This is a genomic window from Megasphaera sp. NM10, from assembly GCF_000417505.1.
Lineage (GTDB): Bacteria > Bacillota > Negativicutes > Veillonellales > Megasphaeraceae > Megasphaera > Megasphaera intestinihominis.
Genome location: NZ_APHY01000007.1, coordinates 1 through 55,540, shown reverse-complemented (window position 1 = coordinate 55,540; position 55,540 = coordinate 1). Strand labels below are relative to the sequence as shown.

The 55,540-nt window shown below is 58.1% G+C and carries 60 protein-coding genes, 4 tRNA genes and 1 riboswitch; of the genes, 61 read left to right on the top strand and 3 right to left on the bottom strand.

Translation table 11 applies throughout. The features are described from left to right. Positions 1–682: IS256 family transposase (locus NM10_RS01710; protein ID WP_020309898.1), on the bottom strand; the 682-nt coding region annotated here is incomplete at its 3' end. Between the two features lie 33 nt (positions 683–715). Between NM10_RS01710 and NM10_RS15210 the strand changes: the two genes are divergently transcribed. Together NM10_RS15210 and NM10_RS01705 are read left to right on the top strand one after the other, a co-directional pair. Next, positions 716–961, top strand: a complete 246-nt coding sequence (locus NM10_RS15210) for a gp53-like domain-containing protein (protein ID WP_442852351.1) — start codon at positions 716–718, stop codon at positions 959–961. A 429-nt stretch (positions 962–1,390) separates the two neighbouring features. Next, the gene (locus NM10_RS01705) at positions 1,391–1,597 is read left to right on the top strand and encodes a hypothetical protein (protein ID WP_020309897.1); all 207 of its coding nucleotides are present in this window, start codon (positions 1,391–1,393) and stop codon (positions 1,595–1,597) included. A 189-nt stretch (positions 1,598–1,786) separates the two neighbouring features. Here NM10_RS01705 and NM10_RS01700 read toward each other — a convergent pair whose 3' ends face one another. After that, a complete protein-coding gene (locus NM10_RS01700; RefSeq protein WP_020309896.1) occupies positions 1,787–2,812 on the bottom strand; it encodes a tyrosine-type recombinase/integrase in 1,026 nt (341 codons plus the stop codon). Positions 2,813–2,849: 37 nt separating this feature from the next. Here NM10_RS01700 and NM10_RS01695 point away from each other — a divergent pair, with 37 nt between their 5' ends. From NM10_RS01695 to gatB, 55 genes are all read left to right on the top strand, one after another. Next, entirely contained in the window at positions 2,850–3,287 is a 438-nt protein-coding gene (locus NM10_RS01695) for a hypothetical protein (protein WP_020309895.1), read from the top strand. Between the two features lie 12 nt (positions 3,288–3,299). Beyond that, the gene (locus NM10_RS13950) at positions 3,300–3,461 is read left to right on the top strand and encodes a hypothetical protein (protein WP_192813533.1); all 162 of its coding nucleotides are present in this window, start codon (positions 3,300–3,302) and stop codon (positions 3,459–3,461) included. Next, positions 3,462–3,911 (top strand): phage holin family protein, encoded by a 450-nt coding sequence (locus tag NM10_RS01690; protein WP_020309894.1) that lies wholly within the window; start codon positions 3,462–3,464, stop codon positions 3,909–3,911. It abuts the gene before it with no gap. Next, a complete protein-coding gene (locus NM10_RS01685) occupies positions 3,908–4,492 on the top strand; it encodes an N-acetylmuramoyl-L-alanine amidase family protein (protein WP_020309893.1) in 585 nt (194 codons plus the stop codon). Before NM10_RS01690 ends, NM10_RS01685 begins: the two co-directional genes overlap by 4 nt. 35 nt (positions 4,493–4,527) lie before the next feature. Continuing rightward, a complete protein-coding gene (locus tag NM10_RS01680) occupies positions 4,528–4,818 on the top strand; it encodes a hypothetical protein (RefSeq protein ID WP_020309892.1) in 291 nt (96 codons plus the stop codon). 110 nt (positions 4,819–4,928) lie between these two features. Beyond that, entirely contained in the window at positions 4,929–5,042 is a 114-nt protein-coding gene (locus tag NM10_RS14335) for a helix-turn-helix domain-containing protein (protein WP_335340735.1), read from the top strand. Next, complete coding sequence (locus tag NM10_RS14330; protein ID WP_335340736.1) at positions 4,999–5,133, top strand: helix-turn-helix domain-containing protein; 135 nt, start codon at positions 4,999–5,001, stop codon at positions 5,131–5,133. Before NM10_RS14335 ends, NM10_RS14330 begins: the two co-directional genes overlap by 44 nt. Before the next feature lie 680 nt (positions 5,134–5,813). After that, complete coding sequence (locus NM10_RS01675) at positions 5,814–6,443, top strand: ECF transporter S component (protein WP_020309891.1); 630 nt, start codon at positions 5,814–5,816, stop codon at positions 6,441–6,443. Positions 6,444–6,713: 270 nt separating this feature from the next. Next, positions 6,714–7,754 (top strand): rod shape-determining protein, encoded by a 1,041-nt coding sequence (locus tag NM10_RS01670; RefSeq protein WP_020723780.1) that lies wholly within the window; start codon positions 6,714–6,716, stop codon positions 7,752–7,754. Positions 7,755–7,756: 2 nt separating this feature from the next. Further along, positions 7,757–8,677 carry a rod shape-determining protein MreC gene (gene mreC, locus NM10_RS01665; RefSeq protein WP_020309889.1) on the top strand — a complete coding sequence of 307 codons (921 nt, stop codon included), beginning with the start codon at positions 7,757–7,759 and terminating at the stop codon, positions 8,675–8,677. Next, complete coding sequence (mreD, locus tag NM10_RS01660) at positions 8,674–9,183, top strand: rod shape-determining protein MreD (protein ID WP_020309888.1); 510 nt, start codon at positions 8,674–8,676, stop codon at positions 9,181–9,183. The genes mreC and mreD overlap by 4 nt, the downstream gene beginning before the upstream one ends. A 19-nt stretch (positions 9,184–9,202) precedes the next feature. After that, entirely contained in the window at positions 9,203–11,110 is a 1,908-nt protein-coding gene (gene mrdA / locus NM10_RS01655; protein ID WP_020309887.1) for a penicillin-binding protein 2, read from the top strand. 43 nt (positions 11,111–11,153) lie between these two features. Then, a complete protein-coding gene (locus tag NM10_RS01650; protein WP_020309886.1) occupies positions 11,154–11,984 on the top strand; it encodes an AAA family ATPase in 831 nt (276 codons plus the stop codon). Between the two features lie 9 nt (positions 11,985–11,993). Further along, positions 11,994–13,097, top strand: coding sequence for a rod shape-determining protein RodA (gene rodA, locus NM10_RS01645; protein WP_020309885.1), 1,104 nt, complete (start codon positions 11,994–11,996; stop codon positions 13,095–13,097). 24 nt (positions 13,098–13,121) lie between these two features. Beyond that, complete coding sequence (locus NM10_RS01640) at positions 13,122–15,011, top strand: TIGR03960 family B12-binding radical SAM protein (protein ID WP_239639554.1); 1,890 nt, start codon at positions 13,122–13,124, stop codon at positions 15,009–15,011. Then, entirely contained in the window at positions 14,986–15,696 is a 711-nt protein-coding gene (locus NM10_RS01635; protein ID WP_020309883.1) for a TIGR03936 family radical SAM-associated protein, read from the top strand. The genes NM10_RS01640 and NM10_RS01635 overlap by 26 nt, the downstream gene beginning before the upstream one ends. Positions 15,697–15,698: 2 nt before the next feature. After that, a complete protein-coding gene (gene cobI / locus NM10_RS01630) occupies positions 15,699–16,394 on the top strand; it encodes a precorrin-2 C(20)-methyltransferase (RefSeq protein ID WP_239639553.1) in 696 nt (231 codons plus the stop codon). 44 nt (positions 16,395–16,438) lie between these two features. Continuing rightward, positions 16,439–17,878 (top strand): Rne/Rng family ribonuclease, encoded by a 1,440-nt coding sequence (locus NM10_RS01625; RefSeq protein ID WP_020309881.1) that lies wholly within the window; start codon positions 16,439–16,441, stop codon positions 17,876–17,878. 67 nt (positions 17,879–17,945) lie between these two features. Then, the gene (locus NM10_RS01620) at positions 17,946–18,353 is read left to right on the top strand and encodes a hypothetical protein (protein WP_147675849.1); all 408 of its coding nucleotides are present in this window, start codon (positions 17,946–17,948) and stop codon (positions 18,351–18,353) included. Between the two features lie 5 nt (positions 18,354–18,358). Then, entirely contained in the window at positions 18,359–19,147 is a 789-nt protein-coding gene (locus NM10_RS01615) for a lipase family protein (RefSeq protein WP_020309879.1), read from the top strand. Positions 19,148–19,255: 108 nt separating this feature from the next. Then, entirely contained in the window at positions 19,256–21,730 is a 2,475-nt protein-coding gene (locus tag NM10_RS01610; protein ID WP_020309878.1) for a GGDEF domain-containing phosphodiesterase, read from the top strand. Beyond that, entirely contained in the window at positions 21,727–23,376 is a 1,650-nt protein-coding gene (locus NM10_RS01605) for a sensor domain-containing diguanylate cyclase (protein WP_020309877.1), read from the top strand. Before NM10_RS01610 ends, NM10_RS01605 begins: the two co-directional genes overlap by 4 nt. Before the next feature lie 311 nt (positions 23,377–23,687). After that, complete coding sequence (gene trkA, locus NM10_RS01600) at positions 23,688–25,034, top strand: Trk system potassium transporter TrkA (protein ID WP_020309876.1); 1,347 nt, start codon at positions 23,688–23,690, stop codon at positions 25,032–25,034. A gap of 3 nt (positions 25,035–25,037) precedes the next feature. Then, positions 25,038–26,492: a TrkH family potassium uptake protein gene (locus tag NM10_RS01595; protein ID WP_020309875.1), complete on the top strand. Its 1,455-nt coding sequence runs from the start codon at positions 25,038–25,040 to the stop codon at positions 26,490–26,492. Between the two features lie 10 nt (positions 26,493–26,502). Then, on the top strand, positions 26,503–27,957 hold the full coding sequence (locus tag NM10_RS01590; protein ID WP_020309874.1) for a TrkH family potassium uptake protein: 1,455 nt from the start codon (positions 26,503–26,505) through the stop codon (positions 27,955–27,957). Positions 27,958–28,049: 92 nt separating this feature from the next. Then, complete coding sequence (locus NM10_RS13945; protein WP_020309873.1) at positions 28,050–28,199, top strand: hypothetical protein; 150 nt, start codon at positions 28,050–28,052, stop codon at positions 28,197–28,199. 110 nt (positions 28,200–28,309) lie between these two features. After that, a complete protein-coding gene (locus tag NM10_RS01585; RefSeq protein WP_020309872.1) occupies positions 28,310–29,353 on the top strand; it encodes a GspE/PulE family protein in 1,044 nt (347 codons plus the stop codon). Further along, complete coding sequence (locus NM10_RS01580; protein ID WP_239639552.1) at positions 29,347–30,312, top strand: type IV pilus twitching motility protein PilT; 966 nt, start codon at positions 29,347–29,349, stop codon at positions 30,310–30,312. The genes NM10_RS01585 and NM10_RS01580 overlap by 7 nt, the downstream gene beginning before the upstream one ends. Then, positions 30,309–31,358 carry a type II secretion system F family protein gene (locus tag NM10_RS01575; RefSeq protein WP_020309870.1) on the top strand — a complete coding sequence of 350 codons (1,050 nt, stop codon included), beginning with the start codon at positions 30,309–30,311 and terminating at the stop codon, positions 31,356–31,358. The genes NM10_RS01580 and NM10_RS01575 overlap by 4 nt, the downstream gene beginning before the upstream one ends. An 18-nt stretch (positions 31,359–31,376) precedes the next feature. Next, positions 31,377–31,742 carry a competence type IV pilus major pilin ComGC gene (locus tag NM10_RS01570; protein WP_020309869.1) on the top strand — a complete coding sequence of 122 codons (366 nt, stop codon included), beginning with the start codon at positions 31,377–31,379 and terminating at the stop codon, positions 31,740–31,742. 4 nt (positions 31,743–31,746) lie between these two features. After that, positions 31,747–32,199 carry a prepilin peptidase gene (locus tag NM10_RS01565; RefSeq protein ID WP_020309868.1) on the top strand — a complete coding sequence of 151 codons (453 nt, stop codon included), beginning with the start codon at positions 31,747–31,749 and terminating at the stop codon, positions 32,197–32,199. After that, positions 32,193–32,618: a hypothetical protein gene (locus NM10_RS01560; RefSeq protein WP_239639551.1), complete on the top strand. Its 426-nt coding sequence runs from the start codon at positions 32,193–32,195 to the stop codon at positions 32,616–32,618. Before NM10_RS01565 ends, NM10_RS01560 begins: the two co-directional genes overlap by 7 nt. Further along, on the top strand, positions 32,557–33,072 hold the full coding sequence (locus tag NM10_RS14325; protein WP_239639550.1) for a hypothetical protein: 516 nt from the start codon (positions 32,557–32,559) through the stop codon (positions 33,070–33,072). The genes NM10_RS01560 and NM10_RS14325 overlap by 62 nt, the downstream gene beginning before the upstream one ends. Continuing rightward, positions 32,972–33,439: a hypothetical protein gene (locus tag NM10_RS01555; protein ID WP_239639549.1), complete on the top strand. Its 468-nt coding sequence runs from the start codon at positions 32,972–32,974 to the stop codon at positions 33,437–33,439. The genes NM10_RS14325 and NM10_RS01555 overlap by 101 nt, the downstream gene beginning before the upstream one ends. Then, a complete protein-coding gene (locus tag NM10_RS01550) occupies positions 33,436–33,870 on the top strand; it encodes a hypothetical protein (RefSeq protein ID WP_020309865.1) in 435 nt (144 codons plus the stop codon). Before NM10_RS01555 ends, NM10_RS01550 begins: the two co-directional genes overlap by 4 nt. Before the next feature lie 15 nt (positions 33,871–33,885). Beyond that, positions 33,886–34,641, top strand: a complete 756-nt coding sequence (locus tag NM10_RS01545) for a hypothetical protein (RefSeq protein WP_020309864.1) — start codon at positions 33,886–33,888, stop codon at positions 34,639–34,641. A 12-nt stretch (positions 34,642–34,653) separates the two neighbouring features. After that, positions 34,654–35,172 carry a PilN domain-containing protein gene (locus NM10_RS01540; protein ID WP_020309863.1) on the top strand — a complete coding sequence of 173 codons (519 nt, stop codon included), beginning with the start codon at positions 34,654–34,656 and terminating at the stop codon, positions 35,170–35,172. Next, complete coding sequence (locus tag NM10_RS01535) at positions 35,147–35,596, top strand: hypothetical protein (RefSeq protein ID WP_020309862.1); 450 nt, start codon at positions 35,147–35,149, stop codon at positions 35,594–35,596. The genes NM10_RS01540 and NM10_RS01535 overlap by 26 nt, the downstream gene beginning before the upstream one ends. Positions 35,597–35,630: 34 nt before the next feature. Next, positions 35,631–35,807: riboswitch (cobalamin riboswitch) on the top strand. A gap of 124 nt (positions 35,808–35,931) precedes the next feature. Beyond that, positions 35,932–36,546, top strand: coding sequence for a MotA/TolQ/ExbB proton channel family protein (locus NM10_RS01530; protein WP_020309861.1), 615 nt, complete (start codon positions 35,932–35,934; stop codon positions 36,544–36,546). 2 nt (positions 36,547–36,548) lie between these two features. Further along, on the top strand, positions 36,549–36,962 hold the full coding sequence (locus NM10_RS01525; protein ID WP_020309860.1) for an ExbD/TolR family protein: 414 nt from the start codon (positions 36,549–36,551) through the stop codon (positions 36,960–36,962). After that, positions 36,959–39,316: a TonB-dependent receptor plug domain-containing protein gene (locus NM10_RS01520; protein WP_020309859.1), complete on the top strand. Its 2,358-nt coding sequence runs from the start codon at positions 36,959–36,961 to the stop codon at positions 39,314–39,316. The genes NM10_RS01525 and NM10_RS01520 overlap by 4 nt, the downstream gene beginning before the upstream one ends. 14 nt (positions 39,317–39,330) lie before the next feature. Beyond that, positions 39,331–40,287 (top strand): ABC transporter substrate-binding protein, encoded by a 957-nt coding sequence (locus tag NM10_RS01515; RefSeq protein WP_020309858.1) that lies wholly within the window; start codon positions 39,331–39,333, stop codon positions 40,285–40,287. After that, on the top strand, positions 40,280–41,275 hold the full coding sequence (locus NM10_RS01510) for a FecCD family ABC transporter permease (protein WP_020309857.1): 996 nt from the start codon (positions 40,280–40,282) through the stop codon (positions 41,273–41,275). Before NM10_RS01515 ends, NM10_RS01510 begins: the two co-directional genes overlap by 8 nt. 3 nt (positions 41,276–41,278) lie before the next feature. Continuing rightward, positions 41,279–42,055: an ABC transporter ATP-binding protein gene (locus NM10_RS01505; RefSeq protein ID WP_020309856.1), complete on the top strand. Its 777-nt coding sequence runs from the start codon at positions 41,279–41,281 to the stop codon at positions 42,053–42,055. Between the two features lie 119 nt (positions 42,056–42,174). Then, on the top strand, positions 42,175–43,311 hold the full coding sequence (cbiD, locus tag NM10_RS01500) for a cobalt-precorrin-5B (C(1))-methyltransferase CbiD (RefSeq protein WP_020309855.1): 1,137 nt from the start codon (positions 42,175–42,177) through the stop codon (positions 43,309–43,311). After that, complete coding sequence (cobM, locus tag NM10_RS01495; RefSeq protein ID WP_020309854.1) at positions 43,308–44,108, top strand: precorrin-4 C(11)-methyltransferase; 801 nt, start codon at positions 43,308–43,310, stop codon at positions 44,106–44,108. Before cbiD ends, cobM begins: the two co-directional genes overlap by 4 nt. Next, on the top strand, positions 44,105–45,151 hold the full coding sequence (locus NM10_RS01490; RefSeq protein WP_020309853.1) for a cobalt-precorrin 5A hydrolase: 1,047 nt from the start codon (positions 44,105–44,107) through the stop codon (positions 45,149–45,151). The genes cobM and NM10_RS01490 overlap by 4 nt, the downstream gene beginning before the upstream one ends. A 13-nt stretch (positions 45,152–45,164) precedes the next feature. Further along, the gene (gene cobJ / locus NM10_RS01485; protein ID WP_020309852.1) at positions 45,165–46,016 is read left to right on the top strand and encodes a precorrin-3B C(17)-methyltransferase; all 852 of its coding nucleotides are present in this window, start codon (positions 45,165–45,167) and stop codon (positions 46,014–46,016) included. After that, complete coding sequence (gene cobK, locus NM10_RS01480; protein ID WP_239639555.1) at positions 45,907–46,596, top strand: precorrin-6A reductase; 690 nt, start codon at positions 45,907–45,909, stop codon at positions 46,594–46,596. Before cobJ ends, cobK begins: the two co-directional genes overlap by 110 nt. A gap of 365 nt (positions 46,597–46,961) precedes the next feature. Beyond that, positions 46,962–48,182 (top strand): bifunctional cobalt-precorrin-7 (C(5))-methyltransferase/cobalt-precorrin-6B (C(15))-methyltransferase, encoded by a 1,221-nt coding sequence (locus tag NM10_RS01475; protein WP_020309850.1) that lies wholly within the window; start codon positions 46,962–46,964, stop codon positions 48,180–48,182. A 309-nt stretch (positions 48,183–48,491) separates the two neighbouring features. Further along, positions 48,492–49,898 (top strand): cobyrinate a,c-diamide synthase, encoded by a 1,407-nt coding sequence (locus NM10_RS01470; RefSeq protein ID WP_071601819.1) that lies wholly within the window; start codon positions 48,492–48,494, stop codon positions 49,896–49,898. Next, on the top strand, positions 49,888–50,517 hold the full coding sequence (locus tag NM10_RS01465; RefSeq protein ID WP_020309848.1) for a precorrin-8X methylmutase: 630 nt from the start codon (positions 49,888–49,890) through the stop codon (positions 50,515–50,517). The genes NM10_RS01470 and NM10_RS01465 overlap by 11 nt, the downstream gene beginning before the upstream one ends. A 406-nt stretch (positions 50,518–50,923) precedes the next feature. Continuing rightward, a complete protein-coding gene (gene gatC, locus NM10_RS01460; RefSeq protein ID WP_014016522.1) occupies positions 50,924–51,214 on the top strand; it encodes an Asp-tRNA(Asn)/Glu-tRNA(Gln) amidotransferase subunit GatC in 291 nt (96 codons plus the stop codon). Between the two features lie 15 nt (positions 51,215–51,229). Further along, positions 51,230–52,687 (top strand): Asp-tRNA(Asn)/Glu-tRNA(Gln) amidotransferase subunit GatA, encoded by a 1,458-nt coding sequence (gatA, locus tag NM10_RS01455; protein WP_020309847.1) that lies wholly within the window; start codon positions 51,230–51,232, stop codon positions 52,685–52,687. Then, positions 52,687–54,126, top strand: a complete 1,440-nt coding sequence (gatB, locus tag NM10_RS01450; protein WP_020309846.1) for an Asp-tRNA(Asn)/Glu-tRNA(Gln) amidotransferase subunit GatB — start codon at positions 52,687–52,689, stop codon at positions 54,124–54,126. The genes gatA and gatB overlap by 1 nt, the downstream gene beginning before the upstream one ends. A gap of 199 nt (positions 54,127–54,325) precedes the next feature. Here the strand turns inward: gatB and NM10_RS01445 are convergent, their stop codons facing one another. Continuing rightward, positions 54,326–55,063, bottom strand: coding sequence for a type I 3-dehydroquinate dehydratase (locus tag NM10_RS01445; protein WP_239639548.1), 738 nt, complete (start codon positions 55,061–55,063; stop codon positions 54,326–54,328). A 117-nt stretch (positions 55,064–55,180) separates the two neighbouring features. Here NM10_RS01445 and NM10_RS01440 point away from each other — a divergent pair. The 4 genes from NM10_RS01440 to NM10_RS01425 all read left to right on the top strand — a co-directional run bounded on the left by NM10_RS01440 (position 55,181) and on the right by NM10_RS01425 (position 55,515). Further along, positions 55,181–55,257, top strand: a tRNA-Pro gene (locus NM10_RS01440). A gap of 12 nt (positions 55,258–55,269) precedes the next feature. Further along, a tRNA-Gly gene (locus NM10_RS01435) sits at positions 55,270–55,343 on the top strand. An 8-nt stretch (positions 55,344–55,351) separates the two neighbouring features. Further along, positions 55,352–55,428 (top strand) — tRNA-Arg (locus NM10_RS01430). A gap of 7 nt (positions 55,429–55,435) precedes the next feature. Then, positions 55,436–55,515: transfer RNA gene (locus tag NM10_RS01425), tRNA-Arg, on the top strand. Positions 55,516–55,540 lie beyond the last annotated feature (25 nt).

Genomic DNA, 55,540 nt, shown 5'->3' with positions numbered 1-55,540 from the left:
TCAGCTCGTCGAAGATCTGCATCCAGGCATGCTTGCTCTCCGTCTCGTTGATCCAGAGGCCAAGGACATCCTTGCAGCCGTTGACGTCATAGGCAAGCATGACATAGACGGCCACCTGCTGGACGCCATACTCCGTGCGCAGCGATACGTAGATGCAGTCGACGAAAGCAAATGGATAGAACGACTGGAGCGGACGATTCCGCCATGCCTCGACCTCTTCCATGACGCAGCCTGTGATGGTGGAGATCTGTTCATGTGACATCTGGAAGCCGTAGATGTCTTCGATGGTTGCAGCGATGTCGCGTTGGCTCATGCCACGGGCATACATCGCCAGTACCTTGCCCTCGATGGACGAAACGTCGCGCTGGTGCTTCTTGATGATCTGCGGTTCAAACGTACTCTGGCGATCCCTAGGGACGCGGATAGGAACCTCGCCCAGAGAGGTCTTGAGCGTCTTGGATGAATAGCCGTTCCGGACATTGTCACCGTCTTCGGAGCGCTCATGCTTCTTATGGCCGAGATGATTTTCCATCTCACCTTTGAGCATGGACTCAAAAATGGGGCCAAAAATCTGCTTCAGGACGTCCTGTACGTCTTCCGCGCTCTTGATGTCGTAGTTGTTGAGGATTTGCTGAGCAATCTGCTCGCCTGGGGTAGTTGGTGGAGTTTTACACTTTGCCATTCTGTTACCGTCCTTATCTTTGTTTACCCCAGTATGGGGCATAAAGTAGATTCATGCAATACCGATTTACACAAACTATTTTACACTCCCGCTTCTTTCCCTATCGCATTTCCTAATGGTGTGTTTATTTGTGTTGCGAATATATGCGGCTATATAGCAGATACTACGGACAGCTGTATTATCTGGAATGACAAACAAACAACCACGAGCACGGTACAGTTTCGGCTTAACGGCTCCAATACCGGGAGCTCTCCGAAGTGCATTGCGATAGGGCATTAGACAGTGGGGATTGTTAGCTGAAGAACAATGGGTGTATCCTCCGCTCACACCGCCAACAGAATTGCTATGCGCAGTTGCAATACATGAAACAACAACAAATACTACAACTAAATTAGCAAATGAGCTCGGGACTGTTAGATTTAAAATACACAACGATTTTTCTAGTGGAAATGATGGGACAAATAAAGCACGATGCATTATTGTTTGCCGATAGCAATCCACCCATATCCGTACGGAACTGTATTTGCACCAAATGTTAATGATGTAGCAGTTGAATTAATGTGGCATAAGTAGCATGCGCTACTTGCTTTATTCGATATATCATACGGAATGGCGCATATAACAGTCATTGTGATATTTAGCTTAACATCAAAACTAGTTTTAGTTTCTTCTGTCGCACTTCCCCACTGTTGAAAGGAGATAAATGAAATGACCGAACGCGACAAATCCGTATACCTCATGCTTGGAACTGACGACGAGAAAAAACGTCCAAGTGTCGTAGCGGGTGCCGTAAATGATACAATTTACACGATGAAAGTGGTGTCCGAAAGCTACGGCGTAGTTTTCAGCGATGCCCTCATCGGCCAGTTATATAAAGAGCTGGACGAGCATCTAAACCGGATGCAAAAGCCATGATTATCAATACTTTTTAGATAAATGAGAAATACAGCATTAACCGCATCGTCGGTAGTCCGCATGAAATGAAATCGTCTATAGATGCAGATATGCTGATTTTTAGAGTATCAATAGTAACAGTGATAGAGCCGCACAGCGGACGGGTTTATGCGTCTATATGCGGCTCGTATAGTATCGCATTAGTAACAATTATTTGAGTAATTCGATGCATTTACGGAGCTGTCGCAGGTTTTTGTGCGTGTAGACGCGCTCTGTGATGTCGCCTCCAGCATGGCCGAGGATGCGGCGTTTTGCCGTCTCGTTTGCTCCGGCATTATCAAGCAGCGTTGCGACCGTGTGCCGGCAATCGTGCGTAGTATGGCCATTGGCCCGGATGAGATGCATAACCGACCGCCAGATGGTGCAGTACCGTCCATAGTTGTATGGTCGGCCGTCCCCATCACAGATGAGGGCGTCACCTGGGCTTTTCATGCGGGACTCGATGAGCGGCGCAATGCGATGATGTATTGGGATGATGCGGATGCCGGCGGCCGTCTTGCTCTTCGTGATGCGGACATAACGTTGGCGCAGATGGACGTCAGCTTTTTGCAGCTGTAGCATCTCACCGCAGCGCATCCCGGTATATAGCAAAATTAGCACGGTATCGACACCGGGGCGATCCACGGCCGCCCATAGCCGGTTGATTTTCTGCCGGCTGAAAGTATGGTGTGGCCGGACCGGCTTATTGCGGCCGATAGAGAGCAGCGGCGCGTAGTTGGTCGTAGACAGATCGATTTTGTTTGCATATTTGAGCAATAGCGATATAAGCGACCGGACCTTTTTGACGCTGCTGTAAGACAGCCCATGACTACGCATGTCGTCAATGACTCGCTGATAATCAGCATAGCGCAGCTCCTCGACGGGCATCCCGTGGAGCGTAGATAGATGCTGATACGCATTGCGATAGCTGTCCAGCGTTGATTGTGATGGCTGAGTATCCTCCGTATGCCGTGGTAGCCAGCGGTGATAGAGCTCGGCGAATGTTATTTTGTGACCTGGAAGGGAGCGATGATGATGAGCACGATGATAGTCCGCCTGGAAAACTTGAGCGTCAACCAGATTTGTAAAATATTCGACCGGCTTTTGTCGCCCCGCCTCCGTCACTACAAAGACAAACGGCCGCCGCCGCTTCCCAGGCAATTTTTTGATACATCCGTATCCGTTAGGATTACGCATTTTACCACCTCATTTTATATGATAAGGAGATAGTACCATGACAGGAACCAATGTAGATTACTACTGCGCGGCCTTTGATGCCGATGGCAAGCGCATTTACTCTGCTATCTGCGATTTTGACCCGACGAAAGACAAGAACGCGGATAAAGTGCAGGCCCTCAAAGCCAAAGCCCAGGAAGCTGTATCCGATGCCGTCACCGTTGAAATTATCACGGCCGACGATTTTGCTGAATATCTCGGCGGAAAAGTGCGTGGATCTGACGGGAAGCCCGTCGAATATATCCCGCCGGAACCCACAGAAGCTGAAAAGAAAACAGCGAAGATCAACGAAATCAAGACGAAATATAACGCTCAGCTCGACGCCATGATCACAGCCCGCGTCAAAGCGGCTATGCTGGGTGCTGATACCTCGAAAATTGACAGCCAGTATAAAAACACACTTGCCAATATGGCTGCGGAAATCAAGAACGCATAGGAGGGATGAAACATGGAATTTTGTGAATTTTGCGGAAATATCTTAAACGACGATGGCCGTTGCCCCTGGGATGACTGCCCACACAATGCCATCATGGACGTCATGGCTGCCGCTGAAGCCGCTGACAAGCAGACCACCACAACAGAGACAACCAAGCAGAACGGGGGCACGTAATTGGAATCAATCATAACTTTTTTTCGCGAGATGGTCCCTGGCGGGGCCGCTATGGGGTGGGGAGCCATAGTGTCATGTGTTGGTACGGCGTTTTCGTATCTCATCGGCTGGAATGATGTAATTGAAGCGCTGCTGGTAGCCATGGCTATCGACTACGTGACGGGAATCTTAGCAGCCTATATTAACCCTAATTTGGCATTGAATAGTCAAAAAGGCTTTAAGGGAATCTGCAAAAAAATCGTCATTCTGCTATTAGTGGCACTGGCTCACGAGCTGGACCGTGCCACGGGCCGGCCGGCTGTACAATCATTGGTGGTATGGTTCTTCTTAGGTAATGAAGGGCTGTCAATCGTGGAAAATGCAGCGAAAGCGGGATTACCCATCCCGGGGAAATTAAGAGCAACCTTAGAGCAATTAACAGATAAAAATGAAAGGACGGTACAGAAATGAAGGTATTTATCAATCCGGGCCATGATATTAAGTATGATAGTGGTGCGGTGCATTATGACACGAATGGAAATGTAGATTTGCGCGAATGCGATGTAGCAGCAAAAATCGGTACTGCTGTACAAAAATATCTTGAAGCGGCTGGCTGTGAAAGTTATTTAATGCAAAGCGACAATTTAGCACCGACGCCGGCAGGGCGTAGCGACTATGATGATCGCCAAGGTATGACTGTTACTGAAACCGCTAACGAATGGGGCGCTGATATTTTTGTCAGCATCCACTGTAACGCCGCTTCGGGCACTGCTCGCGGCACCGAGGTTGAGTGCTATAACCGGATGAGTAACGGAGGCAATTTAGCTCAGTGCATCCAATCGCAACTCATCAACAGCATTGATACTGTCGATAGAGGCGTAAAAGAAATGACAGACTTGCTGGTACTACGGTATACAGATATGCCTGCCGTCTTAGTCGAAACGGCTTTTATCGACAATGATGATGACATGTTGGTGTTAGTAGAGCATTGGGACGACATTGCCCGGGCTATTGCTAGGGGCGTAACAGATTACGAACAATCTAACAATTAAAACTATTATATTGTATTTTTATGGAGGTAAAAACTATGAGTAAATGGACAGAAGTACGTGACGGTATGCTGGCAGCACTGGATGCGAGCGATGTAGTAGAATCTGCGAAACAGCAAATTGTTGAAAGCTTGAGCGCTGAAGGGATGGCAGCACTTGAATCCGTAGCTGATAAGTTCGTGATCCAGGTACAGGCACAGGCCGCGTCTGAAACTGGCTGGAATGCGATTCGCGATAAATTTGTATTGCCTTTACTTATCAATGGGACTATTTGGGGTATTAAATTTGTGCTGAGCAAGAGCACGAGTAACGAACAGAAAACAGCATAGAGTCTAAATGAAAAAGCCAGCAACACTAGGAAAATACTAGAGTTGCTGGCATATTTTTTTTATTACAATCAATCGAAAAACGATTGACAAAACAGCGAAAAAGAGGTGATATGATGAGCACGTTAGATGATATTATGACCGCGAAAGAAGCGGCCGAACGTTGGGGACTGGCCCAGATTACTGTTAGGCAAGCCTGCACGGGATATAAAAAAGGCCCCGCCTAGATTTACAAATGCAGAAGCCAGAAAATCGGCCGGAACATGGTTTGTGACTAAAGCCGGTATGGAAAGACTTTTTGGACCGGAGCATAAATAAACTCAAAAATGACAGCTCGAAATGAGCTGCCTTTTATTTATAATATAAGAAAGCGACGCCCATTCCATTGTGAGTGGACGCCGATTTGCTGTATCACATTAGTATTACAGTCAAAAAGATATGACCCCATTTTTGACCCCGCGAGTATCACTTTAATACGATTTAATGCGACTTATTCACATTATGATGTTGTCCAGAGATTAGCCAAACCGCATAACTAAGCCATTTTTAGCAAAGGTAGTTGAGACTTAGGATCTGGCGCCTCACGGCGTGAGGGTTCAAGTCCCTCCACTCGCACCAAAAGGGACTGTCGCATGAAGCTTTGTGCTATCGCGTACAGTCCCTTTCTTTTTCAGGGTTGAAGTTTGATTCATGATAGAGGGCGAGCCTGCTGGAGAAAAATCCACAGCCCGTTCTTGCTGGACCGTGTTTCTTTGCCAACTGCGGCCGAAGGCCTTTATCCTCCATTATGCTTGTGTAAAGATTCACAATATTCCCAATTACTATTGGCAAGACCCCTTCAAGTATGATATACTACGCGTGACACATAAGGCAGGTTCTTTTAAAGCGCCGGGTTGGTACCGGAAACGGGCGGATACTGGCGCGGACCGGCCGTGTTTTTGCGTCTTTAATCGTATTGCGACTTGTATCTTGCGAAAGAGCGAGAACGGAGGAAAAACATGGAAAAACAGAATGTTGCTGGCGTCATGCCGGCACGACGCACTTTTTTGTCGATTCGTCAGTTAACGGTTGCCGGTTTCTTATCGGCGATTACGATTTTTTTAGGCCTCACGGGCTATGGTTTCATCCCGCTGGTCATCATGAACGCGACGATCCTTCACATCCCGACTATCATCGGCAGCCTGACGGCAGGCCGCAAGGTCGGCATGATCGTCGGCTTCATGTTCGGTATCTTTTCCTTTATCCGGTCCTTGCAGGCACCGAGCGCGTTGCTGTTGTTTGCTGTACAGTATAACGTCGTTGCCGACGCCTTCATCTGTATCGTACCGCGTATCCTGATCGGCGTCATCGCCTTTGAATTGTACCGTCATCTGAAAATCCGCGAAGTATGGCGCATCGCCGTCACGGCGGTCTTGACGACGGTCTGTCACACGATTCTCTTCCTCGGTTCCTTTACGGCCATCGTCGGCGTCCCTTATGCCGAAGCACAGGGCATCCCCTTCATGAACGTCATCAACATCATGCTGGGCATCACGGCCGTCAATGGCATCCCGGAAGCCATCGTATCGGGCCTGATCATCACGCCGATCGTCATGGCCTTGCACCGCGCCGGATTGAAAGTCGCGTAAGAAGCGTGTGGTCGTTTCGGTTGTCATGCACATGTGGGTGTATCCCTGCTTGAAGTTTGATGTTTGAAGCGAGGGTTTTTAAATTAAAGACCATCCGCTAGCCACTAGCCACTAGCTGCTAACTACTTAAAAGGGTCTGTCGCACGTGCGACAGGCCTTTTTTTCATTCCATGAAATTAGTTAATGCGAAAAGGGGCGCAATGTGATAGAATATGGAATGATGACTGTTTTGTATAACAGAATATGCGAAAGAAATAGAAAGGATTTGTTATGGCTTCGATTTTTTCTCCATTAACTAAAAATATAGGGATTGATTTAGGGACGTCTACGACCCAGGTCTATGTGGAGGGCCGGGGCATCGTCCTGTCTGAACCGTCGGTCATGGCGACAGATGAACGGAACAGCAAGATGATTGCTGTCGGCCGGGCGGCAGAGGACTTATTGTCCCGGGCGCCGGAAACGGTGAAGCTCCATCGGCCTCTGGTCCACGGCGTCATCGCCGATTACAGTGTAACCCGGACGATGCTGGGCTATATCCTCAGCAAGTGCGTCCGCAGCGTCCAGCGCCTGCGCATCATGATCGGCGTGCCTTCGGCGGCGTCGAATGTCGAAAAACGGGCCGTCATGGAAGCCGTCTATCAGGCCGGCGCCAAGGAAGCCTTCCTCATCGAAACGGCGGCTGCTGCGGCTCTCGGCGTGAATCTGCCCGTCTATGATCCGGTCGGCAATATGGTCGTCGACATCGGCGGCGGTACGACCAATGTAGCCATGCTGTCCCTGGGCGGCATCGTCGTATCCAAGTCGCTCCATCTGGGCAGCCTCGATTTCAATGCGGCCATCAAAGATTACCTGCGCTATCAGTACGATATCGTCACTGACGACACGACGGTGGAAGAGATGAAAGTGACCAACGGCTCAGCTGTCCTGCCCCTGGAAGACCGGGGCTATTACTTCATGGGCCGCGGCCTCGATGACGGCCTCCAGCGGGAAATGGCCATCAAATCGAGTGAGCTCTACCACGTCATCGGCAAGCCTCTCATCAAGATCCTCGACCTGGTCAAGGATGTCCTGCGGGAAACGCCGCCGGAACTGGCCGCAGACATTATGGAACATGGCATCGTCCTCACTGGCGGCGGGGCCAAGCTAAAGGGCATGGACCAGCTCTTCACCCAGGAACTGGGCGTGCCGGTCATGCTGGCTTCCGAGCCGGAACTGGCTGTCGCCAAGGGCACGGGCATTGCCGTCGCTGATCGTGATAAATTATCGGCCCTCATCGAAGGGGCACAGCGTATATATAGGAGGAGATTTTAAAATTGTTTTCGTTCGGTAAAAGAAGCGTCGTCTTCGTACTCATCTTATTCATCGTCATTGCGCTTGTCGGCTGGGCCTGGCGCCAGCGCGATTCCCTGCCGTTCATTACCAAGCCGCTGATGACGATCATGTCGCCTTTTGAATACGGTGCCAGCCGCGTCATGGATTCGCTGACCTCGAGCATCCACATCGTCGACGTCAGCTTGAAGAACCGCATTGAATGGGAATCGCTGGAAAAAGAAAATGCCGACCTCAAGAGCCGGACTGTCGACTACGATGAAGTCGTAGCCGAAAACGACCGCCTGCGGGCGCTCCTCAATTTCAAATCGACCCATAATCAGTACCAGCTTCTGGCTGGTTCGGTCATTTCCCGTGACTACGGCACGTGGACCAACACCATGATCATCGATGTCGGCAGCGGCGAAGGCGTCGAAAAAGACATGCCGGTCATCACGCCGAGTGGTGTCGTCGGCTTCATCAGCGACGTCTATCCGCATTCGTCCCGCGTCCAGCTCCTGACGGACCCGCGGACCAGCATCGGTGCCATCGTACAGCGTCCGGAATCGCGCGTTTCCTCTGTCGTCCGCGGCAACGGCAACGTGCCGACGGAACCGCAGTTCGTCAACATCGCCAAGGATGCGGATATCCTGGAAGGGGATACACTGGTCACATCGGGCTTCGGCTCCATCTATCCGAAGGGCCTGCCTATCGGCACCATCGTATCGATCCATCAGAATGAAAATGATTTCGTAAAATATGCCGTCATTCGTCCCAGCGTCGATTTCTCCAAACTGGAAGAAGTCTTCGTCATCTTGAAGTCGGCCGATACCGGGTCCTATGAAAAACCGGAAGTCACGCCGAAACTCGTACCTCAGACGAATCGCGACAAAGTAGAAGGAATTAAAGGAGCCGCGGCATTATGAAGAAACTGAACTGTGTCATGACAGCCTTCATCGTCTTTATTTTGCAGGCTGCCATCCTGCCTTTTATGTTTAACAGCGTGAGCCAGCCTAACCTCATCTTCGTCTTCGTCGTCCTCATGGCCCTCCATCACGGCCAGCGCATCGGCATCATCACGGCCCTCTTGGGCGGATTTTGTCAGGATGTCATTATCGGCAATTTCTTTGGCCTGCACCTGCTGGTCTATCTCATCGTAGCCCTCATCTGCAGCTACCTCGGCCGCGACATCGACAAGGACCAGTGGGTATTGACATTGCTCATCGTCCTCGGGGCGACCGAAGTCGGCCTGGTCCTGACCTGCGGGTTCCTCTTCCTGGCCGGCCAGTACATCAACATCGCCGCCTACTTGTTGGAATTCAGCATCCCTATGCTTGTTTATCACGGAATCCTGGCCCTGCCGGTGGATCACATCGTCTGGCATCTGCGCCGCGACGATGCCTTTTACGGGTTCCCGGGCTATCGCTGGTAAATAAAGGAGATTTAGTTACATGCTTGAAGCGTTATTGAAAAAGAAGAATCAAGATGGCCGTTTCCGCTACCTCTACTGGATCGTCATCGCGATTTTCGTCATCCTCATCAGCCGGCTGGTCTACTTGCAGCTCTTTGCCGGTGAATATTATTATACCCTGGCCGAAGGGAACCGCCTGCGGGCCATCCCCATTGCAGCCATGCGCGGTATCATGTACGACCGCAACGGCCAGATCCTCGTCGGCTCGCGGCCGAGCTTCATGGTGACCTACGTGCCGCCTAAGGACGGCATGAGCGACGAAGAACTGCAGAAACTGGCCGGCATCCTCAACATGCCGGAAGATAAGCTGCGGGAAAAGGTCCAGAAGGTCAAGAGCTCTTACGTGCCGACGGTCCTGGCCAATGACTTGACCCAGGATATCGTCACGAAAATCGAAGAACAGCGCAACGACCTGCCTGGCGTCTCCGTCGACGTCCAGCCGATCCGCTATTATCCGTACAAGATGATGGCCGCCCAGGTCTTTGGCTACGTCGGCCAGATCGATGAAGAAGACGCCAAGCGCCTGGAAGGCGTCGAAGGCGTATCCAACATCACCCAGATTGGCCGGGCCGGCCTGGAAGCCTATTACGATGACCTCCTGCGCGGCAAGGATGGCGGCCGTCAGGTCGAAGTCGACGCCGCCGGCAGTCCGGTCAAGGAAATGGAACGCAAGGACCCCGTAGCCGGTCACAATATGCACCTGACCATCGACCTCTACCTGCAGCAGGCTACGGAACGGGCCATGGACCGCCAGATCGCCAACGGCATCGGCACCCACGGCATCGCTGCCGTCGCCATCGACCCCAATACGGGCGCCGTCCTGGCCATGGCCAGCCGTCCGGCTTACGACCCGAACTGGTTTACCCGGGGCATTACGGAAAAAGAATGGTCCCTCATCAACGACAATCCCAATCACCCCATGGAAAACCGCGTCATTGCCGGCGAATATCCGCCGGGCTCTACGTTCAAGCTGATCACCGGTTCGGCAGCCCTGGAACTCAAGAAAGTCACGCCTGATGAAATGATCTTCGACAGTGGCCGCCACTGGCTGGTCGACATGCGCAACGCCGGCGGCGAAGCCCTGGGCTGGATCAATTTCGTCGAAGCCCTGGCTAAGTCCGATAACGTATACTTCTACGAAATGGGCCGCCGCGTCGGCATTGACGAACTGGCGAAATACGCCCGCATGTTCGGCATGGGCAAGAAGACGGGCATCGCCCTGCGCGGCGAAGCACCGGGCCTGGTCGCCAGTGCGGAATATAAGAAGAAGAATTTCCACGATGAATGGTACCTCGGTGATACGTTCAACTCGGCTATCGGCCAGGGGTTCCAGCTGGTTACGCCGCTCCAGGCAGCCATGATCGTCAGCGAAGTCGCTAACGGCGGCATCCAGTACCGGCCGTTCATCGTCAGCCGTATCGACAACCTCGACGGCACGCCGTATAAGATTTTTGCACCGGAACAGGTCGGCACCCTGTCCGTATCCAAATCGACGCTGGACCTGGTCCGCGAAGGGATGCGTAACGTTGCTGAAGAATCCGGTACAGCTGGTTCCCTGTTCGCCGGCTTCCCCATCCAGGTCGCTGGTAAGACAGGGACGGCGGAAAACTTCGGCGGTACGGACCATGGCTGGTTCGTCGCCTATGCGCCGTATGAACATCCGCGCATCGTCATCGCCGTCCTGACGGAACAGGGCGGTTTCGGGTCTCTGTCGTCCGGCCCGATTGTCCGTTCCATGCTGGAAGCCTACTTCCACGTCGGTGAATACGCCGAAGGCGCACCGAAGGATAAAGACAAGGACGGCAAAGAAAAGGACAACAAGGCCAATAAGAATGCGCAGGACGGGAAGGACAGCAGCCATCGCGATGGGACTGAGTCTGACCGATAAGTCCTGATGACGGCCTTATCTCATCAGAAAGGAAAGTGATTTCATGTCCCAGCTCATCGCCATCGCCTCCGGTAAGGGAGGCGTCGGCAAGACCCTGATTACGGCGGCCTTGTCTGTCCTCCTGCAGCGCCGGGGCCACCGCGTCCTGGCGGCCGACGCCGACATGGGCCTGCGCAACCTCGACCTGCTCTTCGGTCTGGACGGGTCCATCCATTACGATGCCGCCCAGGCTGCGCGGGGGAAATGCCTGCCCGGCCAGGCTTTGCTGCCGGTCGTGCCGGGACTGGATTTCCTGCCGGCCAGCCAGAAGCGGACCTGGGAGCGGATCGACATCCCGTCGTATCAATATGTCCTGGAGTCCCTGTCCGGGTCCTATGACTATACCCTCATCGACTGCCCGCCCGGCCGCGACGGCGCCTATCAGGCGGCGACGGCCCTGGCCGATGAGATCCTGTTCGTCGTCGAACCGTCGCCGTCGTCCCTGCGCGATGCGGCTAAGGTCATGCAGTACGCGGCCCGGCAGAAGCGCTTTCACTACGACGTCATCCTCAATAATTTTTACGCTGACGGCGTCATCACGCCAGACGCAGCCAAAGCCCGTTTGCAGACCGGCCACGTCGCCGGTCTCTTGCCGCATGATGATGGCATCGACCGGGCTGCCGGGGAAGGGCGGATCACCTGTATGGCTGATTCCCTGCCTTTCTGTCAGGCCCTGTCGGCGACGGCAGACTGGCTGGAAACGGGGAAGGCCATCGAGGAAACGGCTCTGACGGCCCTCTTGCCGAAACACCAGGCCCAGGCCGAAGTCTTACCGGGCCTGTCGCTGCAGCGCCGCCGTCAGGAATGCCGGAATTGGCGCCACTATCGTCGATAGGAGAGAGAAATGTTTATTAAACGAGAATGGAAAAATTTAGATAAAGTCATGCTCATCGTGAGCTTCCTCATCGTCTGCATCAGCCTGTGCATCATCGGCAGTGCGACGCATATCAATAAAGGGGCCATCAACTACGACTTCGTCGCAAAACAGGGGGCGGCTTTTGTCGTCGACTTGATGATCATCCTCTTTTTCAGCCGCTTCGATTATGCGAAGCTGAAGAAATACGCCAAGCCCCTGTACATCATCAACCTGCTCATGCTGGTCGCCGTCATGTTCGTCGGTACGTCGGCCCTGGGCGCCCAGCGCTGGATCCAGCTCGGCCCAATCACGCTGCAGCCGTCGGAATTTTCCAAGCTCATCATGATCATCTGCACGGCATCGATCCTCAGCGACCGCGTAGGCCAGCTCAACACATGGCGCCAGGTCCTGCCCATCGGCCTCTACGTCGGGATTCCCTTCCTCCTGGTCTTGAAACAGCCTGACTTGGGGACGAGTCTCGTCTTCCTGGCCATTACCTTCGGCATGCTCTTCGTCGGCCGCATCAAGATGTCCCTCTTGCGCAACGTCTTCCTGGCCGGCGTCTTCCTGGCGCCCGTAGGCTGGCATTTCCTCAAGGATTACCAGAAGTCCCGTATTACGGTCTTCCTCAATCCCAATGCCGACCCCTTTGGCGCCGGCTATCATATCATCCAGTCGAAGATCGCCATCGGTTCGGGCATGCTCTTTGGCAAAGGCCTCTTCCAGGGGACCCAGAGCCAGCTGAACTTCCTGCCGGAAAACCATACGGACTTCATCTTTTCCGTCATCGGCGAAGAACTGGGCTTCCTCGGCTGCGTCTTCCTCTTGTTCCTGTACTTCATCCTCGTCTATCGCGGCCTCATGATCGCCAAGGACTGCAAGGACAGCTTCGGCATGATGCTGGCGACAGGCGTCGTTTCCATGTGGGCTTTCCAGATCCTGGTCAACGTCGGCATGACCTGCGGCATCATGCCGGTCACGGGGATCCCTCTGCCGTTCATGAGCTACGGCGTCAGCGCCTTGACGACCAATATGATGGGCCTGGGCCTCTTACTGAGTATTTACATGCGTCAGCAGACGATGATTTTTTAACCCGCCGTGAAGGAGGAAATTAATTTGTCACATCCCGTGGAGATCGATCCGATTTTACTGAGCAAAGTCAGCAAGCCGGCCCGCTACGTCGGCGGCGAATGGAACAGCGTCGTCAAGGACCACGATGCCGTCAAACTGACCGTTGCCTATTGTTTCCCTGACGTCTACGAAGTCGCCATGAGCCATCTGGGCCTGCGCATCCTCTATGCGCTCCTCAATGAACGGCCCGATGTGGCAGCCGAACGGGTCTACGCGCCCTGGCCGGATATGGAAGAAGTCATGCGCAGCCAGGGCTATCCGCTCTTTTCCCTGGAAACGAAGACGCCTGTGCGCGACTTCGATATGGTCGGCTTTACGCTCCAGTACGAAATGAGCTTTACCAACATCCTCAACATGCTCGATTTGGCCGGCATCCCGCTCTTTGCCAAAGACCGCGGCGACGACATGCCCCTGGTGGCAGCCGGCGGTCCCTGTGCCTACAACGCCGAACCCCTGGCCGATTACATCGACGTCTTTTTCCTGGGCGAATCGGAAGAATCGACGCAGGTCCTGGCCGATACGATCATCGCCTGGAAAGAGCAGGGAAAACCGGGCGGCAAGAAGGGCCTCTTGAAGCAGCTCTCCCAGCAGCCGGGCAACTACGTGCCGTCCTTCTATGAAGCCCAGTACGATGCAAAGGGCGACTTCCAGGGCCTGACCGTCACTGAACCGGGAGCGCCGGCAGAAATCGAGAAATGCGTCGTTTCCGATGTGGAACACGTCTTCTTCCCGACGAAACCGATCGTACCCAACATCGACATCGTCCACAACCGGGCCGTCCTGGAGCTCTTCCGCGGCTGCAGCCGCGGCTGCCGCTTCTGTCAGGCCGGCATGCTCTACCGGCCGGTCCGGGAAAAATCGCCGGAACACCTGGCCGACCTGGCCAAACAGATTATCGCCAATTCGGGCTACAATGAGATTTCCCTCATGAGCCTGAGCTCGGCCGATTATTCCTGCCTGCCCGAACTGGTCGACCAGCTCTTGGACGAATTCAAGGGCCAGAAAGTCAGCGTCAGCCTGCCGTCGCTGCGGGTCGACAGCTTTTCCGTCGATATCGCCAAGAAGGTCCAGCAGGTCCGCAAGAGCGGCCTGACCTTTGCGCCCGAAGCCGGGACCCAGCGCCTGCGCGATGTCATCAACAAGGGCGTTACGGAAGAAGATTTGCTGGCAGCCTGTGAAAATGCCTTTGAAAACGGCTGGTCCACGGTCAAGCTCTATTTCATGATGGGCTTGCCGACAGAAACGGACGAAGATCTGGCCGGTATCGCCGACCTGGCCTACAAGGTCCTCAATCTCTACCGCAAAGTGACCCACAAGAACAACGGCAAGGTCACGGTCTCCGTATCGAGCTTCGTACCCAAGTCGCACACGGCCTTCCAGTGGTTCGGCCAGCTGCCGATTGAAGAAATCGAACGGAAACAGCAGTACATCAAGGGTCTCATCAACGACAAACACATTTCCTACCATTACCACGATGCCAAGACGGGCCGCCTGGAAGCGACCTTCGCCCGCGGCGACCGCCGCATGGGCAAAGTCCTCTACGAAGCCTGGAAACTGGGCTGCAAGTTCGACGGCTGGACGGAAATGTTCGATTACGATATGTGGATGAAAGCCTTCGACCTGGCCGGCATCGACCCCGATTACTATGCCGCCCGGACGCGCAGCCTCGACGAAGCCCTGCCCTGGGACCATCTCAGCAACGGCGCCGCCAAGGCCTATTTGAAGCGCGAATGGCAGAAGGCCTCTCGAGCTGAACTGACTCACGACTGCCGCCGCCTGCCCTGTACGGGCTGCGGTGTCTGCCCGAATCTGGGCGTATCCATCATCGACAGAAAGGAAGGGGACGACCATGGAAAGACTACGTTTAGCTGTTAAGAAAGATGGGGCCCTGCAATTCCTGTCGCACCTGGATTTTGCCCGGGCCGTGCGCTACGTCATCATCCGGGCCAAACTGCCTATCTGTTATTCTGAAGGCTTCAATCCGCATATGAAGCTCAGCTTCGCCTCGGCCCTGGGCGTCGGTGTCTCGGCCGATGTGGAATACCTCGACATGGAACTGGCTGAAAAGCTGCCCGTCGCCGACGTCATGGCGCGCATGAACGCCATGTCGCCCCAGGGCTTTGCCGTCCTCGATGGCAAATATGTCGATGCCAAGGCACTGAAGCTGATGGCCATTGCCAATTACGCCGTCTATACCCTGCGCGGCCCGCTGACGGAAGACCTCAGCCAGGACGGACTCAACCAGATTTTGGCGAAATTCAATGACGCAGCCAGCGTCCTCTATGAAAAGGTGTCCCACAAGGGCAAGCACCGCGTGCGTACCATCGACGTCAAGCAGCACGTCGTCGAAGCCGTCCACGGCCATGTGAAGGACGGCAATGTCTATCTGACTGTCGGCATCTATCAGACCGGCGAAGGGGCCATCAAGCCGTCCCAGGTCTGGGAAATCCTGGGCAGCCAATTCGGCCTGCCCATCCACACGGACATGATGCTGGCCCGGCGGACGGGTATTTTCGTCCGCAAGGAAAACGGTCAGAAATATTCGTTATTTGAGGGATGATCATGAAAGGTACACTCTATTGCGTCGGCGTCGGCCCGGGCGACCCGGAACTGCTGACCCTGAAGGCGCTGAAAATCATCAGGACCTGTCCCGTCCTGGCCGTGCCCCAGAGCCGGACCGGCGTCGTCACGGCCCAGGGCATCCTCTTGAAGGCCCTGGACGGCTGCGGCGTTTCCTTAGAAGATAAAATGGTCATCGCCATGGATTTCCCCATGACCCGCGACGACCAGGTCCTCCAGGGAGCCCATGAGAAAGCGGCGCGCCGCCTGCAGGACGAACTCGACCAGGGCCGCGACGTCTGCCTCATCACCTTGGGCTGCCCGACGGTCTACGCGACCAGCATCTACGTCCACCGCCTCGTCCATGAGGCCGGCTACGACACGGAAATCGTGCCCGGCGTGCCCAGTTTCTGCGCCGTCGCCGCCAAGCTCCAGCAGCCGCTGTGCGAAAAGGATGAAGCCCTCATCGTCATCCCCGGAAACAATGCACACCGCAAAGAACTGCTGGCCCTGGAAGGCAGCAAGGTCATCATGAAGCCCTCGGGACGGCTGGCACCAATCCAGGAGGAACTGCGGGACCTGCAGCTCCTCGACAAGGCGTCGATGATCGAACGCTGCGGCCTGCCGGGAGAACGGGTCTATGAAAAAGCGGCTGACGCCAAAGAAACGGGTTATTTCGCCGTCTTGTTAGTGAAATAGCCTGTCTGCGATTACCAATTTGCCCGCACAGGAGGAATGAGAAGATGAAAACAATCGTAGGCAATGTCATGCCAGAAGAAACGCGCATGGCTATCCTGGAGGATGGTCGTCTTCGTGATTTCGCTGTCGAACGCAATGACGACATGCACATTGTCAACCATATCTATAAAGGGACGATTCAGAACATCCTGCCGTCCCTGCAGGCTGCCTTTGTCAACATCGGCCGCCGCAGGAACGCCTTCATCTATATGGGCGACATGTTCCCGCGGGCGGCGTCGAAGGAAGAAATCCAGCAGATGCACCTCTCCGTGGGCCAGTCCGTCCTGGTCCAGGTCATCAAGGACGAACAGGGCATGAAGGGGCCGAAAGTCACGGCCAATATCAGCCTGGCCGGCCGCTACGCCGTCCTCATGCCGACTGTCGATTACATCGGCGTGTCCAAGAAAATCCGCGATGAAGAAGAACGCAACCGCCTGCGCCGCATCGTATCGGAAATCAAGCCCGACGGCATGGGCCTCATCATCCGGACCGTCGCCAAGGGCGTTTCCCGGGAAGAGCTCCTCAAGGACCTGCAGTATCTCCTGGGGACGTGGGACAGCATCCTCCAGCGGTATAAGCGGTCCCGCAAGCCGACCCTCTTATACCGCGAAGCCGACCTGGTCATGCGCATGATCCGCGACCATTTCACGGCCGACGTCAAACAAGTCGTCGTCGACAGCCGCGAAGCTTATGAACGCATCTGCCAGGTCTTTCCCGACCCGGCCTGGCGCAGCCGCGTCCGCCTCTACGAAGGGACGGTGTCCATCTTTGAACAGTACGCCATCGAAGAGAGCCTGACCCACCTCATGTCGCGCATCTTGCCCCTGCCGTCAGGGGGCAATCTGGTCATCGACCACACGGAAGCCCTGACGGTCATCGACGTCAACAGCAGCAAGTACACCGGTAACGGTTCGACCCTGCAGGACACGATTTTCCACGTCAACAAGGAAGCGGCCGTGGAAATCGCCCGCCAGCTGCGCCTGCGCGATATTGGCGGCATCATCATCATCGATTTCATCGACATGGCCCAGCCGACGAAACGCGACGAAATCCTCCAGATCCTGACCCGGGAAACGGCGCAGGACTGCACCAAGACCCGCGTCTTGGGCATGACGGCCCTGAACCTGGTGGAAATCACCCGCAAGAAGGCCCGCCAGAGCCTGTACCAGGTCCAGTTCAGCCCGTGTGACGTCTGCGGCGGTTCAGGCTACCTCTATTCGCCGGAAACCGTGGCCATCCAGATCATCCGCCGCCTGCGCCATATGGTCCAGGTCCGCCACATCAAAGGGGATATCCTCATCGAAGCCCATCCCGACGTCCTGGCCCTGCTCAAGGACAAGAAGCGCAAAGCCGAATGGGAACGGGAGCTGAAGCGGACTCTCTATTTTGAAGAATCACACCATCCGAACCGGGAAGTCTTTTCCATTTTGTCCTACGAGCCCTGATGGGCTGGAAAGGGGAAAGCCTATGTTCACTTCTTGTTACAAAGCTGTTTTCACGTGCCTTTTTTGCGTGACAACAGCTTTTTCTGTCTTTGCCGATTCGCCGCGCGCCGCTTATGAACAGGCCCGGCAGGAAGCCCTCTGTGCCTGGATGGCCATGGCTTCTTACGGCGACAGGCCCGGTCTGGCAGCCCGTCAGGAGCTGGTGCGCCGGGGCTGGCACATCGACAGCCAGGTCCAGAAGGATGATAAATCGGAAGCCAAGTTCCACCTGGCCCGGAAAGGGGACGATACGCTCCTGGCCGTGACCGGAACGGCCAGCCTGGCCGACATCAAGTCCGATTTGAACCTCCATTCCGTCGCCTACGGCGGCACGGCCGGGAAGACCGCTAGAAAGGACGGCGTCCGCCGCGTCCATGCCGGCTTTGACCACTACACGACGACCCTTCTGGCAGCGCCTATGGCGGCCAGACCGTAGGCCAGGTGCTGGCTGCCGATGCCCATGCACCGAAACGGCTGACCTTGACCGGTCACAGCCTGGGCGGAGCCGTCGCCGTCCTGGCGGCGGCCCGCCTGGCCGACCAGGGTGCGTCGCAGCTCCAGGTCGTGACCTTCGGCGCTCCGGCTGTCGGCAATGACGCCTTTAATGAGGCTTACGGCCGGCGCATCCGGCTGGACCGCATCGTCATGGAGGGCGATCCCGTAGAAAAGGCCGTACAGGCCGTTTCCCGCACGTATGAACAGTTCCCGGACAAGACGGTCTGGCAGGCAGCGCCGACGACGCGCCGCTTTGCCCATGATATAGCCGGATATGCCGACACCGCTCTGCGCCGTTATTACGATGCTAAGACGGCTTATGAAACCTATCTGGGCCATGCTGTGCCAGACGATGGCGGCCGGCCTTTCGGCTCACCGGTCTGGGTCCCGCCCTTGTCCCTGACCCTCGACGAGGCCCTGCAGGCCGATACGCCCTATCTGGAACGGGCTGCCGACGACCAGCTCGGCTACCGCCTGCATCCTGTCTTTGCCCGCAGGGAACAGTCCCTGGGAGAAGCCCTGCGCCAGGCCCGGCAGAACGGCTGCAGCGAGGTCCTGCTCCGCCAGTTCCAGGCGCGGCGCCTCAAGGGAAAAGAATATGACTTTGCCCTCACGTATGACGAAATATGGTACGATGCCCGGACCGGCCTGGTGCGGACGGCCGTGTCCCGCACGACCGATACGGGCAAGATGACACCCATTGAAGCCCTGCTGGCTCTGGCCGGTGCCGACTAGGCGCTTGTACTCCTGTCAGGCTTGTAATATAATGAAATAGAAATATATACAGAAATATACGGATGGTATATACGAAATATAAAATATATTACGACGGGAGATGGACGCATGGAACATCAAATGAACGGGAAGGACCAGGCCGCTTTGACGGCCTGCATCCCCCAGAGCCTGGCCGGGGGAATCTTTATTTATAAAGCCGATGAAGGGGAAACACTGCTCTATGCCAGTGACTATGTCATCGGCTTTTTTGGCTGCGCTTCTTACGAAGAACTGGCCGACTACGTCCATCACAGCTTCCGCGGCATGGTCGACCTGCGGGACCGGGAACTGGTAGAACAGAATATCCGCCAGCAGACGGCGAGCGACGTCTGCCAGACCAGTTATGCCCGCTACCGCGTCATCGCCTGTGACGGTACCGTACGCTATGCAGAACACTTCAGCCGCAAAGTCACCCTGCCCGGCGTGGGTGAGGTCTATTACGTCTTTATCGCCGATTACGACCGCAAATACCTGACCAGCGACATCGACAACATGACCGGCCTGCCCGGGAACCGGCGCTTCCTCCAGTATGTCCGGGACCTCATGGAATCCGGTCAGTTCCTGTCGGGATACTGCCTGGTCTATTTCAACGTCATCAACTTCAAGCTCGTCAATATCCGCTATGGCGTCGCCGTCGGCGATGACTGCCTGAAAGGCCTGGCCACCATGATTCGGGAAACCTTCCCGCAGGGCTTCTTGTCGCGTCGCCGCAATGACCACTTCCAGCTGCTCACGCCGGAAGGGTCTGTGCGGGAAAAGCTGGAAACACTTCATGAATCCATCTGCCAGGTCTATCGCAAGTACCAGCTGGAAATCAAGGCCGGCGTCTACCATTTTCCTGAAAATCAGGTCGTCGACCCGGCTCTGGCCGTGGATTATGCCAAAATCGCCTGCCAGCACATCCGCGATGAAGTGGGCGTCTCCGTCTTGGAATATACCCAGGACCTGCAGAAGCTGATTACGGTCAACAACTACATTGCCGGACACTGTGATGACGCTATTGAGCACGGCTGGATCCAGGTCTATTATCAGCCTGTCATCCGCACCCTGACCGGTGCCGTCTGCGGCATGGAAGCCCTGGCCCGCTGGAATGACCCCGTCGTCGGCTTCCTGTCGCCGGCCCGCTTCATTCCCATCCTGGAAAAGAACCACGACATCTATAAACTCGACTGCTACATCCTGCGCCAGACCTGCCAGGCCCTGCGCCGCCGCCTGGATCAGCAGCTTCCCGTCGTCCCGGTATCCTTCAATTTGTCGCGTCTGGACTTTTTCCTCTGCGACATCTTCCAGGTCGTCGAAGATACGGTCCGGACATATGGCCTGCCGCGGGACCTCATCCATCTGGAAATCACGGAGACCATGCTGGTCCACGATAAAGAAGTCATCAAAGAGGCCCTGGGACGCTTCCTCCAGGCTGGCTACCAAATTCTCATGGACGATTTTGGCAGCGGCTATTCGTCGCTCAACGTCCTCAAGGATTATGACTTCAATATCATCAAGCTGGATACGCATTTCCTCTCGTCGTCGACGGACAAGGCCCGTTCCATCATCGGCAATACCGTCGACATGATCAAGGAAATCGGCAGCCAGAGCCTGGCCGAAGGCGTAGAGACGCAGAAACACGTCGATTTCCTGGCCTCTGTAGGCTGCGATAAGCTCCAGGGCTATTTCTTCAGTAAGCCCATGCCCTGGAACGATTTATTTTCCTATCTGGAAGGCCAGTACCGGTCTTTCGAAGATGCGGCCAGCCGAGCTTATTACGAGAAAACCAGCGCCGCCATCCGCCGGACCCATCAGTCCCTGGCCCTGGTCGAATACGACGGCCAAGCATTCCATCACGTCTATCTCAATCAGGCCTATCGGGATCAGCTGGCCAGTTTCGGCCGCATTACGGCCCTCAGTGCCGAACTGCGCATCAACCGGCCTGGAACGCGGCTTTATGCCCATTTCCGGGACCTCATGGAAGGCCTCAAGCAGAGCGGTCATTTGGAAACGATCTTCCAGTCGGAAAAGGGCTACTACGTCCAGCTCACGGCGGAACTCGTTGCCTCCATGCCGTCGTGCTGGATGCTGACCGTGTCCCTGCACAACCTGACCCTGGACGAACACATCCAGGAGCAGGAGGCGCTGAACGTCCACATTCATGAGCTCTACCGCCTGTACGATGTCATCTACCTCATCGACTTGGACAAATCAGCCGGGATCCCCTTGTTCTCGCGCCATGCCGTAGCCGGGGAACTCATGGAGAAATGCCTCTTCATGCGCCAGTTCCTTCATCACTATGCCCGGAGCTATATCCATCCCGATGACTGCCAGCGCTTCCTGGATTTCACCGATTATACGGCGCTCAAAAGGAAATTATCCCAAGGGGACCAGTCGGATTGCTTCCGCTTCCGCCAGAAAGGAGCGGATGCAGGCTATACGTGGAAAGAGGTCACGTACATCGCCGTTCCCCGGAGCGGTCGGAAATTGGCCCTGGCCTGTGTGCGGCCGGCGCTCTGCTGCCCGGCCTGTCAGCTGCATAAAGGAGGGACCCTTTCATGATGCAAACTATACGGTCCCGCTTTTTGACCGTCATCTGCGGCGTCTCCCTGACGCTGACCCTGGTCTTCGGCAGCCTCTGCGTCTTCCTCGTCGACCGCAGCGAGACGGAAATCGCCGCCACGACCCTCACTGGCCGGGCCATCCACGCCAGTACGACACTGAATCCAATTTTCATGCAGTCCGAAGACATCGTCCACTATATCGGCCATACCATCGAGCATGAAGTCAAAAATCCCCAGGACTTGCGTAATAAAGCCAACCGCGACCGGCTGGAAGCCATGATTAGCCGGTCTTTTTATAATGCTGTATCCGGCATCGACGGCGTCCAGGGCTATTACCTCCATTACAATGAAGACCTGGCCGGCGGGCCGGACGGCTTCTGGTATACCCGCAAAGATGCGCGTCATGATTTTGTGTCCCAGCCCATTACCTCCGTCGAGGCGTACGGGGAAGCCGACGCGGGCCGGACGAACTGGTATTATCAGCCCTTGCGTGAGAAGAGGGCCTTGTGGACGACACCTTACGTCAATGACAATAATGGTGTCCGCATGATCAGCTACGTCATGCCCGTCTACGTCCAAGGCCAGTTCGTCGCCGTCGTCGGCGTCGATATCGACTTCAACATGCTCTGCGACCTCATCGGCAGCATGAAGGTCTATGACAGCGGATACGGCTTCCTCTTCAAGGACTGGCAGACTTTTTATTTCCATCCCGACGGCAGGGAGGTGGCCTACGAGTTCAAGCCGCGCTTCGATATCGTCAGCCACGGAGAGCTGCTGGAGCAGTCAGCGACGGATACCCATTTGATCCATTACTATTATCAGGGCATTCCCATGGCCATGGGCTTTGCGACCTTGAAGAATGGCATGAAACTGGGCGTGACGGCACCGGAACGGGAAATCTATGCCGGCCGCCAGCTCATGACCTTCGGGATCCTGGCTGTGACCGTCGTCATCGGCCTGTTGTCGACGCTCCTGGCTATCCGGGCGGCGAACCGTATCGTCCGGCCCCTGCATGACATCAGTGAAGCCGCCCGCCGCCTGGGCCGCGGCGAATATGACCAGCCTCTGGACAGTACAGCTCAAGATGAAATCGGGCGGCTTGCAGGCCATATGAACGATACGATGGAACGGATGCGCAAATACGTCGGCGCCATGCAGAAACAGGCCTATCAGGATGAACTGACGGCCGTCAAGAACGTCGCCGCCTACAACAGGAAGGTCTACGACCTCAACCAGAAAATCGCCGCCGGCCAGGCTGCCTTTGCCGTGGTCATGGTCGACTTGAACCAGCTCAAGGACGTCAACGACCGTTTTGGCCACGAAAAGGGGAACATCGCCTTACAGCGCCTGTGCCAGGCCGTCTGCCGCATCTATAAGCACAGCCCGGTCTACCGCATCGGCGGCGACGAATTCGTCGTCATCCTCGAAGGCGAGGACTATGCTCATCGGGACGCCTTATTCGAGAAAGTCCGTGCCTTTGAACACATCCGCGACCTGAGTGCCGCTCAGCCGTGGACGCAGCTCGCCGCTTCCGTAGGCATGGCCGTCTACGACAAGACACGCGACACGGCCTACCGGGCCGTCTTCAATCGGGCCGACACCAAGATGTACGAACAGAAGCAGCACCTGGCGCCGCGGGCCTGAGGGTGAGTGTTGGCTGGCTCGGGGCAAAGGGGAGAGGGCTGCCAGATCATCGCCTTGGCGGCGAAAAGGAAAGATGTACAAAAAGGACAAAATGTGATACTATTTGTAGGGGCTGGAACATGGTGGTTTGTGCCGTCATGTGGAGCCCTTTGTCTTCAAAAGTTGTAGTATAGCGTTTGTAGTTTGTAGAGGATGGGTTTTAATTTTTAGTCATTCACTACAAACTAAAAACTGCAAACTTAAAGTATAAAAAGAGGCTGTCTTCGTGTGGCAGCCTCCTTTCTATTTCGACTTACAAGGAGGTCTTTCCTTTGCGTATCGTTGTCGTAGGCGCCGGCAAGCTGGGGTACAGTATTGCCGAGCTCTTATCGAATGAACAATTCGACGTCGTCGTCGTCGATCATAATGAAGAACGGCTGGAAGTCGTCAAGAATAATCTCGATGTATTGACCGTCCTGGCCAACGGGGCCAGCCCGATTACCATGAACGATCCCGATATCCGCGGTGCCGATATCCTCGTCGCCTGTACGGCTGTCGATGAAGTCAATATGGTCGCCTGTATCATGGCCAAGAAACACGGCATCAAGTACACGGCGGCCCGCATCCGGGACATGCAGTTCCTGTCGGAAGCCAAGGATTATCTGAAGCAGAATTTCGACATCGACCTCATGCTCAATCCGGAAATGATCACGGCCCGTGAAATCAACCGCATCCTCATGACGCCGGCCGCCCTCAACGTCGAAGACTTCGCCAACGGCAAGGTCCGGCTCTTTGAAACCAAGGTCCGCCGCCATTCGCCGCTCATCAACATCCCCTTTAAGGATATGAACATGCCGCCGTCCATCCTGGCCGGCATGATTTTCCGCGATCACCGCATGATCATCCCTCATGGTGATGACTGCCTGTTCCCGCACGACAATGCGTATTTCATCGGCGACCCCAAGGCCATCGAGAAATTCAGTGAGAACTTCGTCCCCAGCGACACGAAGATGGTCGAACGGGTCATCATCATCGGCGCCGGCCGGTCCGGCCGTTTTTTGGCCCCCATGCTCGACAAGGAAGGCATCAAGGTCAAGATTTTCGATAAAGACCGCGAACGCTGCCGCCAGGTGGCAGAACTCCTGGACAACGGCCTGGCCATTTGCGGCGACGGCACGGACATCGACCTCCTGGAACAGGAAGGCATTGCCGATGCCGACGTCGTCATCTGCCTGACCGATGACGACCGCCTGAACCTCATGCTGGCCCTCATCGCCAAGCACTTGGGCGCCAAGAAGACCATCGTCCGCGTGTCGCGCATCGAATACGGCGACCTCATGGAAAAGGTCGGCGTCGATATCGTCTTGTCGACACGCCTCTTGTCGGCCAGCGAAGTCCTGGCCTTTGCCCGCCGCGGCGGTGTCGTCTCCGTGTCCCTCCTGGAAGGGGCCAAGGCTGAAGCCGTGGAAGTCATCGTCCAGGACGGGGCTCCCGTAGCCGGAAAGCGCCTCATGGATGTCCGCCTGCCCAAGGAATGTCTGGTCTGCGCCTATGTCCGTGACGGCGAAGCCTATATCCCGAACGGCCAGTCCGTCCTCATGGCCGGCGACCGGATCATCCTCTTCATCCAGACGGAATATTCCAAGAAGGTCATGAAGTACTTCAAAGGCAGGGAATAGACCATGAACCGCAGTATCGTCTTTTATCTCGTCAGCCGCCTGGCCCTGATCAACGGTCTGGCGCTGCTCATCCCTCTGCTGTCCGCCTTGTGGTGGGGTGAAGCGGGCCTGGTCTATTTTGCCCCGGCCCTGGCCGCCGCCTTGCTTGCAGCGGCGTTCTGCCGTTACCGCGGCCGCCATCACAAACGCCACCTGGGACCGGGGGAGGGGGCCTGGTACATGGTATCGGCCTGGTTCCTCCTGGGCCTTTTGGGTATGATTCCCTACGTCATGGCCGGCACTTTCGCATCGCCTGTCGACGCCTTCTTTGAAAGCGTCTCGGCTTTTACGACGACTGGGACGTCGTGCCTGGCTGACGGCGGGGCCGGCCTGCCGCAGTCGCTCTTGTTGTGGCACAGCCTCATGGAATGGCTCGGCGGCCTCAACTTCATCCTCCTCCTGGTATCGGTCATGCCCCAGGTCAGCGGCTGTTTCGGCCTGACCTTGTCCGTCCATCAGAGCGTATCCTTCAGCCCCATGGTGGCCCGCATGCAGGAAGCGGCCCGCCAGGCCGGTCTCATCTACCTGGCCATTACGGCCTTTTCCATGGTCCTCTACGTCCTGGCCGGCCTGCCTTTGGGCATGGCCGTCAATCAGGGCCTCATGACCATGTCCACCAGCGGCGGCGATTCGCTCTTCGATTTTTCTCAATATGACAGCCTGGCCCTGGAAGCGGCCGGAGCTGTATCCATGCTCCTGGCCAGCGGCAATTTCCTCCTCTACTGGAAGAGCTGGGAACGGCGCGACTTCAAGAGCCTTTTCTGCGATGCCGAATGGCGGACCTTTTTGACCGTCGTCGTCGTCACGGGCTGCCTCGTATCCTTCCATTTGTGGCGTTTCGGCGTCTACGACGGCTGGGATAACCTGCGCTACGGCTTTTTCCAGGTCCTGTCCTTCATCAGCACCAGCGGTTTTTCGTCAGCCGCCTACAGCACCTGGCCGGAATTCGACAAGTACGTCCTCTTTGCCCTGGCCTTTGTCGGCGGCTGTATCGGCTCGGCTACAGGCGGTCTCAAGGTCATGCGCTTCATGGTCCTTTTCAAGATGGCTGCCCAGGAAATGCGCCGGACCCTACATCCGCACATGGTCATTTCTTTGAAAATCGACGGCGTCCCTGTCGATATGAAGATCATCAGCCGTGTCCTCAGTTATTTCTTCCTCTTCATGGCGACGTTCTTCGTCTCCATGCTGATCATTTCCCTGTCCGGCGTCACGCCCATGCAGGCCATGGGGATGGCCGTAGGCTGCCTGTCCAGTGTCGGGGCGACGATGGACCTCTTCGGCGTAGCCGACGTTTCCGTCCTGCCGGCATGGACTAAGCTGTATTGCAGTTTCCTCATGATTTTAGGACGCGTCGAAATCTTTTCCTTCCTCGTCGTCATCCAGACCGCATTCGGTTATCTGCGGCGGCGCTGGTAGGAGGTACACCATGAATATACGAATTGTTTTATTTGTCTTGGGAAAATTGGCTCAGGCCTGCGGGCTGGCCTTGATGATTCCCTTTGTCGTCGCCCTTTTCTATGGGGAAGCCAGTATCGCCGCGTTCCTCGTGGCCATTGTCATCAGCATCCTCATAGGGCGCCTGCTCATGTGGCAGGGCCATCGGCCGACGGACAGCCTGACTGTCCGCGAAGGCGTGGCCATTACGGCTCTGGGCTGGATCATGGTCACTTTCCTGGGCATGGTTCCCTATGCTGCCGGCGGCTATTTGTCCGTCCTGGACGGTGTCTTTGAATGTATTTCCGGCCTGTCCGGCACGGGGGCGACGGTCATCGACGACATCGAAGCCATGCCGGCCAGCCTGGTCCTCTGGCGGGCCCTGACCCACTGGTTCGGCGGCCTGGGTATCATCGTCATCTTCATCGCTGTCTTTCCTCAGTTCGGCAAGGGCATCGTCCACATGTTCAATGCCGAAAGCACAGGCCCCCGGTCGGACCGGGCCCTGCCGCGCATCAAGGAGATGGCCAAGGCCCTGTTCACGGTGTACGTCGTCTTTACCGTTGCCTCGACGGTCGTCTTCATGCTCTGCGGCATGTCCTTCCTCATCGCAGCCGACCACGCCTTTGCCACTATCGCTACGGGCGGTTTCTCGCCGTACAATAACAGCGTCGCCCATTTCGACAGCCCTGTCGTCGAATGCTGCCTGTCCTTTTTCATGCTCATCAGCAGCGCCAACTTCGGCATGTACGTCGCGGCCTGGAAGAAGGGCTGCAAAGTCATCCTCGGCGATACGGAGTTCCGCGTCTACTTGGCCATCGTCGCCATCTCGACGGCGGCCATGGCCCTCAACCTGGTCCTGGCCCAGCAGTGGGACGGCATCGAAGCCCTGCGCCAGGCCTTTTTCCAGTCCGTGTCCATTTCGTCGTCGACGGGCTTCGTCTCCAACGACTTTGAACAGTGGCCGGTCTTTTCCAAATTCATCCTCCTGGTCCTGATGTTCATCGGCGGCTGTGCCGGTTCGACGACAGGCGGACTGAAAGTGACGCGCGTCATGCTGCTGGTCAAGACCATTGCCGCCATCATCCGCCAGAAGATACATCCCAACATGGTCCTGCACATCCGTTCTAATGGCGAAGAATTCTCGATGGACCTCATTTACGGCGTAGCCAAATTCTTCTTCATCTACACCATGCTCGGCGTCCTCTGGACGTTCATCATGGTCTTTGACGGCGTGGCCATCTTCGATGCCATCGGCCTCAGTGTCTCGACCATGGGCAGCTGCGGGCCAGGATTCGGCCAGTTCGGTGCGACGGCTACTTGTTCGGCCCTGCCGCCGCTCAGCAAAGTCGCCCTCTGCCTGTCCATGCTCATGGGCCGCCTGGAAGCCCTGCCGGTCCTGGCTATCCTCATGCCGTCCTTCTGGCGCCACCGCAACAGCTGGTAATTGGGGGAAATCCCTTGCATGACGCCATCCCTTTGCCGTATAATAAAGACAATCTTAACGTTACTCTATCTTTTATCAAAGGGGGATTACCTATGAGTTTTTGGGAACAAATGGCTAAGACCATCGATGCCAGTGAAGAAAAACAGAAGAAGGAAGATCTCTACCAGAAGACCTTCCACGAATTAGCCGAAAAATTGAGCGAAATCCGCAACAAAGAAACGGCGGACAAGACGGAAGATTAAAGGATTCTTAAGTTTTTCGCCGTTTTCCGATTTTTCATTAAAAGACGATTAAATTTTGTCAGGACGTCTCCTTTCCATGCTATGCTAGCTATGGAAAGGAGTATTTTTTTATGGACGTAAACAAGTTACTGCAAGACGCCCTGGCTGCCGGGGCCAGCGACATCCACATCGAGCCCCTGGACGACGCCGTCCGCATCCGCTGGCGCCGGGACGGTGTCCTCTGTCAGGCCGGGACGCTCCACAAGGGCGGCCTGGAGAAACTGGTAAGCCGCATCAAAGTCCTGGCCGGCCTGGACATCGCCAACCGCCGCCTGCCCCAGGACGGGCGCATCGTCTGGAAGGACGGGGAACGACGCCTGGACCTGCGGGTCAGTACGCTGCCGACAGTGCGCGGCGAAAAAGTCGTCATCCGCATCCTCGACGGCCAGCGCATCCCCCTGGCTCTCTCGGCCCTGGGCATGGACGACCAGGTCCGGCGCTGTCTGGAAAAGCTCATCCGCTGCCGCCAGGGGCTCATCCTCATCTGCGGGCCCACGGGCAGCGGCAAGACGACGACTCTCTATGCGGCCATCCACGAGATCCAGGACGACTCGGTCAGCATTGCGACCCTGGAAGACCCGGTGGAAATCCTCATGGAGGGCATTTCCCAGAGCCAGGTCCAGGCCAAAGGGGGCATGATGTTCCAGGACGGCCTGCGGGCCCTGCTGCGCCAGGACCCGGATATCCTCGTCGTCGGCGAAATCCGCGATGGCGAGACGGCGCGCATCGCCGTGCGGGCCGCCCTGACAGGGCACGTCATCTTCAGTACCCTCCATGCGCCGAGCGCCGTCGAGGCCGTGATCCGCCTGACCGATATGGGCGTCGCGCCCTACCTGGCAGCCGATGCCCTGGCCGGCGTCGTGTCCCAGCGCCTGGTCCGCTGCCGCAGGAGCGATGGGTCTTATCAGGGCCGTTTCTGCCTGTGCGAAGTCGTGCCGGCTGGCCGCCGTCTCCGCGACGCCATCCGCCGCTGTGCCGGCGTCCGGGACCTGACGGATGCGGCCCGGTCCGATGGTGCTGTCCTCCTGCCCGACGTCATCGCCCGGACCCTGGCGGCCGGACGGACGGATGAAAGGGAGATACGCCGCGTCTGTGAAGGAGGGAGCTCATGGTGAAGGTAAGGGAACTGATGGAAACGGCCATGGGTCAGCAGGCCGCAGACCTTCATCTGCAGACGGGCCGGCCGCCGATGATGCGCCTGGCCCAGGGCCTCTGTCCGCTTCCAGGGCCGCCCTTGAGCGAAGGGGACCTGCGCCAGGTCCTGCAGGCCGTCGGCTGGAGCGGCGGGGACCAGGGCGACGGCGCCTTTTCCTGGCACGACGCCCTGCGCTGCCGCCTCCACGTCTGCCGGGAGTACGCCGGCCTCCATGTGACGATACGCTTCCTCTATCCTTTAGCGTCGCTGCCGCCAGATGGAGACGGACCGCTGCTGCAGCGCCTCAGCTGCCTGACCAGTGGCCTGGTCCTGGTCTGCGGGCCCACGGGCAGCGGCAAGACGACGGCCCTGTGGCGCATCCTCCAGGCCATTAATGAACGGCGGCCCTGCCATATCGTCACCCTGGAAGACCCGATTGAATACGTCGAAGCCGGGAAGGCCGCCTTGATTACGCAGCGCGAACTGGGGACGCACTTCGCGACCTTTGCCGAAGGCATCCGCCAGGCCCTGCGCCAGGATCCGGACGTCATCCTTATCGGCGAGATGCGCGACCGGGCCGCCATGGATGCGGCTTTGACGGCCGCCGAGACGGGGCACTTCGTCTTGTCGACGCTGCACACGCCGTCGGCAGCACAGGCTGTGAGCCGCCTGGCCGGTGCCTATAGTGGCGAGGCCCAGCAGGAAGTCCGCTGCCGCCTGGCCATGGTACTGCAGGCCATCCTGGCCCAGCGCCGCCTGGAACGGCAGGGACGGATCGACATCGTCCGGGAAGTCCTCGTCCGCACGCCGGCCGTGGTCCAGCTCATCCGCAGCGGTAAGGAATATCAGCTGCCGACGGTCATGCAGACCGGTGCGGCCCTGGGGATGCGGACCATGGAACAGGCCCTGCGCCGCTGCGGTGAGGGAGGGACGTCATGATCCGCCCGCCGCGCCGGCTGTCTGCAGCTATGCTGGCTTTGTTCTTCCGCCAGCTGGCTGTCCTCGTCGGCAGCGGCATCCCCCTGGTCCAGGCCTGGCAGCTGCTACTGAGCGATATGCCCGGCGCCTGCCGCCCGTCCCTGCATCTGGCGGCCCTGCAGATGGAGCAGGGCGTCTGCCCGTCTCAGGCCATGCGGCAAAGCCAGGCTTTCCCCGACTTGGCCTGCCGTATCATCCGGGCCGGCGAACAGACGGGGAATCTCGAAGGACTCTGCCAGGTCCTGGCCGATTTCTATGAAAGGAAGGGCAGGGAGCGGCGCCTCCTGGTCCAGGCCGTGGCTTATCCGGCCTTCCTCCTGGTCTGCCTGGCAGCCCTGACGGCAGGCGCGTGCCTGTTCATCATTCCCGTCTTTACGGACATGATGGTCCAGATGGCCGTGCCTCTGCCTAAAGGGACGCAGTACGTGCTGGCCCTTTTCGACGGTCTGCGGCAGTACGGCATCTATGGCCTGGGCGTATTGTGCTGCGCCCTGATTGTCCTGCGCTGGGCCTGGCAGCGGGACGCGTGGCGGCTGAGGCTGGAACGGCAGATCATCCGCCTTCCCGGCATGGCGTCGTGGTTCCTCATCTGGGCCTGGCAGCGCTTCAGCCAGATCCTGGCCGTCCAGCTGGCCGGCGGCATCCCCTTGCTGGACTGCCTGTCCGAAGCGGCCGCCGTCGTGCCGTCATGCCTCTTCCGCCAGTACGTATGGCAGGCCCGGCTGCTGCTGGAACGGGGCTGTGCCTTCAGCCAGGCCGTCCACGCCGGCCGCTTCGGGACGCCCTATGTCGAGACCATGCTGGCCGTCGGGGAAATGACCGGGACCTATGACGAAGCCCTGGCGTCGATTGCCGTCTACTACGGCAGCCGTCTCCAGCTGCTGGCCGGCCGGATACGGCGCTGGCTCGGGCCTGTCGTCCTCTTGTTGACCGGCGCCTTGATGGGCGTCTTGATTCTTTGTTTCCTCTTACCGTTACTGGACATGGCATCCAGTATCGTGACCTGATGAAAGGAGTTTTTTCGTATGCAGACTCGCAATGGTTTTTCCCTGTTAGAAATGTTGATTTGTGTGTCCCTCATCCTGATTTTCGCCTCCTTTGCCGTACCCCGTTTCTCATCGGCCACCAAGACGGCCCAGGAAGCCAAAGTACAGGCCGATATCCGGACAATCAGCAATGCCGCCGCCCTCTATGAAATCGACCACGGCGTCTTCCCGGCCAGTGTCGACGATTTAGTGACCCAAGGCAGCGACGGCAAACAGTATCTGCAATTCAAACCGCTCACGCCGGACAAGGGGGAATACCAGATAGCTGATGGCGTCGTTTCCGCCGATTATAACAACAAGCATTTCTCGTCCGATGCGGCATCGCCCCAGGAAGGGGAGGCCTGATAGGATGGGAGGGTCTGTTGTATCTCTCTGGTACGCTGCGGCAGCCGGCTGTACGGCCTGGATTTGCTATACCGATATCCGGCGCTGCTGGATTGCCGACGCGCCCGTCCTGGCCCTGGCTGTGGGCAACGGCGCCGCCAGTTATGCCGGTCTGGTCCGGCCCTTTTGGCCCGTTTCCCTGGGCGTCGCCGCCCTCTTCCTGCTCCTCTATGGTCTCTGGCCCGGGTCCATCGGCAGCGGCGACATCAAGCTGGCCCTGGCCCTGGCGCCGGGCTGCCCGGGCTGGGGGGCCTGGACCATGGCAGTCACTTCTTTTGGCCTGGCCGCGCTCGTGGCCTTGTTCTACCGTTTCCGCACAGGGAAGACGATCATTCCCTTCGGCCCGTTCCTCCTGGCCGGCTGGTGGCTGGCCCAGGAACCGCTCCAGCGCGCCTGGCCCGGAGGCTGGCTATGGTGAGGCGGAACGGCTTTATCAGCCTGACCGGCCTGATGCTGGCCCTGGGCCTGCTGCTCTTGTATCTGGGCCTGGGACTCACTGCCGGTCAGCGCAGCCGCAGCCACCAGGCCGTCGATGGCCTGGCGCGGGAAATGGCCCTGGATATGCAGCAGGTCCGCCAGCGCTGTGTCGGCAACAACCAGAGCAACGGCCGCTGGAAACTGGTCCTGGAAGAAAAGCGCTACGTCCTCCAGGAAGGCTACATCCGGGTCAAAGAACGGCCCTATCCGCCGGGCCTGCAGGTAACGAAAGGAGATGTACACTTTGCTGTCGATGGTCGTCCGCAGCATACGATGGCTGTGGTCATTACTTCGCCCGATGGGGCCTATACGCGTTCTATCGTCGTGGCGGCGCAGACCGGGCGCATCCGTATCGCCTGAGGCCAATGGCTTCTTTTTCCTGACCGACGGCCTGGCGGGCCTGCTCCTCGGAGCCTGCTTGTTCACGGCGGCCCTGGGCCTTTCCCTCCAGGCCGTCAGACTGCATGACCAGGCCAGACAGCGGCAGCTGGCAGCCATGGTCTGCCGGCAGGTCATGGAAGGCTGGAAGAGCGGCTGTCCGCCATCAGACCGCGTCGTCATCCAGGGCCGGACCTATGAGGTGACGCATGCGCAGACGGCTCTCGGCGAGGGCTATGTCCTTTGGCAGGTAGAGGCAGGTGATGACCATGGCCCCCATGTTTCCTGCCGGCTTCTGGTGCCGGCAGGGACCGAAGAAAAACGGCTGGATCCTCTTGGACGTACTCCTGGCCTTGAGCCTGTCGGCCCTGACTCTGACGGCTTTGCTGCCTCTGGCGGGACAGACGGCCCGCCTGGATTGGCGCTGCCAGATTGAAGAAGGCCTGCTGCGGCAGCACGTCAGCGTAGAAGAAACGCTGTTCCAGGCCCTGCGCTATGGCCGGGACGTTGAAGTCCGTCCTCAGGAGGTCCGCTTCCGCACGGCCAAGGGCGCCGTGAAGGGCTTTGCCGTCCGCCATCAAGGCCTGTATGTCCGCCTCAGCGATGGCAACTATCAGCCCCTGACAGGCGGCGGCAGCACCGTCCAGGGCCGGGCCCTGGTCATCCAGCCCCTGGACGGTCGGCCCTTTTTCTCCCGGACCGGCCAGGCCGTACAAGTCGCCTTTCTCCTAAAAGAACGGCGGAGCGGCCTGTCCCGGCCCGTGCAGTTTGCCGTGTGTCCCCAGAATGAAGGTGAATCATGAAACGACGCAATGGCTTCTTTTCTTTTTCTATCGTGACCGTCGCCGTACTGACCCTGAGCCTGGCCCTGACGGCGGCGACCCTGGCGTGGCAGCACTTCCAGATGGCCCGGACCTATGAAGAGACCGTGCGGCTGACCTATTTGGCCGAAAGCGCCCTCTGTGAGGGCTGGAACCAGCTGCGGCAGGACCCGGACGCTTTTCTGGCGGGCCAGGCCATGGCCGTGCCCCGGGCAGAAGGGCTGGCTGGCCCTGGGGACATCCTGACCGTCCGCTGCCAGTATCAGCCGGCCGGTCAGACGCCGGGCGGCTATCTGCAGGCCCGGGCCGCTGCGCCGGGAACGGGCGTCCAGCAGACGTGCGGCCTGCACTTTGCCGTGACGGCCGATGAACAGGGCCGGACCGTGCTGCATTTCGTACAGTATGTCAATTAGTAGAGAGGTGAGCTTATGTGGTGGCAACAAAATGCCTGTTTATGGCTGAATGGACAGTCTGTCCATCTTTTGAAGACGAAACGGACCTGGTATGGACGCGTGGCCTTCCGCCAGGGTCATCGCGACTATGAAACCAAGCGGGACCCGGACTGGATGGGCCAGGAAGGGGGCGTCCAGTCCTGTCTGCCAGAACTCCTGCAGCGCTATGGCCTGGCTGGCTGGCGCCTGCGCGTCCTCATCGGCGGGCCGAGCGTCCTTTGGAAGCGCCTGTCCCTGGGGACGACAGACCGGCAGGAAGCCGATGCCCTCATCGCCGGTGCCGGCCTGGTCAGTGAAGAAGGGCGGCCTTATGACTTCGAGGCGGCTTGTCCGTCGAAAGGCGGTGACGGGAGCGGTGACTGGACGGTCGGCGCCTATCCGGCCGAATGTGTCGCCGCTATCTGTCGGGCTGCCGGCGCTGCCGGAGCCGTCGTCCAGTCCATCGACTTGCTGCCTGCTTTTTTGGGGCGCCTTTGGCCAACCGGTACGGGGACCCTGGCCTTTCAGGAAGCCCCCGATGGCCAGCAGCACCGCGTCCGCCTGCGCGACGGCCTGCCCCTGGCCTATGACGTACAGGCGGCTGTGCCGACGGCTGATGGGCCGGTCTTCCGCTGGCTCCCGGATGGGGCAGACGAGACGGAATGGCAGCCTGCCGGGCCGAGCGAAGCCGTGCGCCGCCTGATGGATGCTTACCACGTGTCCCAGCCTACGGCCATGCTGGCTTTCTTGTAAGGAGGGAGAATCATGAAATGCAACCTCGTACCGGCCAGCTACCGCCAGGACCATCGCCGCTGGCAGCGGCCGGCCTGTCTGGCCCTGGGGCTGATGCTGGCTGTCTGTGCCGGGGCAGGCCTCTTTTTTCAGTATCAGATCCAACGGGAAAAGGCCTATTATACAGACTATCTCTATCCCGTGCAGCAGCAGATACAGCAGCGCAATGATGCCATCCGGCGCAGCCAGGCCCTGGCCGACCGCGCCAAGAAAGGGCCGTCCGACGGCCCGCTGCTGACGCCGTACCTGATGGTGGCCCTGGCTTCGTCCAAACCCGACGGGCTCGTCGTGGAAACCGTGAGCAGTCAGGCCGGCCGGGTCGTCATCCAAGGCCGGGCGTCCGCTGCGGACCGGCCTCAGCAGTGGCAGCGGACCTTGCAGCAGCAGGGCATGGGCCAGGCCGCCGTGGCCAAGATGCAGCCCGACCGGGGCGAGGGGATCCCTTTTTCCCTGGAGGTGAGCCGTCATGAAGGCCTGGCGAAGAAGGGCTGACTGGCAGCGGGCCTTTCCCGTCCTCGCCGTGCTGGCTGCCATAGCCGCCTGCTTTGCCATCTCATCGTATCACACCTGGCAGGGCTGGCAGGGCGTCCACCGTCAGCTGGCCCCGTATGCCCATCGGGCCCGGCCCCAGGAGAAGCGGGAGGCAGCAAAGCCTGATGCCGGCCCTGATGTGGCGGCCTCCCTGGCGGCCCGGAACGTCCAGCTCTTGTCGTGGCAGCAGTCCGTCCGCGAAGGGAGTCGGCAGACGCTGGTCCTGACCGGGACCTTTGCCGACCTCCTGGCCTGGCTCAACGACTGGCCCGCTGCCTGTCCCCTGGGGACCTGCCAGATCCTCCGCTGGGAACGGGGCGAAGGGGGCAGCGTCGTCACTGTCGAGGTCTCACCGGACGGAAAGGCCGGGGCAGCCCTTCATTGACAGTCTGGCGCTGGGCATGATATAGTTATGTTTGTAAGTTTGAAATAGGTCAGGTGTCATAGACTCAATAGAGAAGCCGGTCCAATGCCGGCGCGGTCCCGCCGCTGTAGGGTGGAGCCAGGCTGCAACGATGTCACTGTACGAAGTATGGGAAGGCGCAGCCATGGCCAGGAAGCCAAGCCAGAAGAACTGCCTGACGGATAATCACCGATAGACCTGCGAGCGATAGGAAGGAGATTGTAAAAAAGATACGTAAGGGAGCTGTCGCTACAAGACGGCTCCTTTTGATTTTGTACCTTCATTCGACACGTCAGCAGGCCGGACAGGAGGGTATTTTGGAAGCGATTTTACAGGGTTTTCAGTTATTTCAGGCAGGCGGGTCGGTCATGTACCTGCTCCTGGCCTGTTCTCTCTTCGTCGGCTACATTGGCATCGAACGGGCGATTTTCTATGGAGACATGGACGCCGGGAAAGCCTTTGCCGAACAATTCTACACGCAGATGAAGCTGCGGCGCTACGACCAGGCCCAGCGCTTGGCCATGGACGGCCGCGGCGGCCTGCCCCTCATTTTGCAGGATGTCTTTCAGCATCAGGCAGGTCCTGACGTCAAGGCCTTCGTCGAAATGCAGTCGGGCATCTTCGTGGCCAAACTGCGCCGCCGTCTCTACTATCTGAGCGTCATCGTCACCATGGCGCCGCTCCTGGGCCTCTTGGGGACGATCAGCGGCATGATCCGCTCTTTCAGCATCCTCAATGTCCAGTCCGGCCAGGCCGTGGCCATTACCGGCGGCGTCGGCGAAGCGCTCATCGCCACGGCTTTCGGCCTCTGCGTCGCCATCCTGGCCCTGGCCGTCCATTCTTATTTCACCCAGCGCCTGGACCGCATCATTACGGATATGGAAATGTGTTTTTCCGCATTGGAAACGATGCCTGTGAAAGCGGGGCAGTGACCATGCGCCTCCGTAATATTCGCGATTTTGAACAGCCGTCGATTATGATCATCCCCATGATCGACATCATGTTCTTTTTGCTGGTCTTCTTCATGATGACCTCCTTGTCCATGGTCGATTTGCACAGCCTCGGCGTCCAGCTGCCGCGGGCTTCGGCCGCCCAGGCCCAGCCGTCGGCCCAGTACGTCGTGACCTTGAAGGCCGATGGGTCCCTGTGGCTCAACGGACAGCCCGTCAAGGCCGATGAGCTCCTGGCTTCGGCTCGGGACCAGCAGCGTCAGGACAGCGCTTTCAGCGTCGTCCTCTGCGCCGACCGGGGCCTCGATTACGGTCAGGTCGCCGACGTCCTCGATGCCTTCAAGCGGGCCGGTATCGCCCACATCGGCCTGGCCGCCGACAAGGGAGGCCAGCCATGAAGCCCTGGGAAAAACGACGGGGCCGCGTCGCTGCCGGCGTTTCCGTATCGCTCCACGTCGCCGTCTATCTGGCCCTGGCAGCTGGCGGTTTTTTCACGCTGATCCATCATTACACCCGCCAGGACGGCGTAACCGGCGTCATGGTCTATAACGCCGACGACCTGGCCGGTGCCGGCGGTCACGACGCGGCTGGCACCGATACGGATGAGGGCCGTGTTTCTCAGCCGGATGGCCGTGATAGGGGACCGGAAGGACCGGAATCCCCGGAATCTTCGGACAGGGCTGTGGCAGCCTCCGATGTTGCGTCGCCTGATCCGGATGAAGCCGGTGCCGATGGGATGACTTATGCAGCCAAGACGGAAAGCGGCAAAGGGGAGCCCTCTGTAAAGGGTGCGGCAAAGGGCTCCCAGCCGTCGGCCCAGGCTGGGACAGAACGTCTCAGCGGCCATACGGGTTCAGCAGCCGGCGGCCGCGGCTGGGCTGCCGGGCCGGGAAAGGATGAGGCCGCCGCGCCGGCCGGGAATCTGCACGTACCCGATGCCGTCGCCGACGTCCTCGATGCCATTCGGGAAAAACTACCTGTAAAGTTATCGGAAGCAAAGATGCAACCACCTACACCAACCATCCCACCCAATCAGTCCAACACGACAGTCATTACGGCCAAGGATATGGAAAGCCATCACGATACGACGGTCCAGCAGGCCTTGCAGCGCGTCACCGGCGTGACCGTCAATGAAATGGTGCCTGGCATCTCTTCTTATGTCAAGCTCAATGGTGACGACCGGGTCCTGATCCTCGTCGACGGTCAGAGTCTGGCCAATGCCCAGGGCTCCGGCTATGGCCGGGGCAGCGTCGATTTGACCAGCCTGCCCGGTGTCGGGGCTATCGACCACATCGAAGTCACTAAGGGCAGCGGCTCCGTGCGCTACGGCAGCGGCGCTGTCGGCGGCGTCATCAATATCGTTACCAAGAAGGGGGACCGCCGCGAATCTTCCCTCTATGCCTACACCGGTTCCTGGGGGATGCACGGCTATACCCTGACCCACAGCGGCCGGGCTGGCGCGACGAGCTGGCTCGTCAGCGGCGACCTGGAGCAGCGGGCATACTATGCCTTTCCTCACGGAGCCAATACGGACCATTCCCGCGGCGATATTGCCAGGAAGTCCTTATCCTTGCGGCTGGACCAGGACCTGACGGACCATACGTCCCTGACCGTGAAGGCCTATCATCAAGATTATCACGGCCACGGTTCGACGTATAAAGCCGACCCGGCGGGCTGGTACCTGACGGCCAATAAGCCTATCGACCGCCTGATCAACGACTACAGTGTGACCTATCATTTCAAGAAAGAAACGGCTCAGCCAGGCTTTTTGCGCTATTTCAACGATTACCAGCGGACGTACTGGTCCAATCATTATTTCACCCGCACCCAGGGCTTGGAGTGGCGGGATAACTGGCAGCTCGGCCCGCACCAGCATCTGACGGCCGGTGCCGAATGGACGGAAGATATGGGGACCAATTATGAAGCCCATTATATCGACAAAAAACGTCATAATCAGGCTTTCTATGCCGAAGATGCCCTGACGTTCGGCAAATTCACGGTCACGCCGGGTCTGCGCTGGGACCGGAATAGCACTTTTGGGACGCACCAGACGCCGCGCCTGGCCATGAATTACAAGGCCAATGACGCCTTCAACGTCTACGCCTCGTGGAGCCGCGTCTTTTCGCCGCCCCGCCTGAACGACCAGTTCTATGTGACGACGTCCCGCGGGATTACGTCGCAGGGCAACGAAAATCTCCAGCCCGAAGAAGGCTATACCCAGACTTTGGGCTTCCAGTATCAGGCTGGTCCCAAGACGAACATCGAAGGCAGCATCTTCCACAGCAACTTGCAGCACGTCATCCGCTGGGACCGATCAAATCCGACATACCACGAAGTAGAGAACCTCGATGAAGAAGACAAGCGAGGCTTCGAGCTGACGTGGAAGCAGAAAGTCAACGATAAATGGGACTATGAAGCAGGTTATTCCTACATCCGCACGAAAGTGGACAAAGGGGAAGGCCTGGCCTTCGATACGACCTATAATCAGCCCAACGGCTATCATGCCGGTGTCCATTATCACAACGGCAAATGGCAGGCCAATGCCGATATGACCGCCGGGACCGGGCGCAACGATACGTATTACCGCAATAATTCCTACGTCGTCTGGAATGTCGGCGCGTCGTATTCGCCTGATGCGGCGACGATCGTGTATGCCAAAGTCAACAATCTCAACGACGAGGCTTATGATTTGTACCATAATTATCCGTCTGCCGGGCGCAACTGGCAGGTCGGCGTAAAGAGAAAGTTTTAGGAGGTGCCTTTACGGTGAAAAAAATTTGTCTGCTCATCGTCGCTTTTTGTCTGGTCCTGCTTACGGGCTGTGCGCCTCAGAACGACGCTAGCCAAAGCAGCGGCTCGTCCGGGGCCTATGCCGTCGTGACCGATGACCGGGGAACGGTCGTCACTCTGGCTCAGAAACCGCAGCGCGTCGTCGTCTTGTCGACATCGCTCCTCAACTTCGCCGCTGCCGTCGACGGCGACCTGGCCGGCCGGGCGACGGTCAAAGCCGAAGATGCATCGCTGCCGGAAAAATATCAGCATGTGCCGGACGTCGGACCTGTCTACAACGTGAGCCTGGAAAAGGTCCTGGCCTGCCAGCCCGATTTAGTCATTGCCAGCGCTGACCACCACGAAAAATTGGCGGCCCAGTTGGAAGAGAGCCACATCCCGGTCCTGGTCCTCAAGACCAAGACCTATGACGACGTTAAGCGCAACCTTGAGGTCATCGGCAAGGTCTATGGCAAAGAAGAGGCAGCCAAGGCCAAGGAAGACGAACTGGACCAGGCCGTCCATGCTGTTACCGATGCCGTACCGGTCCAGGGGAAACGGGTCGCCATCCTCCACGTGACACCCAGTTCCGTATCGGCCGAATTGCCGTCGAGTATTGCCGGCGACATGGCGGATCTCCTGCACTTGAAGAATATCGCTGCCGATGCCGCTGGCGACGGCCAGACGACGCGCATCCCCTACAGTATGGAAAGCCTGGTCCAGGCCGACCCGGATGTCATTTTCCTGACCTCCATGGGGTCGTCCGATAAGATTGAAAAACGCATCCGCGAAGATATCCAGGGCAATCCGGCCTGGGCCGCCCTGACGGCCGTCAAGGCGGGCCAGGTCTATGTCCTGCCGGAAAAATACTTCCTCCTCAATCCGGGCCTGGACTACCCCAAGGCCGTAGCCTATATGGCCCGGCTCGTCTATCCGGAGTCGGCTCATGAATAGGGAAGGCTGCTATCGGACCCGCTGGCGCTGGCTCATGCTGGCTGTCTTTGTCCTCCTGGCCCTGGGAGGCTGCCTGCTGTCGGTCATGCAGGGCGTTGCCGCCATTACGCCGGCCGATGTCCTGCAGATCCTCTGGCAGCCGTCGGCCCGGACGGCGGATCAGATCATCTGGAATATCCGCCTGCCCCGGACGCTGACAGGAGCCCTGGTCGGGGCTAACCTGGCCTTGTCCGGTGCCATCCTCCAGGCCGTCATGCGCAATCCCCTGGCCGACCCGCATATCATCGGCATTTCAGCCGGCGCCGGCCTGGCCGGTATCGTCGTCCTCATCGTCTGGCCGGCTTATCTCTTCTGGATGACGCCTGTAGCCTTCATCGGCGCCATGGCCGCAGCCGCCGTCATTTACCTCCTGGCCTGGAAAGACGGCATCGTGCCTGTCCGCATCATCCTGGCCGGCGTCGCCGTGTCGGCCTTTCTGGGGGCCATCATTTCGGGCATCCTCATCTTTTACAGCGACCGCGTCCACGGAGCCCTGCTGTGGATGGTCGGCGGCCTGGCGGCCAGCAGCTGGAAAGACGTGACGGCCATCGCACCGTATACGGTCATCGGCCTGGCTTTATCAGCTGTCGGCGCCTATTATCTCAACCTGCTCCAGCTCGGCGATGATATGGCCCGCAGCCTGGGCCTGTCTGTCGAAGGCGCCCGCCTGGGCCTGTCGGCCGTCGCCGCCCTGCTGGCTGCCAGCGCTGTCAGCGTTGCCGGTCTGCTGGGCTTCGTCGGCCTCATCGTGCCACATATCGTGCGCCTCCTGGTCGGGTCCGATTACCGCTACATCATCCCTGGTTCGGCCATCTTCGGCGTGGCGACTGTGACCTTGAGCGATACGGCGGCCCGGCTCATCCTGGCACCGGCCGAATTGCCCGTAGGCATCATCATGGCCTTTATAGGGGCGCCCTTTTTCTTATTTCTCCTGCGGAAGGAAGTGTGAGCCATGGCTGATGCCATTACCGTCCAGCACCTCGTCGTCCGGCGCGGTCGGCGGACCATCCTCCATAATTTCAGCGTAGCCCTGCCCAAAGGGAAGGTGACAGCCATCATCGGCCCCAACGGCTGCGGCAAGAGCACCTTCCTCAAGGCCGTGAACTGCATGATTCCCGCAGCCAGCGGCTCTATCCGCCTGGGTCAGCGCGAGGTCCATGATTTTTCCCGTAAGGCCTTGTCGCGGGAAATGGCCTTCCTGACCCAGACCCATGACGTGCCGCCTGATGTGACCGTCCGCGACTTAGTCGGCATGGGGCGCTTTCCTTACCGCCGTCTCTGGAGCGGCCGGAGCCGGGAAGACCGGGACGCCGTCGACCGGGCCATCCAGGCCGTCGGCCTCGAAGCCTATGCTGGCGAGGTCATGCAGCACCTCTCTGGCGGCGAACAGCAGCGGGCCTGGCTGGCCGTCTTGCTGGCCCAGGATGCGCCCATACTCTTGCTGGACGAACCGACGACGTATCTCGATGTGCACCACCAGCTGCGCATCCTCGACCTCCTGCGCCGCATCAATGAGGGCTGGCAGAAGACCATCGTCGTCGTCCTGCACGACATGAATCAGGCCTGGCAATATGCCGACGAAGTCGTCATCATGAAAGACGGAGCCCTGGTCTGTACGGGACCACCCCAGGCCGTCCTCACACCGGAACGGCTTTGGGACGTCTTTTCCGTCCGGACCGACATCGTCACCACCAGTGACGGCCGTTCGGCCATCGTTGTGTTGCAATGACACGTCAGATTATCAGTGAAGTTTTGTTAAATACGTTCATCATTTGACGTAAGGTTTAAAAAAATAACCATCCATCACGACGAACGATGAACGAAAAACGATAAAAGGAGAAATATACCATGTCACTATTCACGGTCAAAGAAGGGAAGAAAATGCGCTGCGGCTATACGACCGGGTCCTGTGCGGCCGCGGCGGCCAAGGCGGCGGCCATCATGGTCCTGACCGGGCGCCGCGTCGAAGCCATATCCTTGCAGACGCCGCAGGGGACGGTCCTCCAGCTCATCCCGGAAGACGTCTCTTTCGGTCCCCAGTCGGCGACGTGCGCCATCCGCAAGGACAGTGGCGACGACCCGGATATCACTGACGGCATGCTGGTCTGCGGGACCGTCGAAAAGACGCCGTCCGGCCTGTCCATTGTCGGCGGCATCGGCGTCGGCCGCGTGACCCAGCCCGGCCTGGCCTGTGCCGTCGGCGATTGGGCCATCAACCCCGTGCCGCGCCGCATGATTACCGAAGCCCTGCAAGCGGCTTGCCGGCAGTGCGGCTATACGGGCGGCCTGCGCCTGAACTTGTCCATCCCCGAGGGCCAGCGCCTGGCCCAGAAGACCTTCAACCCGCGCCTGGGCATCGTCGGCGGCCTGTCCGTCCTGGGGACGTCGGGCATCGTCGACCCTATGAGTGAACAGGCCCTGGTCGATACGATCCATACGGAAATGGATTCCCGCCGCGCTGCCGGCCAGACCCATTTATTGGCCTTTTTCGGCAATTACGGCGTCGATTTCAGCCGCGACCATCTGGGCGTCGACGTCAGCCAGCGCGTGACCATCAGCAACTATGTCGGCGAAACCCTTGATTATGCCGCCTACAAAGGCTTTTCCGACGTCCTGGTCATCGGCCATATCGGCAAATTGGTCAAAGTCGCCCAAGGCATCATGAATACCCATTCCCATTATGCCGACGGCCGCACGACCCTCCTGGCCCTGGAAGCCGTCTTTGCCGGTGCCTCACGGCAGCTGGCCCGTCAGATTTACGACAGCCTGACGACGGATGAAGCCGTGCGCCTGCTGAAGGAACAAAACCTGCTGGAACCGGTCATGGCCGCAGTCTGTGAGAAAATCGAGGCCTATATGGACCAGCGGACCCATGGTGAAATCCCGACGGCGGCCGTCGTCTTTTCCAATGCCTACGGCGTCCTGGGCCTGACGTCGCGGGCCAAAGAATTTCTTGCATTGCATACGAAGGGGGAACTACGATGATACACTTTGTCGGCGCCGGTCCCGGTGCTGTCGACCTCATTACCGTCCGCGGCCAGAAATTACTGGAAACAGCGGACCAGATTATTTACGCCGGCTCCCTGGTCAACCCACAGCTGCTGGCCTGTGCCAAAGAAGGCTGCCGCATCCTCGACAGCGCCGGCATGACGTTGGAAGCCGTCGTGGCGGCCATGGAAGAAGGGGAGGGCCAGGGCTGGATGACCGTCCGCCTGCATACGGGCGATCCATCAGTCTATGGCGCCATCCGCGAGCAGATGGACATCCTCGCCCAGAAGGGCATCGCCTATGACGTCGTACCCGGTGTCAGCTCCTTCTGTGCCGCTGCCGCGTCCCTCCAGGCCGAATATACCCTGCCGGGCATCAGCCAGTCGGTCATCATCACCCGCATGGAAGGGCGGACGCCCGTGCCGGATAAGCAGAAAATCGCCGATTACGCCGCTCATCAGGCGACGATGGTCATTTTCCTCAGCGCATCCCTCTTGGACGGCCTCCAGGCCGAACTCCTGCGCGGCGGCTATGCGGCAGATACGCCGGCAGCCATCGTCTACAAAGCATCATGGCCAGAAGAACAGACTTATACCTGCACGGTCGGCACCCTGGCTGAAACGGCCCGGCGCCATGCCATTTCCAAGACGGCTCTCATCGTCGTCGGCAAGGTGCTGGGGCCGGCTTATGACCGCAGCCTTTTGTATCATCCGGCCTTTACCCACGGCTGCCGCCAGGCGGCGCCGGAGGACCAGCAGTACGGCGACCACATCGGTCAGGAGACGGAACCATGAAAGCCGTCGTCCTGTCCTTTACCCAGGCCGGGACGGCCCTGGGCTGCCGCGTCGCTGCCTGCTTGCGGGGAGGCGGCTGGGACGTCCGCCAGGCGTCGCTGAAGAAATTCGCTGTCGTCCAGGAAGGGGTCCTGCCGTTTACACCCAATCTCCACGATGAAGAGGCCCGGGCTTTTGAAGCGGCCCGGCTGGTCGTCTTCATCGGCGCCGCAGGCATTGCCGTCCGCACTATTGCGCCCTTTATCCGCCATAAAGACCTGGACCCGGCCGTCCTGGTCATCGACGAGAAGGGCCAGTTCGTCATCCCCATCCTGTCCGGTCATATCGGCGGCGCCAATGCCATCGCCCGCCGTCTGGCTGCAGAACTGGAAGGCCAGGCCGTCGTGACGACGGCGACCGATGTCAACGCCTTGTTCGCCGTCGATGAATGGGCGGCCCGCCAGGGCCTGCGCCTGTCGTCCCTGAACGATGCCAAGGCCTTTGCCGCTGCCATACTGGAAAAGGGCGCTGCCGGCGTGTACAGCGATTTCCCCCTGCAGGGGCCGCTGCCGCCGGGCCTGGTCTATGCCTTCCATGGCGACGCCGGCCTGGTGATCACGACCAAAGCCCACGTGCCCGTGTTCCGCACGACTGTCGTCGCCCGGCCGGTCATCGTCCACATCGGCATCGGCTGCCGCAAGGGTACGCCGGCCAAAGACATCGCTTATTGGGTCAATGCCGTCCTACAGCGGGCCAACTTGTCGCCCGACGCCATTGCCGACGTCAGCTCCATCGACGTCAAGCAGGATGAAACCGGTCTCTTGGCCTTTGCCAAGGCCCAGCAATGGCCGCTGCACTTCTTTACGGCCGATGAACTCAATGCCGTGCCAGGCGACTTTACGGCGTCCGATTTCGTCAAACAGACTGTCGGCACGGATAACGTCTGCGAACGGGCTGCCGTCCTGGCCAGCCATCAAGGGACCCTCATCGTCACCAAACAGAGCCGCCGCGGCATCACCGTAGCCGTAGCCTGCGAACGCTACCAGGTCCGGTTTGCATGTTGAAAGGAGAAAGGTTATGAAACATCGTATTTATGTCGTCGGCATTGGACCGGGTTCCCTGCAGGGCATGACCCTGCAGGCCCGGGAAATCCTCGATGGCTGCGACTGCATCGTCGGTTACGACACCTATATTGATTTGATACGTCATTATTTTCCTGATAAAGAATTCGTCACGACGGGCATGACCAAAGAAGTCGAACGCTGCCGCATGGTCCGGGACCGGGCCAAGCAGGGGCAGACCGTGGCCATCGTGTCCAGCGGCGATGCCGGGATTTACGGCATGGCCGGCATCATGCACGAAGTGGCTGCCGATGACGACGTCGACATCGTCGTCATTCCCGGCGTGACCGCTGCCAGCGCCGGTGCGGCCCTGCTCGGTGCGCCGCTGGTCGCCGATACGTGCCTCATTTCCCTCAGCGATTTGCTGACGCCGTGGGAAAAAATCGCCAACCGCCTCGACTGTGCCGCTGCCGGCGACTTCGTCATCTGCCTGTACAATCCGGCCAGCAAGAAGCGGGCAGACTATCTGGAAAAGGCCTGTGACATCATCTTGCGCCATCAGCCAGCCGATACGCCGGCCGGCATCGTCCGCAATATCGGCCGCGAAGGCCAGGAAGTGACGGTCCTGACCTGGGCGAACTGCGCAAGATGCGCCTGGATATGTTCTGTACGGTCTTCATCGGCAACAGCCAGACCCGGAACATCCATGGCAAACTGGTCACACCGCGGGGATATCACTTATGAGGAGCCCCGTATGGATTGCCGGCGGCACGACAGAAGGGCGGAAACTAGCCCATTATGCCGACTGCTGTCATATCCGGGCTTACGTGTCCGTCGCCACCGATTACGGCGCTTCGTTAGTGCCTGAAAGCCCTTTCGTGACCGTCGTGACCGGCCGCATGGACGAAGGGGAGATGGAAACCTTTCTCCGGGAACAGGCTATCGCTCAGGTCATCGATGCGACCCATCCCTATGCGACAGTCGTGACGGCCAATATCCGCCAGGCCTGTGCTGCCGTCGGCGTCCCGTACCGCCGCATCCAGCGCCGGCGCGGCCGCTATGAGGACCAGGTTGGCTGCATCGCCGTCCATTCCGTCGGCGAAGCTGTCGAAGTCCTGAACCACACGACGGGGCCCATCTTCTTGACGACAGGCAGTAAGGACTTGGATTCCTTTGCCCAGATTCCCGATTATGCCCAGCGCATCTACGCCCGCATCCTGCCCGTCCGTCCGTCGTTGGACCGGGCCCTGGATCTAGGCTACCTGCCGGCCCACGTGATTTGTATGCAGGGCCCCTTCACGACCGAACTCAATGCGGCCATGTTCCGCCAGACCGGCGCTCACTACGTCGTCACCAAGAACTCCGGCCACACCGGCGGCTTTCAGGAAAAATTAGAAGCTGCCAGACAAACAGGTGCCACGGTCATCGTCATCGAACAGGGAGAGTAATGACAAGAAAGCAACCTCTCCGGCTCTTTGAGCCACCTCCAGCTCAGCTCTCCGTTTTGGCAACTGCCCTGCGCTTCCCTACGGTCAGCACCTGACGGGCTAAAAAAGGCCTATGAGGGGAGGTTTAAGAGCAAGGCTCCCCTCATAGGGGAGCTGTCAGCGCAGCTGACTGAGAGGTTGCTTTTTACACATATCTATTCAGGCAAATAGGGAAGACGCAGTTCGCGAAAAATAGCCCCGTTCGGGAAATTTTTGCGAGCGAGGGTTACTCGAAGTGATGTTGTCCGTTTGAAACTGTTGCCGCACCGCGGCATCTGAGTCCGAGCGGACTGCGACCTGCGGGCGCCCATGAAAGGAGACATACCATGCACGTATATATTATCGGCACAGGGCCCGGCAATCCGGCTTTGTTGACGGGGCAGGCCAAAGCGGCCATAGAGGCTTCGCCCATCCTCGTCGGCGACAAGCGGATGCTGGCGCCTTTTGCGGCTTCCGGGAAGCGCCTGGTCGCGACGTACCGGCGTGACGATATTTGTCAGCTTGCCGCTTCTTTGTCCGATGAGGAAGGGCCCATGGCCATCCTCGTGTCCGGCGACGTCGGCTTTTTCAGCCTGGCCGCCTTGCTCACGGACATCCCTGGCTGCACGGTGACCCGCATCGCCGGTATCAGCAGCCTCGTCTACTTTGCGGCCGCCTTGCAGACGACGTGGAACGACGCCTTTATCGTCAGCCGCCATGGCCGCCGGGAATCCCTCGTCGCCGCCGTCCGCCAGCATCGGAAAGTCTTCGTCCTGACAGGCGGGTCCGATTCACCGGCCGCCTTGTGCCGGGAACTCTGCCAGGCCGGCCTGGATATGGTGTCCGTAGCCATTGGCTGCGACTTATCTTATGACAATGAAAACATCCTCCGCGGGACGGCTGCCGATTTCACCGACCGTCCCGCCGATTCCCTGGCCGTCATGATGGTAGAAAACGAAAAGGCCCGGCCCTGGGTGCGGCCCGTCCACGGTCTGCCCGATGAAGCCTTCCTGCGCGGCAAAGCGCCCATGACCAAGCAGGAAATCCGCAGCGTCGTCCTGTCCAAACTGGCTCCGGAAGCAGACGCCGTCGTCTGTGACATCGGGGCCGGTACTGGTTCGTGCACGGTCGAACTGGCCTTGCAGGCTCCTTTTGGCCACGTCTATGCCTTTGAAATCAATGAAGAGGCCCTGACTGTATTGCAGCAGAATATCGGCCATTTCGGCCTGACTAACGTCACCGTCGTCGCCGGCGATGCCAGCCAGACCTTGAAAACCTTGGACATCGCACCGGATTACGCCTTCATTGGCGGGACCAAAGGCAATCTGGCATCCATCCTCGATGACCTGTATGACAAGAATGAAGCCTGCCGCATGGTCATTACGGCCATCAGCCTGGAAACCCTGGCCGCCGTCACCGCTTATTACGCCGCCCGTAACGGATACCAGCTGGACATCACCCAGGTCAGCGCGGCCCGCAGCAAACGAGTCGGCCAGCATCATCTCATGATGGCCCAGAACCCGGTATATATCATGACAGCTGTCCGTCAGGACGCAGGGGAAGCTTAGACCCAGACTGTCGCACAAAGGTTTCTGCCACCTTGCAAGGGGCCTTTGCTGGAAGAACTCCTCAGTCGGCTATGCTGCCAGCTCCCCTTCTCAGGGGAGCCTTGTTGCGAACTGCGAAGGCGGGCCGCCTAGCCACAGCTGTCCGTTTTGGCAACCGTCTTGCGCCTCTCGCTGGTCGGCACCTGACGGGCCAAAAAGGCTTAGGACGGCCCCTACAAAGTGACCTGCGGCCTGCCGGGGTCTTTGCTTTTTCGATGAACGATGAACGACCTACGATGAACGACTTTACATTCACGAAAGGAGATCCTCATGCCCTCATCTATACAAGGAACGCCGGTTCCACGGCTGCTTTTGGCAGCTCCCAGCAGCGGCAGCGGCAAGACGACGGTGGTCTGCGCTTTGTTACAGGCCCTCAAGGACCGCGGCCTGTCGCCGGCTGCTTTCAAGAGTGGTCCTGATTATATCGACCCCATGTTCCACCGCCGGGTCCTGGATACGCCGTCGTATAATCTGGACCTCTTTCTCCTCGGCCGCCACGAGCCGGGCGCCGCAGCTGCCCGGGAGACGCTGCTGTGCCATGGTGCTGCGGCTGATGTAGCCATTTTGGAAGGGGCCATGGGCTACTACGACGGCGTCGGCACGGGTTCGGAGGCCAGCGCCTATGAATTGGCCGCAGCGACAGATACGCCGGTCGTCCTCGTCGTCGACGGCCGCGGTGCCGGCCTGTCGCTGGCAGCCGTCTTGCAGGGAATGGCTGCTTTCCGGGCTGACAGCCACGTCGTCGGCTTCATCGTCAACCGCATCAAGCCCATGGTCTATGAGCATTTCAAAGGGGCCTGGGAAAAGGCATCGGGCCTGAAAGCCCTGGGCTGCTTCCCGGATATGCCGGACTGCACTTTTTCCAGCCGCCATCTGGGACTGGTCACAGCCGATGAAATTACTGACCTCCAAGGGAAAATGGCCGCTTTGGCCGCCCAGGCCGAAAAGACTATCGCCATTGATGAACTCCTGGCTTGTGCCCGCCAGGCAGCGCCTTTGACCGGGTCTGGCAGTCCGGCCTTTCATCCCGATCCTGGCCGGGCCGTCCTGGCCATCGCCCGGGACGAAGCCTTCTGTTTCTATTATGAAGACAGCCTCCAGGTCCTGCAGCAGGCCGGCGCGGACCTGGTCTTTTTCAGTCCCCTCCACGACGGGGAACTGCCGCCTTGTGACGGTCTCTATCTCGGCGGCGGCTATCCCGAACTGTATGCCCAGGCCTTGAGCCAGAACGCGTCGATGCGTGCATCCCTTCGCCGTGCCTTGGACGCCCGGCTGCCGTGCATCGCCGAATGTGGGGGATTCATGTATCTCCATCAGGCCTTTCGCGACAGCCAGGACCGCCTGTGGCCCTGGGTCGGCGCCGTACCTGGCGAAACCTTCATGACCTCGTCCCTGAAGCGTTTCGGTTACGTCACCCTGAAGGCTGAAAAAGACAATCTGCTCTGCTGCGCTGGCGACACCGTGACGGCCCACGAATTCCACTATTCAGACAGCACGGACAACGGCCATGATTTTACGGCTTATAAGGCCGGGAGCCAGCGCCATTGGCCCTGCATCATGGCGAACGACCACTTCATCGGCGGCTATCCCCACATCCATTTCCTGGGGAAAAGGGACTGGGCCGCCCGCTTCGTCGCAGCCTGCATCCATCGAAAGGAAGGAACTCATGAAAATTGAACACATTTTACCAGCCGATATCGAACGGCGCAGCATGGAAATCATTGAAGACGAATTAGGCGACATCATCCTGCCGCCAGACGAAAAGGATATCATCAAGCGCGTCGTCCACACCAGTGCCGACTTTGACTATGTCCGCAACCTGCGTTTCAGCCCTGGCGCCGTCGATCAGGCCTTGACGGCCCTGAAAGGCGGCTGCACCATCGTGACCGATACCAACATGGCCTGCATGGGTATCAGCCAGCCGGGTCTAAAAAAACTGGGCTGCCGCAAAGTCTGCTTCATGGCCGATGAAGACGTAGCTGCCGCTGCTAAAGCGCAGGGGACGACGCGGGCCCAGGCTTCCATGGATAAAGCCGCAGCCCTCGAAGGGCCGGTCATCGTCGCCGTCGGCAATGCCCCGACAGCCCTCCTGCGCCTGCGGGAACTCATCGATGCCGGGAAGATGCGGCCGGCCCTGATCATCGGCGTCCCTGTCGGTTTCGTCAACGTCGTCTATGCCAAAGAAGTCATCATGGAAGCCGGCATTCCCTACATCGTCGCCAAAGGCCGAAAAGGGGGCAGCACCATCGCCGCCGCCATCTGCAATGCCCTCATCTACCGCCTGACGAGAGAATAGGTGGGACGCCCTCTGGGCGTCCCACAGGGCAGCCCGCTGTGAGATTCCATCATAGCCCATTCTGGTATAATGGTGGATTTTTACGAGCCACGAACCACGAGCCACGAACCACGAGCCACGGCTTTTTCCTCGGACTCAGATGCGGCATTCCGCCGCGACAAACTCAAAGTAACAACGATGCTTGGGGAAACCCTCAGCACGTAGCGGGCCGCCCGCCGCTGCTATCCGTTCGGGCAATCGTCCTGCATCGGATGGGGCAGAAAGGCTCTGGGACGGCCCCTGCGGTATCGCATACAGGCGATGAGGCTTGCAAAATATGGCAAAAGGTGATTAAATTATATATGTGTTGAATTTTGACAAATGATTCCGATTTGTCACGCTAAAAATATCTGCAAGGAGTGTCAGTATGAAAATCAGTGCCGAAGAAATAAAGAAGATCGCACTGTTGTCCCGCCTGGAAGTCAAGGAAGACCAGATGGAAACGGTCGGGAAACAGCTGAACGACATTTTATCGTACATGGATCTCTTGAGCCAAGTCGATGTGACCGATGTCAAGCCGACGGCCCATGCCGTATCCATGTCCAACGTCATGCGCGACGACGTTCCCCAGCCGTCGCTGGCCAATGAAAAAGCGCTTCAGAATGCGCCGGAACAGGCTGATGGCTATTTCAAAGTTCCGAAAGTCATCCAGGATTAACAGGGAGGCGTATGTATGTTAACCATCCATGAACTGCATGAAAAACTGGTCAACGGCGACGTATCGGCTGTCGAATTGACCAAGGCTTTTCTTGCACATAAAGATACAGTAGAACCGAAAGTACAGGCGTTTTTATCGGATAACCGCGACTATGCCCTGGAAGCGGCTGCCGCTGTCGATGCCAAAATCGCAGCCGGTGAAGCCATCAGTGACCTCGCCGGGATTCCCGGTGCCATCAAGGACAACATCTGCATCAAAGGTCAGAAGGCTACGTGTGCATCGAAGATGCTGGAAAATTTCAAATCGCCGTACAATGCGACGGTCATCGAAAAATTGATGGCTGCTGATTATGTCAGCCTGGGCAAGACCAATATGGACGAATTCGCTATGGGCAGTTCGACAGAAAACTCGGCTTTCCAGCTGACTCATAACCCGTGGAACCTCGATTGCGTCCCCGGTGGTTCGTCCGGCGGTTCGGCTGCCGCTGTCGCTTCGGGCGAAACGGTCTGGGCCCTCGGTTCGGATACAGGCGGATCCGTCCGTCAGCCGGCTTCGTACTGCGGTGTCGTCGGCCTCAAACCGACATACGGCCTCATTTCCCGTTATGGCCTCATCGCCTTTGCGTCGTCTCTGGACCAAATCGGTACTTTCACCAACGACGTAGCTGACTGCGCCATCGTCCTCAATGCCATCGCCGGTCACGATGCCAAGGACTCGACGTCCATTCCCCAGGCTGAAAAAGATTACAAACAGGCCCTGGTCAATGACGTCAAGGGTATGAAAATCGGCGTCCCGGAAGAATTCTTCGGTGAAGGCCTCGATGCTGACTGCCGCAAGGCCCTGGAAGACGCTATCGAAACGTATAAGAAACTCGGTGCTGAAATCGTACCGGTCAGCATGCCCCACATGAAATACGGCATCGCTGCTTACTATATCATCGCGCCGGCCGAAGCCAGCTCCAACCTGGCCCGTTATGACGGCGTCGGCTTTGGCATGCGCGTCGACGGCAAGGATATCGTCGACATGTACATCAAGACCCGTACGAAAGGCTTTGGCGACGAAGTCAAACGCCGTATCCTCCTCGGGACCTACGTCCTCAGCTCGGGCTATTACGACGCTTATTATCTGCGGGCCATGAAAGTCCGTACTCTGATCAAACAGGACTACGACGAAGCCCTGAAGAAATGCGACGTCCTGCTCACGCCGACGGCACCGGATACGGCCTTCAAAATCGGCCAGAACAGCGACAATCCGCTGGCTATGTACCTCGGCGACGTCTGCACGGTCACGTTGAACCTGGCCGGCCTGCCGGGCCTCAGCATTCCCTGCGGCTATAAGAACGGCCTGCCCATCGGCATGCAGCTCATCGGCAAGGCCCTGGACGAAGCAACGCTGCTTCGCGTGGCCTATACGTTTGAACAGAATCGGACGGACCTTCGCAAGCCGTCGCCCATGGGGGAGGTTGAACTTTAATGAAATACGAATCCGTTATCGGCTTGGAAGTCCATGTCGAATTAAAAACGAAAACCAAGATTTTCTGCGGCTGCAGCACGGAATTCGGCGCCGAACCGAATACCCACGTCTGCCCGGTCTGCTTAGGCCTGCCCGGCGTCCTGCCCGTACTCAATAAAGAAGTATTGCATTATGCCGTCAAAGCCGGCCTGGCCCTGCATTGCGACATCCTGCCGTTCAGCAAATTCGACCGCAAGAACTACTACTATCCCGATTTGCCGAAGAACTTCCAGACGTCCCAGTTCGACCTGCCGATTTGCAAAGGTGGCTACATCGATATCGACGTCGACGGCAAACAGCGCCGCATCCATTTGACCCGTATCCATATGGAAGAAGACGCAGGCAAGCTCGTCCACAGCGGCGGCAGCATTGCCAACTCTGATTCGACCAGCGTCGACTATAACCGTACGGGCGTACCGCTCCTGGAAATCGTCGGCGAACCGGAACTGCGCAGCGGTGCCGAAGCCAGAGCGTATCTGGAAAAACTGCGCTCCATCATGCAGTACCTCGGCGTTTCCGACTGCCGCCTCGAAGAAGGCAGTATGCGCTGTGACGCCAATATCTCCGTCCGTCCCGTCGGTTCGGATAAATTGGGGACCAAGACGGAAATCAAGAACATCAACTCCTTCAGCGCCGTCCAGAAGGGGATTGAATACGAAGCCGTCCGCCAGGCTCAGATCCTCGACGAAGGCGGTACGATCCAGCAGGCTACGCGCGGCTGGGATGAAGCCAAGGGCATTACCATCCTCCAGCGCGTCAAAGAAGGGGACAGCGATTACCGTTACTTCCCGGAACCGGACCTCATTCCTATCGAAGTGTCGCCGGAATACATCGAACAGGTCCGCCAGGAACTGCCGGAAATGCCCGATGCCCGCTGCCAGCGCTTCCAGGATGAATTGGGCTTGTCCGAATACGACGCCAACTTGCTGACCCTGGAAAAACAGACAGCCGATTACTTTGAAGCCGTCGTCAAAGAAGGCGTCGATGCCAAAGAAGCAGCCAACTGGATGCTCGGCGAATTCGCCAAGAAACTGAACGAAGAAAACATCGACATTTCCGCTTCGCCAGTCAAACCGGCTGACCTGGCTGGCCTCTTGAAACTCATCGCTAAAGGGACCATCTCCGGCAAGATCGCCAAGAAAGTCCTGCCGGAAATGTGGAAGTCCGGCAAAGCAGCCGACGTCGTCGTCAAAGAACAGGGTCTGGTCCAGATCACCGATACAGGTGCCCTGGAAGACATGGTCAAAAAAGTCATCGCTGCCAACCCGCAGTCCGTCGCCGACTATAAAGCCGGCAAGAAGAAAGCCATCGGCTTCCTCGTCGGCCAGATCATGAAAGAAACAAAAGGCCGGGCCAACCCCGGCGTCGTCAACCAGCTGTTGACCAAGAATTTACAGTAAAAGATAGTTTGCAGCTAAAAAGGGACATCGCATGAAGGCCTATGCCATCATGCGATGTCCCTTTCTCTTTATAGTTTGTAGTACAGATTTTGTAGTTTTCAGAGAAAAACTTTAAATTTAAAGCCATCCACTAACAACTAACTGCTAGCCACTAACAACTTAAAAGAGCTTGTCGTCGTGCGACAAGCTCTTTTTTATATTATTCTTCCGGATGGAGCAGTTTATGGATGGCCGTGCTGGTCGGCAGGGTTTCCGTTTCTTCACCGTCTGTCGTATAGAGCAGGGGCGCGCCGAAGGTCTGGCCCTGGAGCATGGCTTCTTTGGCGATTTTGCCGATAGGATGTGGGATGACCGTTGCGTCGTGATGGGCTTCGTGGAAGGCTTTAGCTGCATCTTCCAGGGCCTGGATATCTTCTTTCGTCTGGACGGGGACAGCCAGTTCAAAGGTCTTGGCTTCCAGGTCCCAGCGGCTTTCCATCTTCTGGACGAGTTCGTCGGCTTTGGCGCCCTGGTCGGCGCGGATGACGATGATGGGGACACTGCCCAGGTCGACGGCCTGACCGGCGATGTCGTCGATGTCATCTTCGTCGAGGCTGCCTTCGATTTTGACGGCGTCGATGAGGGCCGAACGGATGGCAAAGCGTAGGATCGTCGCGTAGTCGTTGTCGGTCTGGTACATTTCCGGCAGCTTGCTCTTATCGCACGAGAAGAGGACCGACGGCTGTTCAGCATCACGGGCAATGAACAGCAGGGCGTTCCAGAGCTGGGACAAATTGATGGTCCCGTTGAAACAGCCGGCATCAAAGGCAATCATATCGTAAGGTTTCTTTAAGATTTCGTCGATTCGGTCCTGCAAATCTTCGATAGTTTCACATTCCAAGGGAACGGCGATGAAGGGATGGTCCGATTCAAAATGAATACTCATTGCACTAGGCATATATTATTACCTCCTAAGTCGTATTATCTTTATTGTACTCGGAATATGACTTGTTGGCAATGGCTATAAAAAAACGTTGACAAATCATCTCGTTTCTTGTATAATGTTTTTTGTTGGCGGGGCATAGCGCAGTTTGGTAGCGCACCTGGCTTGGGACCAGGGGGTCGCAGGTTCAAATCCTGCTGCTCCGACCATTACCGACCGATGCGGGTGTAGCTCAGTGGTAGAGCGCCAGCCTTCCAAGCTGGTTATGTGGGTTCGATTCCCATCACCCGCTCCATTTTTTGAGACTCAGTAGCTCAGCTGGATAGAGCAACAGCCTTCTAAGCTGTGGGTCTAGGGTTCGAATCCCTACTGGGTCACCACTTACTTGCGCCTATAGCTCAGGGGATAGAGCACCGGTCTCCGGAACCGGGTGCGAAGGTTCGAATCCTTCTTGCTAGGCGACACCAAAAAATAGTGAAAACGGACCCGCAC

Coding starts and splice junctions, on each gene's coding strand:
- NM10_RS01585 (WP_020309872.1), top strand. CDS start 28,310: ATGGACGTAAACAAGTTACTGCAAGACGCCCTGGCTGCCGGGGCCAGC.
- cobJ (WP_020309852.1), top strand. CDS start 45,165: ATGAAACATCGTATTTATGTCGTCGGCATTGGACCGGGTTCCCTGCAG.
- cobI (WP_239639553.1), top strand. CDS start 15,699: ATGAAAGGTACACTCTATTGCGTCGGCGTCGGCCCGGGCGACCCGGAA.
- NM10_RS01560 (WP_239639551.1), top strand. CDS start 32,193: ATGGTGAGGCGGAACGGCTTTATCAGCCTGACCGGCCTGATGCTGGCC.
- NM10_RS14325 (WP_239639550.1), top strand. CDS start 32,557: ATGGGGCCTATACGCGTTCTATCGTCGTGGCGGCGCAGACCGGGCGCA.
- NM10_RS01545 (WP_020309864.1), top strand. CDS start 33,886: ATGTGGTGGCAACAAAATGCCTGTTTATGGCTGAATGGACAGTCTGTC.
- cbiD (WP_020309855.1), top strand. CDS start 42,175: ATGTCACTATTCACGGTCAAAGAAGGGAAGAAAATGCGCTGCGGCTAT.
- NM10_RS01675 (WP_020309891.1), top strand. CDS start 5,814: ATGGAAAAACAGAATGTTGCTGGCGTCATGCCGGCACGACGCACTTTT.
- NM10_RS01520 (WP_020309859.1), top strand. CDS start 36,959: ATGAAGCCCTGGGAAAAACGACGGGGCCGCGTCGCTGCCGGCGTTTCC.
- NM10_RS01605 (WP_020309877.1), top strand. CDS start 21,727: ATGATGCAAACTATACGGTCCCGCTTTTTGACCGTCATCTGCGGCGTC.
- NM10_RS13950 (WP_192813533.1), top strand. CDS start 3,300: ATGGAATTTTGTGAATTTTGCGGAAATATCTTAAACGACGATGGCCGT.
- NM10_RS01525 (WP_020309860.1), top strand. CDS start 36,549: ATGCGCCTCCGTAATATTCGCGATTTTGAACAGCCGTCGATTATGATC.
- mreD (WP_020309888.1), top strand. CDS start 8,674: ATGAAGAAACTGAACTGTGTCATGACAGCCTTCATCGTCTTTATTTTG.
- NM10_RS01565 (WP_020309868.1), top strand. CDS start 31,747: ATGGGAGGGTCTGTTGTATCTCTCTGGTACGCTGCGGCAGCCGGCTGT.
- NM10_RS01705 (WP_020309897.1), top strand. CDS start 1,391: ATGACCGAACGCGACAAATCCGTATACCTCATGCTTGGAACTGACGAC.
- NM10_RS01580 (WP_239639552.1), top strand. CDS start 29,347: ATGGTGAAGGTAAGGGAACTGATGGAAACGGCCATGGGTCAGCAGGCC.
- gatA (WP_020309847.1), top strand. CDS start 51,230: ATGTTAACCATCCATGAACTGCATGAAAAACTGGTCAACGGCGACGTA.
- NM10_RS01650 (WP_020309886.1), top strand. CDS start 11,154: ATGTCCCAGCTCATCGCCATCGCCTCCGGTAAGGGAGGCGTCGGCAAG.
- NM10_RS01505 (WP_020309856.1), top strand. CDS start 41,279: ATGGCTGATGCCATTACCGTCCAGCACCTCGTCGTCCGGCGCGGTCGG.
- NM10_RS01465 (WP_020309848.1), top strand. CDS start 49,888: ATGAAAATTGAACACATTTTACCAGCCGATATCGAACGGCGCAGCATG.
- NM10_RS01680 (WP_020309892.1), top strand. CDS start 4,528: ATGAGTAAATGGACAGAAGTACGTGACGGTATGCTGGCAGCACTGGAT.
- NM10_RS01700 (WP_020309896.1), bottom strand. CDS start 2,812: ATGCGTAATCCTAACGGATACGGATGTATCAAAAAATTGCCTGGGAAG.
- NM10_RS01550 (WP_020309865.1), top strand. CDS start 33,436: ATGAAACGACGCAATGGCTTCTTTTCTTTTTCTATCGTGACCGTCGCC.
- NM10_RS15210 (WP_442852351.1), top strand. CDS start 716: ATGGGGCATAAAGTAGATTCATGCAATACCGATTTACACAAACTATTT.
- NM10_RS01540 (WP_020309863.1), top strand. CDS start 34,654: ATGAAATGCAACCTCGTACCGGCCAGCTACCGCCAGGACCATCGCCGC.
- NM10_RS13945 (WP_020309873.1), top strand. CDS start 28,050: ATGAGTTTTTGGGAACAAATGGCTAAGACCATCGATGCCAGTGAAGAA.
- NM10_RS01510 (WP_020309857.1), top strand. CDS start 40,280: ATGAATAGGGAAGGCTGCTATCGGACCCGCTGGCGCTGGCTCATGCTG.
- cobM (WP_020309854.1), top strand. CDS start 43,308: ATGATACACTTTGTCGGCGCCGGTCCCGGTGCTGTCGACCTCATTACC.
- NM10_RS01590 (WP_020309874.1), top strand. CDS start 26,503: ATGAATATACGAATTGTTTTATTTGTCTTGGGAAAATTGGCTCAGGCC.
- NM10_RS01570 (WP_020309869.1), top strand. CDS start 31,377: ATGCAGACTCGCAATGGTTTTTCCCTGTTAGAAATGTTGATTTGTGTG.
- NM10_RS01490 (WP_020309853.1), top strand. CDS start 44,105: ATGAAAGCCGTCGTCCTGTCCTTTACCCAGGCCGGGACGGCCCTGGGC.
- NM10_RS01695 (WP_020309895.1), top strand. CDS start 2,850: ATGACAGGAACCAATGTAGATTACTACTGCGCGGCCTTTGATGCCGAT.
- gatB (WP_020309846.1), top strand. CDS start 52,687: ATGAAATACGAATCCGTTATCGGCTTGGAAGTCCATGTCGAATTAAAA.
- NM10_RS01575 (WP_020309870.1), top strand. CDS start 30,309: ATGATCCGCCCGCCGCGCCGGCTGTCTGCAGCTATGCTGGCTTTGTTC.
- rodA (WP_020309885.1), top strand. CDS start 11,994: ATGTTTATTAAACGAGAATGGAAAAATTTAGATAAAGTCATGCTCATC.
- NM10_RS01685 (WP_020309893.1), top strand. CDS start 3,908: ATGAAGGTATTTATCAATCCGGGCCATGATATTAAGTATGATAGTGGT.
- NM10_RS01635 (WP_020309883.1), top strand. CDS start 14,986: ATGGAAAGACTACGTTTAGCTGTTAAGAAAGATGGGGCCCTGCAATTC.
- NM10_RS01670 (WP_020723780.1), top strand. CDS start 6,714: ATGGCTTCGATTTTTTCTCCATTAACTAAAAATATAGGGATTGATTTA.
- NM10_RS01610 (WP_020309878.1), top strand. CDS start 19,256: ATGGAACATCAAATGAACGGGAAGGACCAGGCCGCTTTGACGGCCTGC.
- gatC (WP_014016522.1), top strand. CDS start 50,924: ATGAAAATCAGTGCCGAAGAAATAAAGAAGATCGCACTGTTGTCCCGC.
- NM10_RS14335 (WP_335340735.1), top strand. CDS start 4,929: ATGATGAGCACGTTAGATGATATTATGACCGCGAAAGAAGCGGCCGAA.
- NM10_RS01625 (WP_020309881.1), top strand. CDS start 16,439: ATGAAAACAATCGTAGGCAATGTCATGCCAGAAGAAACGCGCATGGCT.
- NM10_RS01595 (WP_020309875.1), top strand. CDS start 25,038: ATGAACCGCAGTATCGTCTTTTATCTCGTCAGCCGCCTGGCCCTGATC.
- mrdA (WP_020309887.1), top strand. CDS start 9,203: ATGCTTGAAGCGTTATTGAAAAAGAAGAATCAAGATGGCCGTTTCCGC.
- NM10_RS01470 (WP_071601819.1), top strand. CDS start 48,492: ATGCCCTCATCTATACAAGGAACGCCGGTTCCACGGCTGCTTTTGGCA.
- NM10_RS01535 (WP_020309862.1), top strand. CDS start 35,147: ATGAAGGCCTGGCGAAGAAGGGCTGACTGGCAGCGGGCCTTTCCCGTC.
- NM10_RS01475 (WP_020309850.1), top strand. CDS start 46,962: ATGCACGTATATATTATCGGCACAGGGCCCGGCAATCCGGCTTTGTTG.
- NM10_RS01445 (WP_239639548.1), bottom strand. CDS start 55,063: ATGCCTAGTGCAATGAGTATTCATTTTGAATCGGACCATCCCTTCATC.